Source organism: Streptomyces sp. JLBT605, from assembly GCF_058215555.1.
In genome coordinates, this window is the sequence record NZ_CM177087.1 from 6,944,766 (window position 1) to 7,002,436 (window position 57,671).

Consider the following 57,671-nt stretch of genomic DNA (forward strand, 5'->3'; position numbering starts at 1 on the left):
AGGGCATCGCCGCGGTCCGCAACCAGGTCAACCCCGACAAGCTCGTCCGCGCGACCGAGCAGTGGGCCGCCGCGGACCACGGGGATTCGCTCTACACCCTCTGATCCGATGTGACGTGCTTCACCTCCTGATCCTGTCAGGAAACGCAGGGCTGCCCGGTTCAAGTGGCGAAACCGCGCAAGACAACGGCGGGACCCTCGCAGACAGGAGCAGGCACATGCAGCACCGCATCGTCGTCCTCGGAGCCGGCTACACCGGAGCCGTCGCCGCCGGCCGCCTCGCCAGGCGGCTGCACCGCGCGGACGTCACCATCACCCTCGTCAACCCCGAGCCCGACTTCGTCGAGCGCGTCCGGCTGCACCAGCTGGCGGCCGGCCAGGACCTCAGGCCCCTGCCGTTCAGCGAGATGTTCGCGGGCACGGGCGTGGAGCTGAAGCTCGCGAGGGTCACCGCCGTGGACGTGGACCGCAAGACGGTGACGATCACCACCGGATACGGCCCCGAGCCGGAGGAACTGGAGTACGACACCCTGGTCTACGCCGTCGGCAGCGGCTGGCACGACCAGGGCGTCCCCGGCACCGCCGAACACGCCCACCAGATCGCCGGCCGCCCCGGCGCCCTCCGCCTCCGCGACCGCCTGGCCGCCCTGGACGCCGGCCGGCCCGTGCTCGTGGTCGGCGGCGGCCTGACCAGCCTGGAGGCCGCGACCGAGATCGCCGAGGCCCGCCCGGACCTCGACGTCGCCCTGGCCGCCCGCGGCGCCCTCGGCGACTGGCTCTCCGACAAGGGCCGCGCCCACCTGCGGAAGGTGGTGGACAAGCTCGGCATCACCGTCCACGAGCACACCACGGTCACCGCCGTGCAGGCGGACGGCGTGACGACGGCCGACGGCCGGACCATCCCCGCCGAGGCCACGGTCTGGACCACCGGCTTCGCCGTCCACCCGATCGCCCAGGCCACCACGCTGCGGGTCACCGACCGCGGCCAGATCGTGGTCGACACCACGATGCGCTCGGTCTCCCACCCGGACGTGTACGCCGTGGGTGACGCGGCCATGGCGATCGGCCCGGGCGGCAAGCCGCTGCGCATGTCCTGCGCCTCGGGCGTCCCCATGGCCTGGCAGGCCGCCGACGCCATCGCCGCCCGTCTCGCCGGCACCAAGGTCCCCCGCGTCTCCATCCGCTACTTCCAGCAGTGCGTCTCCCTCGGCCGCAAGGAGGGCCTGATCCAGTTCGTCACCGCCGACGACCGGGCGGTCGACAGGGCCCTGACCGGCCGGGTGGCCGCCCTCTACAAGGAACTGATCTGCAAGGGCGCGGCCTGGGGCGTAGCCAACCCGACGATGGGCATGCCGTCCCGGCGCCGGCGCGTCGTACGGCAGGAGACCCGGAGCCGTGCACGGGCTTGAGACCGCGTCCTGGAATCGCGAAATTGATCGGTAACGTTGCCGGGCCCCCGGGCGTGAACCCAGTGAGAGCAAGCGCTGCCGGAGTCGGTCCGGCAGCTTCACACAGCTGTGGGCTTCACGTCAGGCCGCACGGTCCACGGGACCGCACGGCCGGGGCGGGGAAGCCGGGGAGAAAAGGGCATGGCAATGAGCAAGAGGATGACCCGCGTCAAGCTGATGACGGCCGGGGGCGTGGCCGCCGCGCTGGTGTCGCTGACCGTGGCGGCGATGCCGAGTTCCGCGTCCGAGGCGGACCGGTCGGACCGGCAGCCGGTGGCGGCACAGGCCGCCGACGCCAAGGCCAAGGCCGCCCAGGGCAAGACCAGGCAGGCGTTCCCGGAGAAGGTGTCCGGCAGCCCGTCCTCGCCGCTGACCAGGGTGAGCGACTTCTTCGGCGCGTACATCGACGCGAGGAAGGACGCGAAGAACGTCGAGGGCAGCGGCGCGCTGTCGACCGTGCTCCGCAGGCACTACCTGTCCCCGGGGCTGGACAAGACGCTGATGGACTGGGAGCGGCGCAACAACGCCGATGGTGTGCTGCGCTCGCAGAACGTGCCGGTGAAGTGGACCGTCACCGACAACGGAAACGGCGACAACTACTCCGCCGTAACCACCCTGACCTGGGGAGACGGCACCAAGACCAAGCTGTCCGTGCTCGCCTCCCACGACGCGAAGACGATCCTCTCCATAGAGCCGATCGACTGGTGACCACCAGGCGGTGAGCCGGCGGGGGCGGGCCCGCCCGCCCCCGTCCGGCCACACGCGCTAGGTCGCGGAGTTGCGGCGGCCGCCTCGACGGTCGGAGCCGCGGCCGCTGGTGCCTGCGGCGCCGCCCGTGGCTCCGCCGGCCGCCGACCGTCGGCCGGATCCACGGGCACCCTTGCCGGCGGCAGCGCCGGTCCTCGCGCCGGCCGCCGCCTGGCGGCCGGCGCCGCGGCCGCCTTCGCCGGCGGCACCGGCCGCGGCCCCGCGGGATCCCGCCCGGCGGGCAGAGCCGCGCCTGCCGCCTCCGGAGGCGCCACCAGCGGCTGCCGCATCGGCCGTGGCCCGGCGGTCCGAACCCCGGCCAGCGGCCCCGGCGGCAGCACCGGTGGCCGCCGCCCCGGCTCCGCCGCCGTTTCGGCGTCGGCGGCGGGACCGCTTGCCGGGCTCGGTACCGTTCTTCCCTTCGGCGCGGGACGCCGTCGGCGTCGCCGGGGTGGGGACCTCGATGGTGACGGCCACGCCGGAAGGCTCGCGGGCGCCGGTGATGGTGACCAGTTCCGCGGCACTCGAGGTGATGCGGGCCGTCCGGGGGCGGATGCCCGCGTCCGACATGAGCTGGGTGACGTCCCGCTTCTGGTCGGGCAGGACCAGCGTGACCACGCTGCCGGAGCCGCCGGCACGGGCCGTGCGGCCGCTGCGGTGGAGGTAGTCCTTGTGGTCGACGGGGGGATCGACGTTCACGACGAGGTCGAGGTCGTCGACGTGAATGCCGCGGGCCGCGACGTTCGTCGCCACCAGCGCGGTCACCTCGCCGCTCTTGAACTGCTCCAGGGTGCGGTTCCGCTGCGGCTGGGAGCGGCCTCCGTGCAATGCCGCCGCGCGGACGCCCGCGGCCAGAAGCCGCTTGGCGAGCCGGTCAGCGGACCTCTTGGTGTGGAGGAAGAGGATGACCCGGCCGTCACGTGCCGCGATGCGCGTGGTGACGGCCTTTTTGTCGGTCTCGTCCGGGACGTGGAGCACATGGTGCTCCATGGTGGTCACCGCCCCTGCCGACGGGTCCACGGAGTGCACCACGGGGTCGGTGAGGAACCGCTGCAGGCGGTCGATGTTGCGGTCCAGGGTGGCCGAGAAGAGCATGCGCTGTCCATCGGGCCGCACCTGCTGGATCAGCTTGATGATCTGCGGCAGGAAGCCCATGTCGGTCATCTGGTCGGCTTCGTCCAGCACCGTGATGCGTACGCTGTCGAGCACGCAGTCCCCGCGCTCCACGAGATCGTTGAGCCTCCCGGGAGTGGCGACGAGTACCTCGGCGCCCCGCTGGAGCACAGCGGCCTGCTTGGTGATGGACAGCCCGCCGACCACGGTGGCCAGCCGGAGGTTCACCGCCGTCGCGTAGGGGGTCAGCGCGTCCGTCACCTGCTGGGCGAGTTCGCGGGTGGGCACCATCACCAGGGCGAGGGGTGCCTTGCGCTCCGCGCGCAGGCCGGCCGTGCGGGCCAGCAGCGCCAGGCCGAACGCGAGTGTCTTGCCGGAGCCGGTGCGTCCGCGTCCCAGCAGGTCACGTCCGGCGAGCGCGTTGGGCAGCGTGGCGGCCTGGATGGGGAAGGGGGTGGTCACGCCCTGCGCGGTGAGGGTCTTCAGCAGGCCCCCGGGCATGTCGAGAGCGGCGAAGTCCTCGACGGGGGGAAGTGCGGGGGTCGTGCTCTCCGGCAGCTGGAACTCTCTCGGCGACGACGCGGACGCTGTGCGCGACGGCGCGGACCGGGCCGACTTCTGGGGCCTGCGGGACATGCGGTTGTCTGCCTTCCTGGAAACGGCACAAACCGGGGTCCGCACCAAGACGGTGCGGACCCCGGTGAGCGGATACGCGTCCGGTGATCAGGCGGGGATGATGTTCTCCGCCTGCGGGCCCTTCTGGCCCTGCGTGACGTCGAAGGAGACCCGCTGACCCTCCAGGAGCTCACGGAAGCCCTGGGTCGCGATGTTCGAGTAGTGGGCGAAGACGTCGGGGCCGCCGCCGTCCTGCTGAATGAAGCCGAAACCCTTTTCGGCGTTGAACCACTTGACGGTTCCCTGTGCCATGACTCTTCTCCTTCTGTAGGCAGAGGCCCCATCCGGAGATGCCGGAAAACAAATAATGCGCCTGAAGGAGAAACATTCCCGTCAGGCGCACATGGGTTCATGGGTACCACAACTGCAACTTTCATACCTTAGCACAGCTCGCCGGCCCGTGGCGGAGACGGTGTCGACGAGCTGTTTCACCGGCGGGACGCCCGGCGGAGGCTCGAACGCCCCGTCGATAAGATCATCTCCTCACGCCACACGGAGAGGGGCCCCATGACGAGCGCCGACGACTCGCCGTCCGATGCCCCGGGTGGGCAGCGACAACCGGGAAATGCTGGTGGAAAGATCACCGCCGTCGAGGAGTCGCCGGATGAGCCATACGAAGTCCCGGGCTACCGCACGGAAGTGACGCTCTGGAAGCGCCGGCCGTAGCCGCGTGCGGGCTCGAGCGCCGCTTCCTCTGCGTCGCGGCGCGGCTCTCCTGTCGCCCGTCGGGAGCGCCTTTGACCAGCGGTTTCAAGAAACGGTGAAGAGACAGTTGTTGGACGAGATGGTGTTCCGGAGCGAAGACGTGCCGGCGGCGGACCGGTTCGACTACTGGACCGAGCTCCTGGGCCGTACCCATGCGCCCATGGAGCTGCGCAGCGAGCACGCCGACGACTTCCAGGCCTCCCAGCGCGTACTGGACCTCGGTGCCGTCACCGTGTGGTCCGCCACGTTCCAGCCGCTGGTGTTCCGGCGCACGCCCAAGCTGATCCGGCGATCCGACCCCGAGACGTACCACCTTTCGCTCGTCGTGCGCGGGAGCGGGACGGGCGTGTGGCGGCACCGGGAGACCGAGTACAAGCCGTACGACCTGTTCATCAACTCCTCCTCGCTGCCGAACGACGTCCACAGCGCCGGGGGCCTGGTCCAGACGGTGGCGCTGGAGGTTCCCAAGGCCCTGCTGCCGCTGCCTCGCGACATGGCCGGCCGGATCGTCGGGGCGCCGGTGTCGGCCCGGGAAGGCATGGGTGCCCTGCTGGCGCAGTTCCTCACCCAGCTGACAGCGGACCCGGCCGCGTACCAGCCCTCCGACCGGCCGCGGCTGGCCACGGTCCTGATCCCTCTGGTCGCCGCGCTCTTCGCCCATCTGCTCGAAGCCGGTGACTGCCTGCCCCCGGAGACCCATCGGCGGGCCCTCACCTTGCGCATCCAGGCGTTCATCCGAGAGCACCTGCACGACCCGCACCTCACCCCGAGCAGCATTGCCGCCGCGCACCACATCTCCACCAGCTACCTGCACCGCCTCTTCCAGGACGAAGACGCCACAGTCGGCGCGCGGATACGCCGCCTGCGCCTGGAGGCGGCCCGCCGCGACCTCGCCGACCCGGCGTTCCGCACCACCCCCATCCATGTCATCGCCGCCCGCTGGGGGTTCACCCGCGCGGCCGACTTCAGCCGCGCTCACCGCGCGGCCTACGGCACCACGCCCAGGGATCACCGGCACCAAGCACTCCACCACCATGAGTGAAGAACCAGGAGTGAAGGACACGGAGGCCGGAAGTCCACCCATTGCCAAGGGAAGTGTGGACTGATCGCTAATGACTCTTCGGCGGGATTCCGAGATCCTTGCGAGGCACGCTGGTGATGGTGCTTCGCGGGGGACAGCACCATCCACCAAACGAGAACGGGGATACATGACTGCGAAGCAACGAGACCATCGCAGAGGACGGATCACAGCGGCGCTGGTCGCTCTCTCCTCGTTGATGGCGCTGGTATCGGGCAGTCAGCAGGCGGGCGCCGACAGCCCGCCCGTGATCGAGGACGCGGGCCGGCCGTTCAGAAGCGAGGACGCGTCCGGCTTCGTGCTCCACCCGCGGGAGATACCGGGTGTCAGCGAGGGCCAGACCGCGCGATCGGTGATCGAGGGTGCCGAGGCGAAGGGCGTCGTGACGAGGGTGTCGCCGCTGAGCGTCGCTCAGTCGCGGCAGCACCTCGGGCGCAAGCTGTGCCACACGACCGGGATCAACGGCACGTTCAAGTACAACGGTTTCTGCTGGGATGAGACGGACGACAAGTCCAACGCCTGGGACCCGGCCGGGGGCTGGCATTCGCAGGGCTTCACCGCCTCGCACGACGCGGACCCGAGCGGCACGATCGACGGCCACCATCTGTACATGGCGACCTGGTACTACGGGACCGGCTCCGCGGACGATGCGCGCAACAAAAAGGCCCGTATCTCCATCCTGGAGTCGACCGGCACGGAGTGGAGTTACGGGCACGTGCTGCTCGTGAAGCCGACCGGTAGCCGGGCCAACCCGAACTTCACCTCGGTCAACGACATCCACGCCGACGGCATGGTCTGGTACGGGAACAGACTGTTCGTGGCCAACGGCGGCGAGTTGCAGATCTACGACCTCAACCACCTGTGGAAGGTGAACTCCGTCTCCAAGGGGTCGGGCATATCGGGCGGCACGTCCTCGGCCGAGTACCACCAGTGGGCCCTGCCCATGGTCGCCCGCTACTCGAACCGCACCAAGACCGCTCAGGACAACGCCGACCCCGACGAGCGCAGCAACATGAACTGCACGGGGAAGATCGCCTGCCTGAGCTCCTTGAGCCTGGACCGCAGTGTCTCGCCACCGAGGCTGGTCTCCGGACGCTACGGAGACGCCAAACGCACCGAGCCCGTGGACGTGATCCGCTGGCCGATCGAGCACCTCGGTGAGGGCGGCACGTCCCCCGTCACGGCGACAGCCGCCTACTCGGCTCCCGTCCACGGCTTGCAGGGCGTGGCCACCGACGGCACGTACTACTACATGTCGGCCATGTGCGACACGGGCTACAGGGGAGTCACCGAACCCACCAACATCGACGCCTACTACTGCATCTGGCAGGCCAAGCCGGACGGCACCGTGTCGATCCTCACCCGCGATTCGCCGCTCACCCAGAACCTGTCCTACTCGTTCTCATCGGGCCGCTTGTGGGGCATGAACGAGCGGAACGGCAAGCGCGTCGTCTTCTCCCTGCTGCCGCGGAGGGCCGATGACTACCGGTATCTCTCCAACGACCACAGCAAACTGTGCGCGGGCGTCGGCAGCAAGATCGACGACAGTAGGCCGGTCATCCAGTGGGGCTGCAACAACGCCGAGGACGAGCGCTGGGTGCTGGAAGAGACCAAGGACAACAACGGCAACCCCGCCTACTTCATCCAGAACACCTACTCCGGCAAGTGCCTGGGCAACGGCAGCAGCCTCGCCAACGGCAAGGGACTGATCCAGTACGCCTGCAACGGCAAGGTGGACGAGAAGTGGTGGTACGACCAGGGCACCCACGAGCTGAAGAACGTCTACTCGGGCAAGTGCGTGGGCCTGGGCTCCGCCGGCACAAAGGGCAGCCAGCTCATCCAGTGGACCTGTAACGGCGCACAGGACGAGCGCTGGACCATCTCCAGGACCGCCCCCAACGTTTGACCCGAACACGCGTCTGTGACGGCCCGCCGGGAATTCCGGCGGGCCCTCGCGTCCCCCCGGAAAGATGGAGAGCGACTCGATGAAGCTCCGAAACGCGGGCCGATGTGCCGTGCTCGCAACGCTGGCGTCCGCGATGCTGCCGGGAACGGCCTCCGCGTCTCCGCCCGTGCCCGCGGCCTCCGTCGCCCTGCCGGCCTGCCCCCAGGTGTTCGGACACGGCGGCTACCCGACCAAGGACGCCCCCTGGGAGCGCGACCAGGTCCGGCAGCCCAACAACCCCCGCGCACTCGCCGAGCAGAAGGGCTGGGGCGCGGACGGTGTCGAGGGAGACCTCCAGCTCACCATGGACGGCACCAAGGGGGTCATGTGGCACAACAGCACGACCAATGGACTCTCCGGTTCGCGCAAGGCGATCACGGAGATCCGCTGGGCCGGCGGAGCCGACAGACTCCAGGGCCGGAAGATCACCAGAGGTCCCTACAAGGATGAAACCGTCTACACCTTCCGGGAGTGGCTCGACCGTCTCGACGCACTGAAGCTCGTCGCCTTCGTGGAACTCAAGGGCGAGGCGGAGCAGTCGCTGTTGCACAGCGACGATGCCGTCCGGGACCGTGCGTGGCGTGAGGTCCTCGACCCGATCCGGGAACGGACAGCCTCCCAGGAAATCCTGATCTACACGCGCGACGACCGCCTGCGCCCCGAGCTCGACCGACGCGTCCGCGCCGCGGGCCTGGAGGCGGCGCTGCGCGACCACCCCAAGTGGGTCGACGGGATCGGCTGGGAAGAGCCGCCTCCGGCGGCTTCCGGCAACTACCAGCGATGGCAGAGCACGCTCGCTCAGGGCCCGCGACGCATAGGCACGTCGTGGACCAAGGACTACAAGGCGTGGCTGAAGGGCAAGTGCGTCTGACGCCTGACCCCGCCGGCCCCACAGTGGTTTTCAGATGTTGACGGGCGTGGTTAAGATGCGGGCGATGAAGAACTTCTCCTCGTACGGATTGGGGGAATCGTTCGCGCAAGGTGAGTGCTGATGGCACATCACTCCGCGAACCGGATTCCATCCCGCCTGTTGATGTGGCAGCGCGTGCGTGAGTACGCGGTGCCACCGTCCATGATCGAGACCACGACCGCACGGCGTGCGGTCGGTGACTGGGCCGGGGCCTGCGCCGCCGCCCGGATCGACGTCGATCTCGATCTGCGCGCCGTGCGCGACCGCCACGGCACCGAACTCGTCACCCGGCTCCGTGCGGATCTGCGTCGGCTGGCGCCCGATCTGCTCCGCTGGCACATGCCCCGGATCGCCCCGGACGGGCGGCTCCGGCCCGGCCTCACCATCTGCCTGGCGCGCTACCTGAGTTCCGGCGCCACGCCGCCGCAGCTGGTGGTGCGGACACCCCCGGCCTGGGCGGACGCCGGACAGCGGATGTCCCTGGCACTGTGGGACGGGTCAGGGGAAGGCGTCCTGGGGCACCATCCGCACCCGCACCCCGATCGGCGTTTCCGGCTCGACCTGCACCGGCACCTCTGGGACTGGGAGCGGAGCGGTGAACTGGCGCGGCGTTGCGGTGCGGGCGTGGCACCGTCCACGGCCCCGCCCGGCCTGCCCACCGCACCCGACCGGTCAGTCCTGCCGGAGCGGCCGGACCTGCCAGGTCGGCCCGATCGGCCGACCGCCCACGATTGCCCATGGGCGATGGCGGTCTGGGCCGCCGAGGCGGAGTTGCTGCTGCGGGCCGAGGGGCGCCCTCGCGGAGCCTTCACCGTGCGGCTCGACGCGCGAAACCGCGCCGTGCTCGAACTCGTCGCCCCCGACGACAGCCACGCCCCGACGCTCCGGCCGCTGCGGGAGATGCCGCCGTCGCAGGAAGTCGCAGCCCTTCCGGTGCTCCCGGAGGCGGCGGCCCGGGTCCTTCCGGATCTGGAGCTGCTGCGGGCCGGGCTGGTCACGGCAGAGCAGCTGCATCCGCTCGTCGCCGCGGCACTGGCGGCCTCCGGCTCCACACCGGCGGCCGGTCCCGGGCGCGAGCCCGCGGATCCGCACCGGGTTGAGTGCCGGGGCGAGATCCACCGGATCGCACTGCGGGACGGGGCGCTGACGGCGATCGATCACGACCCGGCACAACTGCGCCGGGAGGAGCTGCTCGTGGCGCTCGGCGGGCCGGCGCTGCCCTGCCTGCGCGCCATCGACGCGGTGCACCGCAACCCGGAGGCACTGCCCGCGGTCCGGGAGCGGCTCCGCCACGGTGACGTCACCGGGGCACTGGCCGTGGTCGAAGGGCTGCTCGGGCCCCGTGCGGTCCTGCGCGACGGGCCGCTCCGGGAGGAACTGGAGTCGGCCGCTGCCCGCCGCATCGACCACGGACTCTTCCGCTCGGGACTGGTCCCCGGGCACCTGGCAGCCGGCGCGGCGGGGGAGGGGAACGCCTCGGACGCACAGCACGCGGAGGCGGGCCACCGTCCCCGGCTCGACCGCCGTACGCCTCCCGCGGCGCGCCGCAAGCGGAGCAGCCGGGCTCGGCCCCGTACCGGCCTGCACCGCTGACCGGATCCCACCGGAACCCCTCAACCACACTGCGCATTCGGCGCCGCACGCCCTCACGACACCCGGGACGGGCCCTCCCGTTCCCCTCTTTCCACCCAGGTGATGCCCATGACCTCCAGCACCCTCCTGCCCGCCCCGCTCCCGGACGCCGGCACCCCCGCCGCTGCCTCCGCCGACGTATGCGGAACCGGCACCCGCCTCGCCCTCGCCGACGACCTCCTGACCCTCCTGCGGACGACCACCACCGAGCCGCGTCCCGACGAGCAGCTCGAAGCGCTCACCCTGGCCGTCGCGGCCGACCTGCCCGTGCTGCTCTGGGGCGAGCCGGGCATCGGCAAGACCGCGGCCCTGACCCAGCTCGCCACCTCCCTCGACCTGCCGCTGACTACCGTGATCGCCAGCGTCCACGAGCCCTCCGACTTCTCCGGGCTGCCCATCGTCGGCGACGACCCGGCGGTGCAGGGGGTGCCGATGGCGCCGCCGCAGTGGGCCGTGGAACTCGTGCGGGCCGGGCGGGGACTGCTCTTCCTGGACGAGCTCTCCACCGCCACCCCGGCCGTCCAGGCCGCACTGCTCCGAGTCGTCCTGGAACGGAAGGTCGGTGCGCTGCAACTCCCCTCGGGGGTACGGATCGTGGCCGCCGCCAATCCGCGCGCGTCGGCGGCGGACGGCTGGGAGCTGAGCCCGCCGCTGGCCAACCGGTTCGTGCACCTGTACTGGGTGCACGACCGGGAGGTGGTGGTGCGCGGGCTGGGCGGCGTCTGGCCCCGGGCGGAGCTGCCCCGGCTGGTGCCGGAGCGGCTGCCGGAGGCGGTGGCTCTCGCCCGGCGCGCGGTCTGCGGCTTCCTGGAAGCCCGGCCGACGCTGATCCACCGGCTGCCGAGCACCGAGACGCGGCGCGGCGGTGCCTGGCCCTCGCCCCGCAGCTGGGAGGCCGCCTTGACCCTGCTGGCCTTCGGCACGGCGGCCTCCGTCTCCCGGGAGGTGCTGGCACTGCTGGTGCGAGGCGCGGTGGGGGACGGGCCGGGGCTCGAACTCATCGCCTACCTGGACCGGATGGACCTGCCGGACCCGGAGTCGCTGCTGGCCGATCCGGCCTCCGCCGAGCTGCCGGTGCGCGGCGATCTGCGTCAGGCGGCGCTGGAGGCGGTGGTGGCAGCCGTCGGGGCGCGGCCGAAACGGGAGCGGTGGGAGGCGGGCTGGGCGGTGCTGGTCCGGGCGCTGGAGACCGGGGCCGCGGACCTGCTGGTCGCCCCGGCGACGGCGCTGGCCGCGCTGCGGCGCGACGACTGGGAGGTACCGGAGGCGATTGAGCGGCTGGCCGGGGTGGTCGGTCTCGCCGAGCGCGCGGACCGGTCGGTGGGGCGGGCCACGGCGGTGGCCGACGCCGGGCGTGCGGCGGAGGAAGGCCGATGACGGGAGCCGCGAAGCGGCCGGGCACGCGCCCGCTGCCGCACCCGATGGCCCCGCCCCCGCCGCCGCGCCGGGTGCGGGCCACGCTGCCGAAGCGGCCGGACGGAGCGGGCGGACCGGCAAGCCCGCCCGGACGGCCGCTGGACATGGACAAGCTGCTGGCCGCCCGGCTGCACGCGGTGAAGGTCCGCCCTTACCTGGCCGCCGCACTCTTCGCACTGCACGTGGTGGAGGACCGGTCGGTGCCGACGATGGCGGTGGACGCGCACTGGCGCGCCTACGTCTCCCCCGGATTCGTGGCGCGCACCCCGGTGGAGGAGCTGGCGGGCGTCTGGGTGCACGAGGTCTCCCATCTGCTCCGGGACCATCACGGACGCGGCGAGCGGTATGCGCGGGAGCACGAGAAACACGGCCCGGGCGAGCGTAGCGAGATGGGGGTACCCCCGGCCGGAGGCTGGGGGAGGAGCGAGATGGGGGTCCCCCCGGCCGAAGGCTGGGGGAGGCTGCGGCGGAACATCGCCGCCGACTTCGAGATCAACGACGACATCTACGGCGACGGTCTGCCCCTGCCTGCCGGAGCGGTGCTGCCGAAACTGCTGCGGTTGCCCGACGGGCTGCTGATGGAGGAGTACCTGCGGAGGTCGTCGATGTCCGGGCTCGCCGCGGACCTGGCCTGGCTGGACTGCGGCAGCGGTGCCGACGGGCAGGACCGGCCGTGGGAGCTGGGACCCGACGGGGCACAGGGCTTGAGCAGGCAGCAGCGGGACGCGGTCCGCTTCCGGGTCGCCGAGGGGATCAAGGGCCGGCCGGGCGATGCGCCGGAGGGGTGGCGCCGATGGGCTGCGGAGGCGTTTCATCCGCCGCAGCCGTGGCGGCAGTTGCTGGGTGCGGCGGTCCGCTCGGCGGCGGCCGCGCCGGGGGCGGGTGAGGACCACAGCTACCGGCGCCCGTCCCGGCGGTCGGCCGGTGTCCCCGAGGTGCTGCTGCCGAGCCTGCGCCGAACCCCGCCACGGGTCTGCGTCGTGATCGACACCTCCGGGTCGGTGAGCGACGCCGAGCTGGGCAGCGCGCTGCTGGAGGTGGCGGCGATCTCGCGGGCGGTGGGCGGGCGGCGCGACCTGGTCTCGGTGATCTCCTGCGACGCGGCGGCCGAGGTCGCCGTCCCGCTCTGCCGCGCCGAGAACATCGAACTGGTCGGTGGCGGGGGCACGGATCTGCGCTCGGGTTTCTCCCGGGCGCTCCGCTCCCGGCCACGCCCGGATGTGATCGTCGCCCTGACGGACGGCCAGACGCCGTGGCCCTCCGAGCGTCCGCCTTGCCGCACCGTCGTCGGTCTCTTCCCCCGTCCCGCTGACGCCGTGGACGAGGAGAACCCCGACTACCTTCCGGACACCCCGCCGCCCTGGGCGCGCGTCGTCACCATCAGCTGAGAAACCCGAGGTCGGACCCCGAACGGGGTTCCCGGGGCGCTCTGTTGTAGTTTCTGGGATCGACCACATCGGCTCGCTGCCGCCTCTGCCGCGGCGAGCGCCGCCCGCCAACCTTCGTGAGGCTTGGCGGCGGGGCCAGGACGGTGCCCAAGGCGCCTACCTCCTGGACAACTTGACGAAAGAGCCCCAACATGACGCCAGACAAGCGCAAGAAGGCCACATTCTCGCGTATAGGTATCAGCGCTGCCGCGTGCCTTGCGCTGACTCTCCCTCTTTCCGGAACCGCGATAGCCGACGCACCCGAGCGCGGAAAGGCCGCTCCAGCGGAGGCGTTCGGCTCCCCGGTCATGGAAGCCATGAACTGGTTTCTCCACCGGAAGGGCGACAAGTCCTACAACGGTTACTGCGAACTGGCGGTCGCCAAGGCGTGGAACCGATCCATCGTCCACCATTCGGCCAAGACGCACTGGACGTCATCGGACGGCGCCAAGCACACCTCGGGCATGCCTCCGAAGGGGTCCTTTGTTTTCTGGGACAATGGGGGAAGGAACTGGCACGTAGGGCTTTCTGACGGCTCGGGAGGCGTCTGGGGCACGAACTTCGGCCCCGGCGGCGCTATCGACTTCAAGTCGAATTACAAGAGGATTCCGGGATTCCGGTATGTAGGCTGGAAGGCCGGCAACCCCGGCTAGCCTCGGCGCTTCTCAAGGGCCCGCCGACCCAGTCGGCGGGCCCTTTTCGCTTTGCCGCCCGAACAAGTCACCAAATCCCCCTGGCCATGGATACTCCGGCCGAAACCGGACGGACCGGGTTCTGGGCAGCGGATCATGGTTGACGGCTTGCAGTGGATGATCTAACGTTTCGTTCGATCACGGTTGCGAAAACTCTCGGGGGTGAGTTCGGCCATGGTAGTCGGGGGCAAGTGAGAATTAAGTGAGTGCAATCATGGCGTAGCGTCAAAAGACGTGATGCGCATGATTGTCCTCCGTTCCACGCTCCCGAGTTGAGTGGTGAACTTCCGCTCTCCTTTGTGTTGTCCACACAGCATTCGACTTCTTACTCCTGATGTCGACCACTCTCAGTGAGATCCCTTGAAGGGGTTAATCGGGAATCGGTGCTGCTCGCTTTTCTGCATGCCCATGCGCCAGGCATTCGAGGATTCCCGTGGCGCAACTCCGGCTGTTTTCCACCGGCTATGCCCCACCAAGCTGCCCGCTGGCCTGACGCTCCTTCCGGGACGGACACCGATGACCGAATCGACCACGTTCAGCGAGACCTTCACTGTCACTGCCGACAACCCGCTGCTGCACGGGCACGTCGTCTACGGACGCAGCCTCATGCCCGGAGTCGGTTACGTGGACCTGGTCCTCCAGGTCTTCGCCCGGCATGGCCACCCCATGCAGGACGTGGAGTTGCGCAACCTCACGATCCACGCCCCGCTCGTCGTGGAGTCCGCGGAGCGCGCCCTCACCACCGTCGAGGGACACCGGGGGCCGGACGGCGACTGGCGCGTCGAAGTCCGCAGCCGACGCCCCCAGGACGCCGTCGACGTTCTCCACGCCGTCGCGACCGTGCGCCGCTGTGCCCCCGTCACCTTCACCGAACGGCTTCCGCTGCCGGTCGACGGGGCCACCCGGCGCACCACGCTCGACGAGATCTACACCTGGTGCCGCGAGTACGACCTGGTCCACTCCGGCCTGATGAAGATCAGCGGAGTCGTCCACCACCGGCCCGGCGACTGGATCGCCGAAGTGGAACTCGCCCCCGAATACCAAGGATCCAACGCCGAGTTCCTCTTCCACCCGGCCCTGTTCGAGGCGGGACTCCTCGGCGGTGGCGTCGCCATCGGCATGCTGTACGCCGACAACGACGGTCCCGGCCTCTACCTGCCGCTGATGTTCGAGCGGTTCCGCGCCACCGGAGCGCTGGGCAGCCGCGCCTACGTCCGCGTCGCCGCCGACTCCGTACGCCGGGACGAGGAACTCATACGGCTCAGCGTGGAGTTCTACGACGCCACCGGCGCGAAGGTCGCCGAGATGGGCCAGTTCGTGGCCAAGCGGGTCCGCGCCGCGACGTCCCTCGATGTCCGCGGCGACGCCTCCACCCTGCCGGCACCGGTTTCCGCGGCGCCCGCGGTGGCTGCCCCGGCCGGGGGCGGTCTGGCGGAGGTGGTGCAGGAGTTGGTGGCCGCTCGGCTGGAGGTGGCCGCGGACCAGGTGGATGTGGAGCTCGGCTACTACGAGTTGGGGTTAGCGTCGGCTGATCTGCTCTCGCTCGTCGCGGCGTTGGAGGAGCGGCTTTCGGTGGAGTTGTCGCCGACGGTGATGTTCGAGTACCGGACGGTCGCGGAGTTGGCGGAGTGGTTGGAGCCGCAAGTGCCCCCGCACATCCTGGCGACCGCCCCCACCGCTCCCGCCACGCCCGATCGGGAGCCGACTTCCCTCCCCCCGGCACCGGCACCGGCATCGGCTCCGGCTGCCGCTGCCCCCGCGACGCCCGGCGTCCGGAGCGACGATGCGCACTCCGCTCTGCACGCCGCCCTCGCCGAAGAGGTCTCCACGCTCGTAGGCGTCCCCGTCGCCGAACTCCACGCCGACGCCGAGCTGGCCGAGTTCGGGCTGGACGTGGGGGGCCTGGCGCAGCTGGCCGACCGGATGAACGCGCGCCTCGGCCTGGCCGTCCCGCTCAACGCCTTCCAAGCGCACCACACCCTGCGGACCCTCGCGGAACACCTCGGCCGTGCGCAGCGCACCCCGGCCATCACCGAGCAGCGCACCCCGGCCGTCTCCGAACGGCAGGCACCGGCAGCGCGGCCCCATCCGCTGCTGCACCGGACCGTCACCGGCGACGGCGACGGCACGACGTACGAGACACGCTTCACCGGCGACGAGCCATGCCTGCGCGACCACCAGGTGCAGGGCGGAAAGGTCCTGCCCGGAGTCGCCCAGCTGGAGATGGCCCGGGTGGCTGCCGCGAGGGCGCTCGGACAGGGCGACGCCGCCGCCGTCCGGCTCACCGACGTGGTGTGGCTGCGGCCCGCCGCCTGCGGCCCCGACGGGCTCGTGCTGCGGGTGCGCGTAGGCTCGACCACCGCGGGCGGCTGCACGTACGAGATCCACAGCGTGGACGAACGAGGTGACACCACCCTGTGCAGCCAGGGGCGCGCGGCCCTTGCCCAGGACGCCCCGCAGCCCCCGCCCCTCCTCGACGACCTGCGCGCCGCTTGCGCCGATGCCGTCCACACCGGCGCACACATCTACGGGCTCTACGACGGCATGGGGCTGGTCTACGGCCCCTCCCAGCGGTCGGTCGCCCGGCTGCGCGTCGGCACCGACCCCGACGGACGCCCCCAGGTCCTGGCCGAACTGCGCCTGCCCGCTGAGGCGGAGCCCCTCGGGGTCGCCGGTCTGATGCACCCGAGCATCCTCGACGGCGCCCTCCAGGCCACGATGGGACTGTGGCTCGCGGAGGAGAGCGATGGCCGGTCGGTCGGCCTCGCGCTGCCCTTCGCCCTCGAACGCGCCGAAGCCGTCGCCGCCACCTCCACCACCGCGTACGCGTGGATCCGCCACCGGCCCGGCAGCGCCACCCAGACCACGGCGGCACGGCTCGACGTCACCGTCCTCGACGAGCACGGCCGTGTGTGCGTGGAACTGACCGGCCTGTCCACACGTCGCCTGCGGGACTCCTCTTCCGACGACGCGATCGGGTCTGCCGGCACCGTGCCGGCGTCTTCCGGCGGCGCGGTAGGGCCTTCCGGCGCCGTGGCCGGGTCCTCCGACGACGCGGTCGGGCCGGACGCCGTGCGCCCCGGCGACATCGCGATCATCGGCGTCAGCGGCCGCTACCCGGAGGCCGCCGACCTGGACGAGTTCTGGCAGAACCTGCGCTCGGGCCGGGACTGCATCCGTCAGATCCCAGCCGATCGCTGGAACCAGCAGCGCTACGCGGATGCCGGAGCCGGCACCTGGGGCGGATTCCTCGACGACATCGACCGCTTCGACCCACTGTTCTTCCACATATCCCTGCTGGCGGCCGACTACCTCGACCCGCAGGAGCGTCTCTTCCTCCAGTGCGCCCACCACACCCTGGAGGACGCCGGGTACACCCCCGACCGCCTGTCCCGCAACGCCAAGGTCGGCGTGTTCGTCGGCGTGATGTACAACGAGTACCAGCTCCTCGGCGCGCAGGCACAGGAGCGCGGCAGGCCCGACGCCCTCTTCGGCAGCTCCTCCACGGTCGCCAACCGGGTGTCGTACTTCTACGACTTCCACGGCCCGAGCCTGGCCGTGGACACCATGTGTTCGTCCAGTCTCACCTCCATCCACCTCGCCTGCGAGGCCATCCGCAGTGGGCAGTGCGACACCGCCCTCGCCGGCGGCGTCAATCTCACCGTGCACCCCAACAAGTACCTGATGCTCGGGCAGCGCAACTTCCTCTCCAGCGACGGCCGGTGCCGCAGCTTCGGTGAGGGCGGCGACGGCTACGTGCCCGGCGAGGGCGTCGGCGCCGTCCTGCTCAAGCCGCTGGAGCGGGCCATCGCCGACGGTGACCAGATCCACGGCGTCATCAAGGGGACCGCCATCAACCACGGCGGGCGCACCAGCGGCTACTCGGTGCCCACCCCGGTAGCGCAGGGCGAGGTCATCGCCGAGGCGCTCACCGCCGCCGGTGTCGACCCGCGCTCCCTGAGCTACCTCGAAGCGCACGGCACCGGTACGTCCCTCGGCGACCCCATCGAGGTCTCCGGCCTGCAGCAGGCCTTCCGCCGCGTGGGTGGCAGCCCCGAGCGGCTCGCGATCGGCTCGGTGAAGTCCAACATCGGGCACTGCGAGAGCGCCGCCGGCATCTCCGGAGTCACCAAGGTGCTGCTCCAGCTGCGGCATGGTGAGCTCGTGCCGAGTCTGCACTCCACGCCCCTCAACCCGCACATCGACTTCGACCGCACCCCGCTGCGCGTCCAGCGCACGCTGGAGCCCTGGCACCGGCCCGTCGTGGACCGCGACGGCGAACGGCGCACCCTGCCGCGCATCGCCGGAATCTCCAGCTTCGGCGGCGGCGGCTCCAACGCCCACGTCGTCATCGCCGAGTACCGGCAGCCCGTCGGCCCCGCGCCCGTCTCGGACGGCCCCGAGCTGTTCGTGCTCTCCGCCAAGAGCGAGGCCCAGCTCGTCGAGCAGGCCCGCCGCCTGCACGCCCGGCTCGGCGGGCTGACCGACACCGACCTCCCCTCCGCGGCCTGGACCCTGCAGATCGGACGCATGGCCCTGGAGGAGCGCCTCGCCTTCGCCGCGACCTCCCTCGCCGAGGCCCGCGAGCGGCTCGCCGCCTTCGCCGCCGATCCTGCCGGGACCGGCCCCTGGGCCCGCGGCAGCGTCCGCCCGGACCGTGCCGCCGACGGTGACGCCGTACGCTCCGCCCTGGCCGCCTGGACGCGGCAGGGCTCCTACGAGACGCTGCTGGCGCTGTGGGCCGACGGCGCCGTGGTGGAGTGGGAGCACGCCCGGCCCGCAGGCACCCCCGTGCGCCGCATCAGCCTGCCCGGCTACCCCTTCGCCCGCGAGCGCTACTGGCTCGACCTCGACACCGAGGGCGCACCGCACCGTTCCGCGGGCGGCGGCGACACCCCTGACGTCGTGCTGCTGCGGCCCGAGTGGACCGCGCGCGCCGCCATGCCGGATACGCCCGCCGAGCCGTTCGCCGAACGGCACGTCGTGGTGGTCGGCCGGCTCACCGACGCCGACCGCGGCGCCCTGCGGGCCGCCCTGCCCGCCGATGCGACCTGCACCGTCCTCGGCCTCGCCGACGGCCCGCCGGACCGTCAGTACACCGAGGCGGCACGCGGACTGTTCACGCTGATCCGCGAGCTCCTGGAGCGCGGCCTGCGTCGACCCACCCTGCTGCAGGTCGTCTCCGTCGGCACCGCGGACGCCGGCGAACCGGCCTGCCTCACCGGTCTGGCGGGGCTGCTGCGCACGGCCCACCTGGAGAACCCCAAGCTGCACACCCAGTACGTGGAGTGCCTGGACGGCGCCTCGCCCGCCACCGTCGCCGCCCGCCTCGCAGCCGAGGCGGCCTCCGGCCCCGAGCCGGAGGTGCACCACCGAGGCGGCCACCGCCTGGTGCGCCGCCTGGCCGAAGCAACCTCCCGGCCCGCACCGGCGCCCTGGCGGGAGGGCGGCGTCTACCTCATCACCGGCGGCGTCGGCGGACTCGGCCTGATCACGGCCCGGGACATCGCCGCCACCGTCGGCCGTGCCACCGTGGTCCTCGCCGGGCGATCCCCGCTGACCGGGGAGCAGCGCGCCGAGCTGGACGCCCTGCGCGCCGCGGGCCTGACCGTCGACCACCGGCGTGTCGACATCGCCGACCGGCCCGCCGTTGCCGGCCTGCTGGCCCGCATCGCCGACGAGCACGGCCCGCTGACCGGCGTGCTGCACGCCGCCGGCGTCCTCCACGACAACTTCGTCGTCCGCAAGAGCGCCGAGGAACTGGAGCGCGTCCTCGCCCCCAAGGTGGCCGGTCTGGTCAACCTTGACGAGCTGACGCGCGAGCAGCCGCTCGAGCTGTTCGTCTGCTTCTCCTCGATCGCAGGCGCCTTCGGCAACCCCGGCCAGAGCGACTACGCCACCGCCAACGCGTTCATGGACGCCTACGCCGGCCACCGCAACCGGCTCGTCGACGCGGGTCTGCGCAGCGGCCGTACGGTGTCCGTCGGATGGCCGCTGTGGGACGAGGGCGGCATGGGCGCGGACGACACGGTCCGCGCGCAGCTGGGCGCCGCCGGGCTCGCCCCGCTCGACACCGAACGCGGCCTGGCCGCCCTGCGGTTCGCAGTTGCCGACGAGGACGTCCGCAGGGACGGCAGGCTGCTGGTCGTCGCGGGCCGTCGCGAGGCCCTGCTGGCCAAGCTGACGGACGGTCACGCGCCGGACGGGGCGACCGAGGGCGCACCCGTGGCGTCGGCCCCGGCGAGCGGGACCGCGCTCGCGGCCCCCGCCCCCGCTCCTGCCGACCACGACCCCGCGCCCTCCGCCGCCGAGACCGCGGCACCGGTGCTCGAAGAGCGCGCCGTCGCCCACCTGCGGCGGATGGTGGCGCCGGGCCTCAAGCTCGGTCCCGAGCGGCTGGACCCCGACACACCGCTGGAGCGCTACGGCATGGACTCGGTGCTCGCCGTGTCCATGCTCCAGCCGCTGGAGGAGTGCTTCGGTCCGCTGTCGCGGACACTGCTGTTCGAGGTGCAGACCGTGCGCGCTCTCGCCCGCCACCTCGCCGCCGAGTACCCGCGGGAGCTGCGGAGCCTCGTCGGCGAGCCCCCGGCCGCCGAGGCCCCCGCTCGGTCCCAGCCCGCCGTAGCCCCCGCACGGGCTCAGGCCGCCGAGGCCCCCGCACGGCACCAGGCAGCGGCAACCCCCGCACCGTCCCGGGCCGCCGCGGTCCCGCGCGCCGCGCAGGCCCCCTCACCGGTCCGGCACGAGCAGGACCACCGCGGCCAGGACATCGCCGTCATCGGCATCAGCGGCCGCTACCCGCACGCCGAGGACGTGGCGGAGTTCTGGTCGGCGCTGCGCGAGGGCCGGGACTGCGTCACCGAGGTGCCGGCCGATCGCTGGGACACCGGCGGCCGGGCCCAGTGGGGCGCGTTCCTCGACGGCATCGACCGCTTCGACCCGCTGCACTTCGGCGTCTCGCCCCGCCAGGCCGCCGTGATGGATCCGCAGCAGCGGCTGTTCCTGGAGACGGTGTGGCACCTGCTGGAGCAGGGCGGCGTCACCCAGGAGGTCGTCGAACGGCGCTACCGGCGGCGCGTCGGGGTCTACGTCGGAGCCGCCTACCAGATGTACCGGGCGGACGCCGCGCAGGACCCCACCCTCGCGGCGCTCACCTCGGCCGCCTCCTACAACCTCATCGCCAACCGCGTCTCCCACTTCTTCGGCCTGGAGGGTCCGAGCCTGGCGGTGGACAGCATGTGCACCTCCTCCGCCATGGCCATGCACCTGGCCTGTGCCGACCTGCTGCGCGGCGAGTGCGAGCTGGCCGTGGCCGGAGGCGTCAACCTGACCCCCCACCCCGACAAGTACCTGGCCCTCGGCGAGCTGCAACTGCTCGGGACCGACCCGGGCGCGCGCAGCTTCCGCGACGGCGACGGCTACCTGCCCGCCGAGGCGGTCGGCGCCGTCCTGCTCAAGCCGCTGGAGGCCGCCCTGCGCGACGGCGACACCGTGCACGCCGTCATCAAGAGCACCGCCTCGCTGCACAGCGGCCGCTCAGGCGGCTTCATGACGCCGAGCCACCGCACCCAGGTCGCCACCATCCGGCGCGCCCTGGAGCGGGCCGGCGCCGCGCCGGCGGACATCAGCTACGTCGAAGCCGCCGCCAACGGCACCTCGTTCTTCGACGAGGTCGAACTGCGCGCGCTGCGCGAGGTGTTCGCCGACGTCCGCGACACCGTCCCGGTCGGCACCGTGAAGTCCAACCTCGGCCACCCCGAGGCCGCCTCCGGCATCGCCCAGCTCACCAAGGTCGTCCTCCAGCTCCAGCACGGCCAGATCGCACCGCTCGTCGCCGTCGGCACCACCAACCCCCGCCTGGAGCTGGACGGTTCGCCGCTGCGGCTGTGCGACGAGCTCACCGACTGGCCGGCCGACGGCGCCGCGGACACCGACGGCCGCTCCCGGCCCCGCCGCGCACTCATCAACTGCGTGGCGGCGGGCGGCAGCCACGTCAGCATGGTGGTCGAGGCACCGCCGGCCGCCGCCGCGCCCGCGCCCGCCGCACCGGACACCGCGGCGCAGGTGGTCGTCGTCTCCGCCCGGACCGCGGAAGGCCTCGCGACGGCGGTACGGCGGCTGCACGACCACCTGGCGGCCCTGCCCGACGCGGACGGCACCGTGAGCCTCGCCGACCTCGCCCACACCACGCAGCTGGGCCGGGAACCGCTGCCCGAGCGGCTCGCCGTGGTCGTCACCGACCGCGCCGAACTCGTGCGGGCGCTCGCCGAGCACCTCGCGGGCGGTCCGGTGTCCGTACCGCTGTACCGGGGCAACGCCGACGAGGACCCCGACCCGCTGGCCTTCATCCTCTCCCGCAGCCGTGGCGAAGCCTTCCTCGCCGGGCTCGCCGGGGACCGCGCCCTGGAGGAACTGGCCGCGCTGTGGGTGCGCGGGGTCCGGGTGCCCTGGCACGCGCTGCACACCGAGCGGCGCCGGATGGTGCCGCTGCCCGCAACCGCCTTCGAGTCGGGCAGCTACTGGATCTCGCGCGTCCCCGGTGCCGCCGGATCGCAGGCGGCGGCACCGGGAACCCCGCCGCCCGCCGGCGAGGTCACCGACGCCGAGCGCACCTGGGCCGAGGATCGCGCGGAACTCCGCACAGCGGCCCCTGGCTCCCGGGCGCGGGTGACGGACCGGGTGCGGCACCATGTCGCGGCACTGCTGGGTTTCGACGCCGACCAGCTGAACGTCTCGGCCCCGCTCAACAAGCTGGGTATCGACTCGGCGACGGCCATGCGCACCCGAGGTCTGGTGGAGGCCGACTTCGACGTGGCACTGCCGGTGGCGGCGTTGCTCGGCGGGGCGAGTGTCACGGACATCGTGGACCGGATCCTGGACAGCCGGACCGGCGCGGAGACCGGGGAGCCGCTTGCGCCCGGGAAGGGCAAGGGCCACGGAGGCGTCGAGCCGCTCGGCGTGGCGGATGCCGACGGAACCGTGCGGTACCCGGCGACCCGTGACGTCATACGACTGCTGCGCACGGAGCAGCAGGGCACCCCGGGAGGCGCCCACAACATCGGCTTCGCCGTGCGGCTCACCACCCCGGTCAGCCGGGAACGGCTGAACGGAGTACTGGGCAACCTCGCCGCCCGGCACGCGGCCCTGCGCACGGCGATCGTCGCGGACCCTGAGCACGGCCTCCAGCTGGAGGTCGGGCAGAGCCTCCCCGGAACACCGCTGCGATGGTCGCCCGTCGATCAGGACACCGACCCGGACCAGCGACTGCGCGAGCTCCTGGCACCACCGTTCGACCTCGCCGTGGCGCCGCTGTGGCGGTTCGAGCTGCTGGAGTACCCGTCGGGGAAGCAGGTACTGCTCTACGGCGCGCACCACGCAGTGTCCGATCTGCCCTCACTCGCGCTGGTGGCGGCAGAGATCGGCGCGGAACTCAACGGTGAGATCCTGCCGTCCGCTCCCTCCCTGGACGACCTCGACGGTCTGATGCGGGCACAGCCGGCGCGGCAGGAGACGGACGGCGTGGAGGCCTCGGCGGCGCAGCCGCGCGAGTGGTTCTCCGGGGTCGGCAGGCTGGATCTGACCCTGGCCAAGCCCCGCCCCGCGGAGCGGTCCTACCGCGCGGCGACCGAGGTCGTGGAGGTCCCCGATGGGCTCTCCGAGCGGGTCGGAGCCGAGGCACGACGCCTTGGGATCACCCCGGCCGCCTTCTGGCTGGGCACGCTGACCATGTTCCTCGCCCGTCTGCGGGAGCGCAGCCGGTTCGTGCTGGCGGTTCCGGTGGACACCCGGATGCACGCGGAAGCGCTCGACGCGGTCGGGTTCTTCGGAGTCCCGATACCGTTCCCCGCCGAGGCCGCCCCGGACGAGCCGGTGGCCGAGGTGTTGCGCCGGACCGACCACCGTCTGGGCACGCATCTCGAAAAGGGCAGCTCCTTCTCGGACACGATGACCACGCTGGTAGCGGAGGGGCTGTACCGCGAGAACGCGCCCTTGGTCGAGGTCTACTTCAACTACCTGCCGCCACGCGGCCTGAAGCTGCCGGGACTGGAGATGCTCCCCGCGGGCACCGGCCACTCCGACCTCGATCTGATGATCAGTGTGTCGCCGGACCTGGGCCACATGCGGCTCGACTACAACGTGGACATCCTCGACAGCTCCAGCTGCGCCCGGTTCGGCGGGGACTTCCTCGACCTGATCGAGGCGGTGATCGGCCAGGCGGGCACGGGCACGGTGGGCACCCTCCCGCTGCGTCAGGCGGCGGCGTCGGTGGTGCCGGCGTCGAGGGAAACCAAGCCGGCGTCGAGGGAGATCGGGACGGCGGCGCTCACGCCGGAACCGTTGCCCGCACCCCCGTCCCGCTCCTCGGCACCCCGGTCCGTCGCTGTCGCGGCCACCTTCGCCCTGGGCAACTTCCCCGCGCTCCTCGACCTCGCTCTCGAGGGCACCGGACTCACCGTCGCCGAAGCGCCGTACCACCAGGTGCTGGCCGCGCTGCACGACCCGTCCGGCGTGCTCTGCGATCCGTCGGCCGCGGCGGCCGTCGTCCTGCTGCGCGCCGCCGACCTGGGGCGCTTCGGCGAAATCAGTGACGCGTTCCTGGCCGAACTGGGCGAGGAGTACCCGGCAGCCCTGCGCGCGTTGGCCGAACGCACGAAGAGGCCGGTGATCGTCGGCTTCCTTCCCGCCCACTCGGCCGAGGAGAGGCTCCGGGACTGGGAGGAGCAGGTGATCTCCCGGCTCCGGGACCAGGCCGGCATCGCGGTACTGGGACCGGAGAGCTTCAGCGGCGCTGACTTCGCCGACCCGTTCGACGCCGAGACGGACGCACTGGCGCACCTGCCGTTCCGGACGGAGTTCCAGGCCGCGGTGGCGCTCGCCCTCGCCGAACTGGTGCAGGCCTCCCGCCGCACTCCGCCGAAGGTGATCGCGGTGGACGGCGACGAGACCCTCTGGGACGGCATCGCGGGGGAGGACGGGCCGGAGCACGTCGGACTCACGGGCGCCCGCGGACAGCTTGCCCGCCGACTGCTGCAGTGGCGTGCCGCCGGTGTCCTGCTGGTGCTGGTCTCCAACAACGACGAGGCCACCGTACGTGCCGTACTCGACCGGCCCGACAGTCTGCTCGGCGCCGAGCATTTCAGCGTGATCTCCGCCGGTTGGACACCCAAGCCCGCGCGCCTGAAGGCAGTCGCGGAGGAACTCGGGCTCGGCCTGGACACGTGTCTGTTCCTCGACGACAACCCGACCGAGATCGCCAGGATGAGGGCGGCTCTGCCCGAGGTGCTCTGCGTGACCTGCCCGCCCGGAGAAGGCCTGCCGGAGTTCCTGACCAGGCTCTGGCCGGTCACCCCGCGCGCCGCCACACAGGAGGACGCCGCGCGGGCGGACTTCTACCGGCAGGAGAAGGTGCGCCAGGAAGCACGTTCCCGGACCGGCTTCGCCGACTTCCTGGAGCGGCTGAACCTGGAAATGGACTTCCAGCTTCTCAACCCCGACACGATGGAACGTTCCGTCCAACTGGCCCGGCGCACCAACCAGTTCAACCTCCGCCCGGTGAAGGTGGACGAGGCGGAACTGACGCGCCGGCAACAGGACGGCGAGGTGTGGACCGTCCGGGCGCGGGACAGATTCGGCGACTACGGGCAGATCGCCGTCGTGGTGATCCGCCCCGACGGCGAGACGCTCGAGGTCCTGGGCTGGATGATGAGCTGTCGGGTGCTCGGCCGCGGTGGTGAGGAACGGGTTCTCGGCTGGCTGGCAGACCGAGCCGAAGCCCTGGGCTGCCCGACCGTGCGCATGATCGCCGAGCGTACCCCCCGCAACATCCCCGTACGCCGGCTGGTGGCCGCCCTGGGCGGCGGGGACCCTGAGGCGCCGCGCCTGGAGGCACTGGTCCCGGTGGACCGGCTCCGAGACTTCCGCTCATGGGACGCCACAACAGACGAAACCGTGGAGGCAACCGCATGAAACCCAGCCCCGATCCGGGTGGCAACGTACCGGCCCGGAACCACGAGGTGGACCGGCAGTACGAGGGAGAACTGATCGAAAGCGGTCCGCGCGGGGCCGCCGCGGTCGCCGGTCTGCTGGCGCGTTTTCAGCCGTCGGAGCCGCCGACGCAGTCGGTGGACGGCGCGAACGACGCGGAGGGCGCGGGCAACGGCGCACCGGCCTGGGGTCTGGAGCAGCTTGCCAAGGCCATCGTCTCCAAGGCGGTCACGCTGCTGGACATCAAGGAGATCGACGCCGAGACCGATCTCTTCGACGCCGGTGCCAGCTCGGTGGACGCCGTGCGACTCGTCGCCGCGCTCGACCGTGACCTGGACATCAAGCTCAGCCTGGACGACGTCTTCGCCGACGCCAGGCCCCGGCGCCTCGCTCAGCGCTGGCTGGGCAGTCTGACCAAACGCACCCTGCCCGAGGTGCCGGCGACCACCCGAGTCCCCGAGCTTCCCGTGGCCTCCGTGCCGACCGCCACCACGACGGCGTCTCCCGGCACCGAACTCGTGCCGACCGATCCCGTCGCGCCGGACGAGACGCTCCCCGCGCTCGACGACCATGCCGAGGACCTGGCCCTCATCATGGCCGACCTCGCACGTGCGGATCAGCTTCCCTGGTGCGGCGACCCGGAACCGATCGCGCCGCGCCGCGTCCTGCTGACCGGTGCCACCGGCTTCCTGGGCGGCCACATGCTGCTCGACCTGCTGCGGCACAGCGACGCACACGTCGTCTGCCTGGTGCGCGGGGACAGCGAGGAGGACGCTGAACGGCGCCTGGCCAAGGGCCTCGCAAGCTTCTCCCTCCCCTGGTCGGCCGAGATCCGGCGCCGGGTCACGGTCCTCCCCGGCGACCTGCGCCAGCCCCGACTCGGGCTGACGGATGAGCAGTGGGGACAGCTGGCCGGCGAACTCGACTCGGTGGTCAGCGTGGGGGCGGCCGTGGACTTCCTGCGCGGCTACCCGTCGCTGCGCCGGACCAACGTCCTCGGCGTGCTGTCCCTCGCCGAACTCGCGATGACCGGACGGCCCAAGCCGCTGCACCACATTTCGTCGATCGCCGTGTTCAACGAGATCGGCATCGCCTCGATGGGCGAGGACGACCCCGTGGCACATGTGGACCGGCTGACTGCGGGGTACGACAAGTCGAAGTGGGCGGCCGAGGCAGCGCTCAGGCGAGCCCGTGACCGTGGCCTGAAGGCGACGTTCCTGCGCCCTGGCGGCATCGTCGGTCACACCCGCACCGGTGCCTACAACCCGCACGACATCAACACGGGCCTGTTCTCCGCCACCTCCCGCTACCGCGTCGTGCCCAAGATCAACTACTCGAACGCCGCCCCGGTGGACTGGGTGAGCCGCATCGCGACCGCGGTGATCTGCGAGCCGAGCGGCTGGGGCCAGAACTACCACCTCACGGGACGGCCGGACACTCTCACCGAGATGGTCCGCGATCAGGAGCTCGGTGGCCTGAACGTACGGGTGCTGCCGTGGGAGGCCTGGCTGAAGGACTTCCTGGCCCGTACCGAGGCCGATCCGGTCCCCGAACTGGAATTCATGGCCAGGGTGCTGCGCAACCCCGCCGGCCAGAAGCTCGTCGAGGCGAGCGTCACGGCCCCGCAGGCGACGGGGGAGCGGACCGAGGCGTTCGTCGCCCGGCACAAACTGCCACCGCCTGCCCGCGTCGACGCGCAGGCCCGGCTGAAGAGCTACGAGCGAATGGCCCGTGACGGCCTGGTGATCCTGCCCAGCCGTGACGACCCGCCGTACCTGTGGTTCCGGGAGACGATGCGCGGCAAGGTGGGCCCGGTCGACGGCGAGCCCGACATCCGCTGCACCTTCGCGCTGACCCTGTCGATCGCCAGCATGTACCAACTCGTGCAGCACCGCTCCATCGACGTACGCGGCACGGTCTCCTGTTCCCTGCTGCACGCGGATCCGCTGACCGTCGATGACGGCGAGATCTGGGTCCGCCCCCACGAGGGAGTGCCGCACCGCCACGGCATGGAGCACCCCCTGCTGCGCTACCGCCTGGCCCTGCGCGACTCCGACGGAAACGGCTGGTGGCTGGAGGGCTGGAAGACAGCCCGGGCCCGTTTCAACTACATGGAGCAGGCGCGCACCCTCACCATCCGCGCCGGCCGCGAGGGCGAACCGGCGAGCCTGGCCGGAACGATGAAGGTGCCGAAGAAGTCCTACAAGCGAGAGCAGATAGACGGCATCCGGGTCAATCCCGATCTGTCGATGCGGGAGCAGCGGGTCGCCAAGCTCAGCTGGCTGGGCTGGTTCGGCGCGCAGCTGGGCCAGGGCCTGCTGGAGCCCACCCTGCGCGCCGGCGCCGAACTGCTCGATCTGCGCCCGGACGCCATCGACCGCGACAAGGACAGGTACCAGGCCAAGCTCTCGAAGTGGGAAAAGGACAGGAAAAACCTCCGATGACACTGCGACCGCTCTATGCCCCGATGGACCGCGTCAGCGTCGAGCAGATCCCGTTCCGGGCATCCGACGGCACGGAGCTCGGCCTGTGCCGGCTGACCGCCAACACTCCCGCCGAGGAGACCGGCACCGACCGTCCCGTGGTCCTGCTCCTGCACGGCCTCACGGCTTCGGCTGACATGTTCGTGCTCCCCGAGACCCGCAACATGGTGGACGTCCTGCTCAGCGCGGGCTACGAACCGTGGCTGCTGGACTGGCGGGGCAGCTGCCGCCTGCCGCACAACGAGGGCCGCGTCCGGTACACCTTCGACGACGTGGCGCTCTACGACATCCCGGAGGCGGTGTCGTACATCCGCGACCGGATCGGCGGGCGCCGGCTGTTCGTGGTCGCCCACTGTCTCGGAGCGCTGTCGCTGTCGATGAGTATGACGGCCGGCCTGGTGCCCGGTCTCGCCGGCGTGGTGGCCCAGGGGCTCTTCATGACGCCGAAGTACTCCGCGAGGTCCCGGGTGCTCGGCCACCTCGGCAGCGAGTGGGGCCGCTCCCGCTGGACCCACCTCCCGGTCGACTTCAGCAAGGTGGGCTTCCGCTCGCGCTACACGCCGGTCTTCGCGCTGGCCTCCCTCTCGGCCGCCGAATGCGACGACCCCACCTGCCACATCCTGCACAACTCCGCCTGGGGTATGGGCGCGTCACTCTACGTCCACGAGAACCTGCACGAGACGACCCACGATCGGCTCGCCCAGCTGTTCGGCGCCGCGCCCACCTGGATCAGCCCGCACCTGCGGCGCATGGAACTGGCCCACACGGCGATGCCCTGGAACACGGCCCAAGGCTATGGCCAACTGCCGGAGAACGCCCTGGACAGCGCAGATCGCATCGACTGCCCCGTCCTGCTGCTCGCCGGCAGTGACAACAAGACCTTTCACGATTCAAACGAGCTGTGCTACGACATCCTGTCCAGCCGCTACCCGGACCTTGACGTCCGGTACATCGAGATTCCGGGCTACGGCCACATGGACCCCTTCATCGGCCGCGGTGCCGCCCTGGACGTTTTCGGCCACATCGTCGACTTCCTCGACGAGAGATCCGCCGCGACTCTCTGAGGGCTCGCGGATCACTGACCTCGGTCTCACCTGAGGGTCCGCCGACGGCGTCGGCGGACCCTTTCCGCTTCTCGGGAACGGCCGGGGCCGGTGCCGGGCTACTGGCCGAAGGCGCCCCGCGGCCCCAGGCCCACCTCCGCGAACCGCGTGCCGATCCGACGGTAGCCGGCCGCGTTCGGGTGCAGGCCATCCGGCAGGTCGTCGACGTCGCCGGGGCCGAAGAGCTCGCGCCCGTCCAGGTAGTGCAGGTTCCGGTCGTGCCGGCCGCGCTCCCCGGCGATCCGGGCGAGTGTTTCGCGCACCACGTTCAGCGTCAGGGCACCCTGGGCCACGTCGGCGCGGTCACCGGTGGCTTTGAGGCCCTCGGCCGTCCACACGCTGGGGCCGGGAGTGTCCTCGACCGCCAGGCAGGTGATCGGCGAGATCAGCAGCAACGGGGTGTCGGGGTGCCCGTCGCGGATCGTGTCGAGGAAGCCGTGCACCGCCGGAGCGAAGGTGCGCTGCCGGAACGATGCGGCGTTGACGATGTTGATGCCCACCTTGACGCTGATCAGATCGGCCGGGGTGTCCCGGATGGCGCGCGCGACGTAAGGGTCGAGCATCGCGTTCCCGGCCTGGCTGAGATTGACCAGGTCCACCCCGGCGATCGCGGCGGCCACGGCGGGCCAGGTGCCCGTGGGAGCGTCCGCCTCGATGCAGTGGCTGATGGAACTCCCATGGTGCACCCAGCGGCGGCGGCCGCTCGGTGCGGGCGGCAGGGCCTCGGCGTCGGCGCGCAGCGCGATCAGTTCGGTGCGGGTCTGCTGCGGCAGCCACAGCTCGACCTCCTTCATCCCGGCCCCGAGCCCGGCGAACCGCACGGTCCCCGGGGCACCGGGCTCGAGCCGCCGTTCACCCCGCAGATCGGGCAGGCGCACGATGTTGCCGACCGGCACCTCGGCCCGGCCGGCCGACTCCCCGTCCACCACCAGATCCACCAGCCCCGGGTCCATCGGATCCGGCTCGCCGTCGAAGTGCCACACGGTGGTCAGGACGTCGAGCTCCAGCCGACGCGCCTCGGTACGGAACGCCAGCCGGACACCCGTGGGCATCTCGGCCACGCCCCGCATGAACGGGTCCGGGTACTGCGCCCTGGTCCACGCGGGCAGCCGCAGCGGCAGCACCGCCGCCTCGGTGGTCTCCAGTTCCAGGGCGCCGCGGAACTCGACCGGGCCCCCGGCCAGGGGGACTTCACGCATCGAGGTGGTCATGGGGTGCCTCCGCTTCCTGCCTCTCGCTGTCAGGTGATCACCAATGCACGGGCCGCGGATTGTGTTCCCGGAAATATCCCGACGCACACCGTTCAGCGGTCGGTGGAGGGCGACTTTGCCGAGGCGTGCAGCAGCAGGTCGCGCAGTGCCGTGGCGGTGTCCGACGGCTCGGTGGGGGCGAGGACGACCTGGTCGGCGGTGGTCGAAGGGCCGGTGGGGGCGGCACTGACCGGCGCCTGACGTCGCGGATCGCCCCGCACCGGCGCCGGGAGGCGGCCGTACGAGACGGCCGCCTCCCGGGTCGGCATCGAACGGCTCAGTAGCCGATGGTGAATCGGCGCTGGACGAAGCGGGGCAGCTCGGCTTCGTCGACGAGCGCGACGGCCGCGTCCTCGGCCGAGATCCGGCTGAGGCCGTCGGCGTCGAGGACGGGCTGGTCGCCGCCGATGCGGAAGCGGCCGGTGCGTTCGCCGGGGGCTATCCGCTCGGCGGGGCTGAAGTAGGTCCACAGCCGATTGGAGGTGCGCAGGACGTTCAGCGCGTCGTGGTGGCCGCGTACCGCGGCGGCGTACTCGCGGGGAAGCCCGAGCGCGTCGAGCGTCTCGTGGAGGAGTTCCTCGTGCTCGGCGCGGACGACGCCCGGTTCGATCTCCAGGCTGCCGGCGCCGCCGATGACGATGAGGCGGGTGCGGGGGTGGCTGTTCAGGGCCGTGAGCAGTGCTCGGGCGGCGCTGGCGTAGACGGCCGGGTCCGCGACCGAGCGCTGGATGGTGTCGGTGATGTCCTTGGCGGCGTTTCCCGGCTGGAATCCGCTGATGAGGACGTCCAGGCCGGGCAGGACGGCGGCGATGCTCGCGGCATCAAGGACGTCGACGCTCGCCCAGCTGATGTTCTCGCGCCGGTCGTCGATGGCGGACGCGTCGCGGCTGAACGCCGCGACGCGGTGCCCGCGCCCCAGGGCCTCGGTGACGACGCGGCTGCCGATGGTGCCGGTGGCTCCGATGACGCCGATGTGCATGGTTCTCCCCTTGTACATGCCGGATGGACGGCGCGAGCAGCTCCTCACGCCGTGCGAAAACTATACGCCGTGAAGTTTATGCACGGCGCTCGGAATTGCGACGGTGTAGAGTGGGTGAGTGGCAGGCACCCGGAACACGGGGCGACGTGAGCGGCTGAGGGCCGAGACGATCGCCGAGATCAAGAGCACCGCACTGGAGTTGATGAGCTCGGGCGGCCCCGACGCGATCACCCTGCGGGCGATCGCCCGTGAGATGGGCATGACCCCCAACGCCATCTACGGCTACTTCGCCACCCGTGACGACCTGGTCACCGCGCTCATCGCGGACGTCTACACCGCGCTCGCGGACGCCGTCGACGCCGCCTGGGCGGCCTCCTCGCAGGGCAGTCCGGCGGCGCGCATCCAGGCGTGGGCGCACGCCTTCCGCGACTGGGCGCTGGCCAACCCCGAGGGCTTCCGGCTGGTCTACGGCGATCCTGTCCCCGGCTACCGGGCCCCCGAGGGCGGCGCCGCGCCGGACGCCGCCCGGCGCGTGTGCGTCGGCATCGCCGCCCTCGCCGCCGCGGCCTGGGAGAGCGCCGAATCACCGGCCGGGGAGGCGGACTTCACCTGGGACGACTTCGATTCCGGCCTGCTCGGCAAGATCCGCCAGGCCTTCCCCGACCTGCCGCCGGCCGGCGTGGCCCTCGCCCTGCGGATCTGGGGGCACCTGCACGGTCTGGTCGCGCTGGAGATCTACGGCCATCTGCGGGCCCAGACACTCGCCCCCGGCAAACTCTTCCGCGCCGAACTGGCCCAGTTGGTCCGGATTTTGGGCCTCGACGCAGACTGAAGTCAACGTCTTCATGGAGTGCCGGTTGCGCCGTGACGATCTACCGATGACCGGAATCGTATTGAGAATGATCAATTTTCCGATCTTTCGTTGCGCCACGACGATCACTCCCCTAGGCTCCAACCAGCCGAGGGGCCAGTGGAATTGACCTGAGATTCCCACTGGCTGGAACGCGGGGTTACGGGGTGACACGACCGGCCACGGGCCGGATGAGCTTGCGGGGGGATCGCATTCAGAAGTCTGCGGACGACGGCGGGGCCGCCTCCGGTCACCGGAGTGCGGGTCATCCGGGCTGACGCCCGAATCCGCCAGGGATTCGCAGAGCATCTCATTGGCACCGTCGACAGCTGTCGCTTCCGGTGCCATCGAGGTACGCCCTGAACGGGCTGATTGATCATGTTCCGCTTCCGTCCGCGGAAGCCCCGGCGATCTGCATCACGGAGTTCCCGCACTTACTCCGGAATGTATTCCTCCGGCTGGGCCTGGACTGGGCTCCCGGCTGGATCGACGCCTGTCTGGAGATGGAAACCGATGGCCGAATCCGAATCGCCGGTGTTCACCGAGACCTTCACGGTCACCTCCGATAACCCGTTACTGCGCGGCCATGTCGTGTACGGGCGACCGCTGCTGCCGGGCGTCGGCTACGTGGACCTCGTACTCCAGGTCCTCGCCCGGCACGGCCACGCCATGCCGGACGTCGAACTGCGCAACCTCACCATCCTCGCGCCCCTCGTCGCCGCCCCGGGAGAGCAGGTACAGGCCACCGTCGAGGGCCGCCCCGCCCCGCGCGGCGGCTGGCGCATCGAGGTCCGCAGCCGCCGCGCGCAGGACACCACCGACGTCCTGCACGCGGTGGTCGCCGCCCACCGCCGGGAGCCGGCCGCCTTCACCGAGCGGCTGGCGCTCCCGCTGGAGGGTGCGACGGGCGCCACCCCGCTGACCGACATCTACCGCTGGTGCCGGGAACACGAGCTCCAGCACTCGGGCATGATGAAGATCAGCGGCCAGGTACACCACCGCCCCGGCGACTGGATCGCCGAGTTGGAGCTCGCCCCCGAGTACGAAGGCACCACCGCGGCCTTCCTCTTCCACCCCGCGCTGTTCGAGGCCGGGCTGCTCGGCGGCGGCATCGCGATCGGCATGCTGCACGGCGGGAACGACGGTCCCGGTCTCTACCTGCCGCTGATGTTCGAGGAGTTCCGGGCCGCGGGTCCCCTGGGCAAGCGCGTCTTCGTCCGGGTCCCGGCCGATTCGGTGCGCCGGGACGAGGAACTCATCCGGCTGGTGGTCGAGTTCTACGACGACAGCGGGCGCAAGCTCGCCGAGGTCGGCCGGTTCGTGGCCAAGCGGGTCCGAGCCCAGACCTCCCTCGACGTCCGCGAAACCCCCGCCCCGGCTGCTGCCCCTGCCGCTGCTCCTGCTGCTCCCGTCCCTGCCCCTGCCGCTCCTGCTGCTGTTTCCGCGGGTGGTGGGGATTTCGCGTCGGTGCTGCGGGATCTGGTGGCGGCGCGGTTGTCTTTGGACGCGGTGGATGTGCCGGTTGATCTGGGGTATTACGAGCTGGGTTTGGCTTCGGCGGATCTGCTGGGGTTGGTGGCCGAGCTGGAGGACCGGATCGGTGTTGCGCTGTCGCCGACGGTGATGTTCGAGTATCGGACGGTTTCCGAGTTGGCGGAGCACCTGGCGGAGGAGTTCGCCGACCGCCTCCCGGCCCCCGCCCCCGTCCCGGCTGCTGCCCCTGCTGCTCCCGTCCCTGCCCCTGCCGCTCCTGCTGCTGTTTCCGCGGGTGGTGGGGATTTCGCGTCGGTGCTGCGGGATCTGGTGGCGGCGCGGTTGTCTTTGGACGCGGTGGATGTGCCGGTTGATCTGGGGTATTACGAGCTGGGTTTGGCTTCGGCGGATCTGCTGGGGTTGGTGGCCGAGCTGGAGGACCGGATCGGTGTTGCGCTGTCGCCGACGGTGATGTTCGAGTACCGGACGGTTTCCGAGTTGGCGGAGCACCTGGCGGAGGAGTTCGCCGACCGCCTCCCGGCCCCCGCCCCCGTCTCCGTCCCGGCTGCTGCCCCTGCCCCTGCCGCTCCCGCCCCGGCTCCGGCCCCCGCCCCGGCTCAGACTGTCGCGGAGGTTCCGGTTGCCGCCGGGGCCGACCCGCTGGCCGTCGTCACCGCCGAGGTGGCCGAGCTGCTCCAGGTGCCCGCCGCCGACGTCGACCCGGACGGCGAGCTCACCGAGTTCGGGCTCGACTGGACCGGCCTCGCCCGGCTCGCCGGACGGCTGACCGCACGCCTCGGCCGCCCCGTCGAGGCCACGGTGTTCTCCTGGCACCGGACCGTACGGGCTCTCGCCGCCCACCTCGGCAGCCCCGAACCTGCCCCGGCCCCCTCGGCGGCGGCACACCCGATGCTCCACCGCCCCGTGTCCACCGGCGAGGGCACCGCATACGCCACGCGGTTCGACGGCGAGGAGCCGTACCTGCGGGATCACCGGGTGCGCGGCGCCCGCGTCCTGCCCGGCGTGGCCCACCTGGAGATGGCCCGTGCGGCCGTCGCCCGCACCCTCGGCGAGGACACCGGCCGGATCCGGCTGGAAGACGTCGTCTGGCTCCGCCCCGCGACCAGCGGCCCGGACGGGCTCGAACTGCGGGTGACCGTACGCGCCCTGGCCGCTGCCGCCGCCGGGTACGCGTACGAGATCCACTCCCTCGATTCCGACGGCGGACACACCCTGTGCGGCGCCGGCCGCGCGCGGCTCACCGAGACCGCCCCCGCCCTCGCCCGGACGGCCCCCGGCCTCGCCGAGGTGCGCGCCGCCTGCACCGGACCCGCTCTCACCGGCGCCGAGGTCTACGCCCACTACGACGCGATGGGCATGGAATACGGTCCCGCCCAGCGGACCCTGGTCTCCGTGGCCACCGGCACCGACGCGGCCGGCCGCCCCCAGGTCCTCGCGGAACTGCTCCTCCCGGCCGCCGCCGACCCGCTGCCCGGCGCCCGCCTCCACCCCGGCATCGCCGACGGCGCCCTCCAGGCCACCATCGGCCTGTGGCTCACCGGCACCCCCGCCGACGGACAGGCCGCCCTCGCCCTGCCGTTCGCCCTCCAGAGCCTGGACACCCCCGCCGAGACCCCCACCCGGGCCTGGGCATGGATCCGCCACCGGACTGACGCCGCGGACACCGCGGATGCGGCGGACGCCCGTCTCGACGTCACCGTCTACGACGAGCACGGCCGGGTCTGCGCCGAGCTGACCGGACTGGGCACCCGCCGCCTGCCCGCCGAACCCCGGCCGGCCGCCGCCGAACCCGCCGCGAGCCCGCCGGTCCCGGTCCACACCGGGGCCACCGCGGCCCCGGTCCGCGCCCGCGCCTCCGCCGACATCGCCATCGTCGGTGTCAGCGGCCGCTACCCCGACGCCCCCGACCTCGCCGCCTTCTGGTCCAACCTGCGGGCCGGCCGCGACAGCATCCGCGAAGTCCCCGCCGAGCGCTGGGACCACCGGCGGTACACCGAGGGCACCGGCAGCGCCGCCGGCGCGTGGGGCGGGTTCCTCGACGGCATCGACGAGTTCGACCCGCTGTTCTTCCAGATATCCATGCTGGAGGCCGACTACCTCGACCCGCAGGAACGCCTCTTCCTCCAGTGCGCCCACCACGCCCTGGAGGACGCCGGCTACACCGGTCAGGGCCTGTCCCGCACCGGCCGGGTCGGCGTCTTCGTCGGCGTGATGTACCAGGAGTACCAGCTCTTCGGCGCCCAGGCGCAGCAGCGGGGCCGGCGCACCGCCCTGTGGGGCAGCGCCTCGACCGTCGCCAACCGGGTCTCCTACTTCTACGACTTCCACGGCCCCAGCCTCGCCGTGGACACCATGTGCTCGTCCTCGCTGACCTCCCTGCACCTGGCCGTGGAGGCCATCCGCAGCGGACAGTGCGAGGCGGCCATCGCGGGCGGCGTGAACCTCAGCCCGCACCCCAACAAGTTCATGGTGCTCTCCGAGCGCCACTTCCTCTCCAGCGACGGCCGCTGCCGTACCTTCGGCGAAGGCGGCGACGGCTACGTACCCGGCGAGGGCGTCGGCGCCGTCGTCCTGCGCCCCCTGGAGGCGGCCGTCGCCGACGGGGACCGCATCCTCGGCGTCATCAAGGGCACCGCCGTCAACCACGGCGGCCGTACCGGCGGTTACTCCGTCCCCACCCCGGTCGCGCAGGGCGAGGTCATCGCCGAGGCGATCGCCGCCGCCGGCATCGACCCGCGCGCCCTGAGCTACCTGGAGGCGCACGGCACCGGCACCTCCCTCGGCGACCCCATCGAGGTCGCCGGAGTGCACAAGGCGTTCCGCCAGGCCGGCGGCAGCCCCGAGCACCTCGCGGTCGGCTCGGTGAAGTCCAACATCGGCCACTGCGAGAGCGCGGCCGGCATCGCCGGGATCACCAAGGTGCTGCTCCAGCTCCAGCACGGCGAACTGGCGCCCAGCCTGCACTCGTCCCGGCTCAACCCGCACATCGACTTCGACCGCACCCCGCTTCACGTCCAGCAGCAGGTCGAGCCCTGGCGGCGGCCGGTCCTCGACGTGGACGGAGAGGCCGTCACCTTCCCGCGGATCGCCGGGATCTCCAGCTTCGGCGGCGGCGGCTCCAACGCCCACGTGATCATCTCCGAGTACCTGCCCGAACCCGGACACACCCGCCCCGCCGGCGCCTCGCACGCCGACGGCCGGCCCGCCCTGCTGGTGCTCTCCGCCGCGACCGAGGAGCAGCTCGCCGAGGTGGCCCGCCGGCTGCGCGGCCGGCTGGCCGAACTGGCCGACGCCGACCTGCCCGACGTGGCCCGGACCCTGCAGACCGGCCGGATGCACCTGGACGAGCGGTTCGCGTTCGCCGCCCGGACCGTCGCCGAGGCCACCGCCGTACTCGACGCGTTCGCCGCGGAACCGGGCCGCCCCGGCCCCGGCGCGGTGCGCGGCACCGTCCGCGCCGACCGGACCCCCGGAACCGACGCGGTGGCCGCCGCCGTCGCCGAGTGGACCGGGCACGGCGCCCACGACGGGCTGCTGCGGCTGTGGGCCGACGGAGCCGCCGTGGACTGGGACACCGCCCACGCCGGCTTCCCGCCCGCCCGCCGCGTCGCCCTCCCCGGGTACCCCTTCGCCAGGGAGCGATGCTGGCTGGACGACGACGTCCTCGGCGAGCCGCTCCCGTGGCCCGCGCAGTCGCAGCAGCCCACACGCCCCGCCGCCGCGCGGGAAGCCGTCCCCGCGCCGGAGGCCGTTCCCGTACGGGAAGCCGTCCCCGCGCCGGAGGCCGTATCCGCCGCCGGCCGGGACGACGAGGTGCTGCTGTTCCGCCCGGAGTGGACCGACCGCGCCCCCATGCCCCGGCCGCGGCCGGAGGAGTACGCCGCCCACCACGTCGTGGTGATCGGCGAAACCCCCGCGGCCGACCGCGCGGCCCTCACCGCCGCCCTGCCCGCCGGTACCGCCGTCACCTTCCTGGAGCCCGCCGGCACCACCACGGACCAGCGGTACACCGACGCGGCCCGCCGCCTGTTCGGCATCGTCCGCGATCTGCTGGAACGCGGCGTACGCCCCGACGAACTGCTCCAGGTGGTCCTGACCGGCCCGGCCGACCCCGGCCGCGCCGTCGGATTCGGCGGACTGGCCGCCCTGCTGCGGACCGCCGCCCTGGAGAACCCCAAGCTGCACACCCGGTTCGTCGACTGCCTGGACGGGGCCGCCCCGGCCGTGGTCGCCGCCCGGCTCGCCGCCGAGTCCGCGGCCGGACCCGGCGACGCGGAAGTCCGCTACCGCGACAGCCGCCGCCAGGTCTGCCGCCCGGCCGAACTCACCGCGGCCCGCCCGGCGGACCGCCCCTGGCGCGCCGACGGCGTGTACCTGATCACCGGCGGCGCCGGCGGCCTCGGCCTGATCACGGCCCGGGAGATCGCCGCCCGCACGAGCGGCGCCACCGTGGTACTCACCGGCCGCTCCCCGCTCGACGCGGAGCGCCGGGCCGCCCTGCGGGAGCTGCGCAAGGCCGGGCTGACGGTGGAGTACCACCGCGCCGACGCCGCGGACCGCGCCGATCTCGCCCGGCTGCTCGCCCACATCGCCGACGCGCACGGGCCGCTCACCGGCGTCGTGCACAGTGCCGGGGTCGTCGCGGACAACTTCGTGGTCCGCAAGAGCCCGGAGGAACTGGAGCGGGTGCTGGCGCCCAAGGTCGCCGGACTCGTCCACCTCGACGAGCTGACGGCGGACCAGCCGCTGGACTTCTTCGTCTGCTACTCCTCGATCAGCGGCACCTTCGGCAACCCCGGCCAGGCCGACTACGCCGCCGCCAACGGGTTCATGGACGCCTACGCCGCCCACCGCGAGGCCCAGGCCGCGGCCGGCCGGCGCAGCGGCCGGACCGTCTCCGTCGGCTGGCCGCTGTGGGACGAGGGCGGCATGGGGGCGACCGATCCGGTCGTCCGCGACCACCTCGCCAAGGCCGGGCTGACCGCGCTGGACACCCCGCGCGGCCTGGCCGCCCTCCGGGTCGCCCTGGCCCCGCGGGAGAACGGGCTCGACGCCGGGCGGCTCCTGGTCGTCGCCGGCCGCCGCGCGGAGCTGCCGGCCGGGCTGACCGGCCGTGCCGACGCCCCCTCGGCACCCGACGCCCCCTCGGCACCCGACGCCCCCTCGGCACCCGACACCCCCTCGGCCCCGGCCGCGGCGCTCTCCGCCGGCGGGGGAGAGGACCCGGCGGACGGTCTGGAGGAGCGGGCGGTCGCCCACTTCCGCCGGCAGCTGGCCGCCACCCTCAAGCTCCGCCCGGAGCGGCTGATTCCCGAGACCCCGCTGGAGCGGTACGGCGTCGACTCGGTCCTCGCCGTCAACTTCGTCTCCGGACTGGAGGACGACTTCGGGCCGCTGCCCCGCACCCTGCTCTTCGAGGTGCAGACGGTCCGCGGGCTCGCCCGCCATCTGGCCGACGAACACCCGCAGGCCCTCCGTACCCTGCTCGGTGAACCCGCCCCCGCCCCCGCCCCGAGCCCCCAGGCCGCCGCCGTGGCCTCGGCTGAGCCTGTCTCGGTTGAGCCCGCCGCTGCGCAGCCTGCTCCGGCTGAGCCCGCCGCGCCCGCCCCGGCCCCGGCCGCGCCGGCGGCCGCGGACCGGGACCCGTACGCGGACGCCGTCGCCGTCGTCGGGATCACCGGCCGCTACCCGGACGCCGCCGACCTCGACGCGTTCTGGGCCAACCTGCGGGCCGGCCGCGACTCGGTCACCGAGGTCCCGGCCGACCGCTGGGACCACGAGCGATATGCCGGCGGCCCGGACACCCCCGGCAGCAGCCGCGGCAAGTGGGGGGCCTTCCTCGACGGCATCGACCGCTTCGACCCCCTGCACTTCGGCATCTCGCCCCGCGAGGCCGCCGTGATGGACCCGCAGCAGCGGCTCTTCCTGGAGACCGTCTGGCACCTGTTCGAACAGAGCGGGGTGACGCAGCAGGTCATCGCGGAGCGCCACGACCGCCGGGTCGGTGTCTACGTCGGCGCCGCCTACCAGATGTACCGGGCCGACGCCTCCGAGCCGGCCCTGGCCGCGCTGACCTCGTCCTCCTCCTACAACATGATCGCCAACCGGGTCTCGCACTTCTTCGGGCTGGAGGGACCCAGCCTCGCCGTGGACAGCATGTGCACCTCCTCGGCCATGGCGATCCACCTCGCCTGCGCCGACCTGCTGCGCGGGGAGGCCGAACTGGCCGTCGCGGGCGGGGTGAACCTCACCGTCGACCCGGACAAGTTCGTGGCCCTGTCCGAGATGCAGTTCCTCGGCAGTCACCCCGGCAGCCGCAGCTTCCGCGACGGTGACGGCTACCTGCCCGCCGAGGGTGTCGGCGCCGTCCTGCTCAAGCCGCTGGCCGCGGCCCTGCGCGACGGCGACACCGTGCACGCCGTCATCCGGGGCACCGCCTCGCTGCACAGCGGCCGTTCCAACGGCTTCATGACGCCGAGCCGACCGGCCATGGTCAAGGTGATGCGGCAAGCGCTGGAGCGGGCCGGCGCCGCACCGGACTCCATCGGCTATGTGGAGGCCGCCGCCAACGGCACCGCCTTCGCCGACGAGGTCGAGGCAGGCGCCCTGCGCGAGGTGTTCGCCGGGTCCGCCACCCCGGTCGCGGTGGGCACCGTGAAGTCCAACCTCGGCCACCCCGAAGCCGCCTCCGGCATCGCCCAGCTGACCAAGGTCGTGCTCCAGCTGCACCACCGCGAGCTGGTGCCCCTGGTCGAGACCGGCGACCCCAACCCCAACCTCGACCTCACCGGCGGCCCGCTCGCCCTGTGCGACGCGGTGACCGGCTGGGAGCCCCGCGGCACCACCACCGACGGCCGGCCGGCCCCGCGCCGCGCCCTGGTCAACTCGGTGGCCGCGGGCGGCAGCCACGTCACCCTGGTCGTCGAAGAACCCCCCGCCCGCCCGGCCCCCGAGGCCGGGGAGCGGGACGCGGCGGCGTACGGACCCCAGCTGGTGGTCCTCTCCGCCCGCACCCCCGAGGCACTGCGCACCACCGCCCGGCGGCTGCACGACCACCTGCTGACCGAGCAGGCGGACCTCGCCGACCTCGCCTGGACCAGCCAGCTCGGCCGGGAGGCGCTGCCCGAACGGCTCGCCGTGGTCGCGGACTCCGCCGAGGCGCTCCGGTCCACTCTGGCCCGTCACCTCGCCGACCGGGCGCCCGCCGGACCGGAGCCCGGGCTGTACCTCGGCAACGCCGAGGAGGACGCCGGCCCGCTCGGCTCCCTCCTCACCGGCCGCCGCGGCAGCGACCTGCTCGCCGGGCTGGTCGCCGACGGCGACCTCGACCGGCTGGCCGACCTGTGGGTGCACGGGGCGGCCGTCCCGTGGCACGGACTCCACCACGGGCCGCGGCGGCTGGTGCCGCTCCCGGCGACCGTCTTCGAGACCGGCCGCCACTGGGTGGGCCGCACCCCGACCGGCATCCCCGCCGCTGCCGACCCCGGGCCGGCGCCCGCGAGCGGGCAGCGGGGCACGGGTATCGAGAACACCGGTGACACCGGTGACACCGGTGTCCTCGGTGCCGGTACCGAGGACACCGGCACCGAGGCCCTGATGACCGCCCTGTGGGCCGAACTGCTCCAGATCGAGCCGCACCGGCTCAGCGCGCGGAGCAACTTCTTCTCCCTCGGCGGCAACTCGCTGATGGCCACCCGCCTGATCAACCTGATCAAGCAGCGCACCGGGGCGGAAATCCCGGTCCAGGCCGTCTTCGACGCGCCCCTCCTCACCGACCTGGCCGCCGAACTGGACCGCCGTATGCCGGCCGCCGGCACGTCGGACGCGGCCACCCCGGACCTCGGGCCGGACCTGTCCGCGATCCTCGACGGGCTCAGCCGCATCGAGGGCATGACCGACGACGAGCTGGACGCCCTGGGCGTCGGGAACCAGGGCTAGGGGACGACGACGATGACCACCACCCACGACACCGGACTCGACCTGCTCCGGAAGGTCCGCGCACTGCCCGAGAAGCGCCGCCGCGCCCTGATCGCGCTGCTGCGCGAGCAGGGCGTCGACCTCACCGCCCTCGACCGCGGCCTCGCCGCCGGCCCCGGCACCCCCGGGGCCGGCTCCGGCGGGGCCGCCCCGGCCGGCGCGGGCTCCATCCCGCGGCTGCCCCGCACCGCCGGGGAGCCCGTCCCGCTCTCATTCGCCCAGCAGCGCCTGTGGTTCCTCGCCCAGCTGGACGGCAGCAGCGCCGCGTACAACATCCCCGTGGCCACCCGGCTGAGCGGCCCCCTGGACCGCCCCGCCCTGCTGCGTGCCCTGACCGAGCTGATCCGCCGCCATGAGGCCCTGCGCACCCGGTTCACCGACCGCGACGGCGTCCCGTACCAGCTGATCGGTGACGGCGCCGACATCACCGTCACCGAGGAGGACCTCGCCGACCCCGACGGGCTCGCCGCGGTCTGCGCCCGCGAGGCCGCCACCCCCTTCGACCTGGAACACGACCCGCTGATCCGGATCCGGCTGCTCCGCGAGTCCGACCGCGAGCACATCCTGCTGATCACGATGCACCACGCCGTCTCCGACGGTTGGTCGGTCGGCGTCCTCGTGCGCGACCTGAGCGCCCTGTACGAGGCGTTCACCGCCGGCCTGCCCTCCCCGCTCGCCCCGCTGCCCGTCCAGTACGCCGACTACGCGCACTGGCAGCGGCAGTGGCTGGCAGGCGAGGAGCAGCACCGGCAACTCGCCCACTGGAAGGAGCAGCTGGCCGGCGTCGACCCGCGGCTGACCCTGCCCGCCGACCGGGAACGCCCCGCCGTGAAGACCTACCACGGGGCCCGCGAGACCTTCCTGCTGCCGCCCGCGCTCCTGGACGGCCTGCGCAAGGTCGCCGCGGACCACGGCGTCACCCTCTACATGACCCTCCTCGCCGCCTACGCCGTCGTCCTCGGCCGGTACACCGACCAGGACGACATCGCCGTCGGCACCGTCGTCGCCGGCCGCAACCGGATCGAGGTGGAAGGCCTCATCGGCTTCTTCGCCAACACCCTGGTGATGCGCGCCGACCTCTCCGGCGACCCCGCCTTCCCCGAGCTGCTCGCCCAGGTCAAGCGGACCTCCCTGGCCGCCTACGACCACCAGGACGTGCCCTTCGAGGCCGTCGCCGACGCCCTCCAGCTGGAACGCAGCCTCGCCCACTCGCCGGTCTTCCAGACCATGCTGGTCCTCCAGGAGGCACAGACCGAGCGGACCGCACGGCTCGGCGAACTCACCGTGTCCGCCGTCGAATCCGACCTCGGCGTCACCAAGTTCGACCTCACCGCGGACCTGCGGGAGACCCCGGACGGGCTCGCCGGGACGATCGAGTACAACACCGACCTGTTCGACGCGGCCACGATCCGCCGGTTCACCGGCCACTTCGGCCGGCTCCTCACCGCCATCACCGCCGAACCCGGCGCCCGTATCTCCGCCCTGTCCCTCCTCGACGACGCCGAACGCACCCGGGTCGTCAAGGAGTGGAACGACACCCGGCGCCCGTTCACCGAGGACCGCTGCCTGCACCAGCTGTTCGAGGAGCGGGCGGCCCGCCACCCCGGCCGGACCGCCCTCGTCGACGCCGGCCGCAGCTGGACCTACGCCGAGCTCAACACCTGGGCCAACCGCATCGCCGACGCCCTGCGCCGGCACGGCGTCGGCCCGGACACCCTCGTCGGCCTCTCCATGCGCCGTTCCCCGGAGATGGTCGCCGCGATCTACGGCATCCTCAAGGCCGGCGGCGCCTACATGCCCGTCGAACCGTCCTACCCGGCCGGCCGCGTCGAGGACCTCATCGAGTCCTCCGGGGTGCGGGTGGTCCTCACCCAGCCGGGCCTGGACCCGGCCCCGCTGCGCGGCTGCGCCGACCTGCTCACCGCCGACCGCGACGGCACCCTCCGCGACCGCGACGGCGCCACCCTGGACGGCCTGTCCGACGCGAACCCGTCCGTGGCCGGCCTGGACTCCGGCAACCTGGCGTACGTCATCCACACCTCCGGCTCCACCGGCCGCCCCAAGGGCGTCATGATCGAGCACCGGGCCGCGGTCAACCGCATCGAGTGGATGCAGAACGAGTACCGGCTGGACGAGCACGACACCGTCCTGCAGAAGACCCCCTACAGCTTCGACGTCTCGGTGTGGGAGTTCTTCTGGCCGCTGCTCTTCGGCGCCCGGCTCGCCGTCGCCGAGCCCGGCGGCCACCAGGACCCCGGCTACCTGGTCTCCGCGATCGTCAAGTTCGGCGTCACCACCCTGCACTTCGTGCCGTCCATGCTGCGCTCCATGGTCGCCGAGCCCGGCTGGGCCGACTGCACCACCGTCCGCCAGGTGTTCTGCAGCGGCGAGGCGCTCCCGCCCGAACTGTGTGCCCGCCACTACGAGCGGCACCCCGCCCCCCTGCACAACCTGTACGGGCCCACCGAGGCCGCCGTCGACGTCAGCCACTGGACGGTGCCCGCCGGGCCCGCCCCGCGCACCGTCCCCATCGGCCGGCCCATCCAGAACATCCGGCTGTACGTCCTCGACGGGGCCCTGCGGCCCGCCGGCATCGGCTGCGTCGGCCAGCTCTACATCGCCGGCGCCGGCCTCGCCCGCGGCTACCTCCACCAGCCGGACCTCACCCGCGAACGGTTCGTTCCGGACCCGTTCGACGACACGCCCGGCGCCCGCATGTACCTCACCGGCGACCTGGCCCGCTGGCTGCCCGACGGCACCCTGGAGTACCTCGGCCGCGCCGACGACCAGGTCAAACTCCGCGGCTTCCGCATCGAACTCGGCGAGATCGAGCACCGGCTCACCGCCCACCCGGCAGTCCGCGCCTGTGCCGTCCTGGTCCGCGAGGACCAGCCCGGCAACCCCCGGCTGGTCGCCTACCCGGTACTCACCGACGAGGCCCGCGGCGGCGACGAGGCCGAGCTGCGCGCCGACCTCGTCAGGCACCTGGAGGCGGCGCTGCCGGAGTACATGGTGCCCGGCGCCTTCGTCGTCCTGGACGAACTGCCCGTCACCACGCACGGCAAGCTCGACCGCCGCGCCCTGCCCGCCCCCGGCATCGAGGCCTTCGCCCAGCGCGCCTACACCGCCCCGGCCACCCCCACCGAACGGCTGCTCGCCACGTTGTGGGCCGAGCTGCTCGGCTTCGGGGAGGACGACCGGATCGGCGCCGGGGACAACTTCTTCGCCCTCGGCGGCCACTCGCTGCTGATCACCGTGCTGGTGGCCCGGCTCGCCGAGCGCGGACTCAACGCCACAGTGCGCGCCGTGTTCGGCGCCGCCACCCTCGCCGACCTGGCCGCCGAGATCGACGCCGCCGAGGCCACCGACGCCTACCAGGTGCCGCCGAACGCCATTCCGGACGGCTGCGAGCGGATCACCCCGGACATGCTGCCGCTGGTGGACCTCACCCAGGAGCAGATCGACGCGGTCACCGCCACCGTCCCCGGCGGCGCCGCGAACGTCCAGGACATCTACCCCCTGGTCTCCACCCAGGAGGGCATCCTCTTCCACCGTCTGCTCGACCCGGAGAACGACCCCTACCTGGTCTCCACCCTCTACACCGCGGAGTCCGAGGCCGCCTGCGCCGCGTTCACCGCGGCCCTCCAGGCCGTCGTGGACCGGCACGACGTGATGCGCACCGCGGTGGTCACCGACAACCTCCCCGAGCCTGTCCAGGTCGTCCAGCGCAGCGCGCGACTGCCCGTCCGTCGGATCGTGCTGGACGCCGGGCAGGACGCCGAGGAACAGGCGCGCGCGCTTCTGGAACGCCCCGCCGACCTGGAGATCGACGCCGCTCCGCTGCTGCGGCTGACCATCGCCGAGGACCCCTCCGGCGACCGCCGCTTCCTGCTGCTCAGCGCCCACCACCTGATCGAGGACGCCACCTCGCTGCGGCTCACCCTCGCCGAACTCGCCCTGCACCTGGCGGACCGCACCGACCTGCTGGCGCCCCCCGCCCCCTACCGCGACTTCGTCGCCCACACCCGGCACCAGCAGGCCGCCGCCGACCCGGAGAGCCACTTCAGGGCCGTCCTCGGCGACGTCACCGAACCCACCGCGCCGTTCGGGCTGACCGACGTCCACGGCGACATCCGCCGGGTCCGCCGGCTCCGCCGCGAGCTGCCCGACGCCCTCACCCGCGAGGTGCGCGCCCAGGCCAAGCGGCTCCGGCTGAGCCCCGCCGCCCTCTTCCACGCCGCCTGGGCGTGCGTGGTGGCCGGCACCAGCAACCGCGAGGACGTCGTCTTCGGCACCATCATGTCCGGCCGCCTCCAGGGTGTGCCCGGCGTCGAGCGCATGCTCGGCAACTTCATCAACACCCTGCCGCTGCGCACCAACCTCACCGGCCGTACCGTCCGCGAGCTGATCGAGGAGGTCGACACCGGGCTCAAGGAGCTGATCGCCCTCGAGCAGACCCCGCTCAGCCTCGCCCAGCGGTGCAGCGGACTGGCCGGCGACGCCCCGCTGTTCAGCGCCGTCGCCAACTTCCGGCACTTCGAGACCGGCCACGGAGCCGCCGCCGAGGCCCTGACCGACGGCCACGGGATCCGCTTCCTGGCCGCCGCCGACGGCATCAACTATCCGGTGGCCGTCTCCCTGGACGACTTCGGCGACTCCCTCTCCCTGGACATCCAGGCCGACCGGCAAGTGCCCTGCGAGACCGTCGCCGGCCTCGTCCAGGCCGCCCTCGCCGGGATCACCGCCGCCCTCGCCGACGGCGACGGCACCCGCACCGCCGCCCTGGACGTGCCGATCCTCTCCCCGCAGGACCGCGACCGGCTGCTCGCCGAGGGCAGCGGCCCCGACGCCCCGGTCACCACCACCCCGCTCGCCGAACTCATCGAGCGGCAGGCCGCCCGTACCCCCGACGCCCTCGCCGTCAGCGCACCCGGCGACGACGCCACCTACGCCGAACTCAACGAGCGCGCCAACCGGCTCGCCCGCCTCATGATCGACCAGGGGGTCGGGCCCGGCGGCTACGCGGGCGTCTGCCTGCCCCGCGGCAGCGGGCTGATCACCGCCTTCCTCGCCGTGCTCAAGACGGGCGCGGCCTACCTGCCCATCGACCCCGAGTACCCGCAGGACCGGATCGAGTTCATCCTCGGCGACACCCGGCCCGCCGTGGTCCTCACCGACCGCGCGACGGCCCCCGCCCTGGACGGCGCCCCGCTGCTGGTCCTGGACGAGCCGGCCACCGCGGACCGCCTCGCCGCCGCGGCCGCCGCCGACCCCGGCCCCCAGGACCGCACCGCCCCGCTCACCCCCGAGACCCCGGCCTACGTCGTCTACACCTCCGGCTCCACCGGACGGCCCAAGGGCGTGGTGCTGCCCGCCCGGGTGCTGACCAACCTGCTCGCCTGGTCCAGGGACGTCTTCCCGGCCGTCCCCGGCTCCCGGGTGGCCCAGTTCAGCGCGGTCAGCTTCGACATGTCCGAGTACGAGCTGCTCAACGCCCTGCTGCACGGCAAGACCCTGTGCGTGCCGACCGAGGACATCCGGGTGGACCCGGCGGAACTCGCCCGCTGGCTGGAGCGTGAGCGGATCACCGAGTTCTTCGCCCCCAACGTGGTCATCGCCGCCGTCTACGAGTCCGCCACCGAGCAGGGCCTGCCGCTGGACCGGCTGCGGCACGTCCTTCAGGCCGGGGAGGCCCTCCAACTCACCGCCCAGGTCCGCCGGTTCCACGCCGAACGGCCGCACCTGCGGCTGCACAACCAGTACGGGCCCTCCGAGACCCACGTGGTGACCGCGGCCACCCTGCCCGCGGACGTCGCCGACTGGCCCGACGCCGCCCCGCTGGGCCGGCCGATCGCGAACACCCGCGCCTACGTCCTGGACCCCCGGCTCCGCCCGGTCCCGGCGGGCGTGGCCGGCGAGCTGTACTTCTCCGGAGCCGGCCTGGCCCACGGCTACCTCGGCCGGGACGACCTCACCGCCGAGCGGTTCCTCGCCAACCCGTTCGGGGCGCCCGGCGAGCGGATGTACCGCACCGGCGATCTGGCCCGCCGGCTGCCCGACGGCACCCTGGAGTACCTCGGCCGGGCCGACGACCAGGTCAAGGTGCGCGGGTTCCGGATCGAGCCCGGCGAGATCGTGGGCGCCCTGCACGCCCACCCGGCCGTGCACAGCGCCGTGGTGGTGCCCCGGCCCACCGGCGAGTCCAGCACCCTGGTCGCCTACGTCCGGCCCACGCCCGCCTGGCTGGAGGAGGCCGCACAGCAGCAGAACGCCGCCCACCTGGACCGGTGGCGGCGCCACTTCGACCAGTTCCACGAGGCCGCCGCGGCCGAAGCCCCGGGCACCGGCGGCGACGCGTCCCTGGACGCCGTCGCCCGCGCCGTCGGGGAGCTGCGGCCCAAGCGGCTGCTGGAGATCGGCTGCGGCACCGGCGCCCTGCTCGACCGGTACGCCGGCCACTGCGAGGTTGTGCACGCCGTCGACCTGTCCGCTTCCGCCCTGGACGCCGTCCGGGCCCTGGCCGGGCGCCGCGGCTGGACCCACGTCACCCTCGGCCACGGCGACGCCCGCACCCTTCTCGACCCGTCCGGCGGCGAACTCGCCGGCGCCCGGTTCGACACGATCGTGCTCAACGCGGTCGTCGGATACTTCCCCAACCACCGCTATCTGGAGGAGACCCTCGCCGGGCTGCTGCCGCTGCTCGAGGAGGGCGGCCGGATCCTGCTCGCCGGCGTCCGCAACCTGGACCTGCTGCCGGCCGCGCTCTGTGCCGACGAGCGGGCCCGCGCCGGCTGCCCGACCACCGCCGGGGAACTGCGCGCCCGCGTCCACCACCGGCTGCGCACCGAGGAGGAACTGGCCCTCAGCCCCACCTGGTTCGCCGGCCTGCCCGAGCGGCTGCCCGACCTGGGCGCCGTGGACCTCACCGTCTCCCTCCCTCGGGACGGCGACACCGCCGGGCAGGACGCCTGCCGGTACGACGTGCTGCTCACCAAGGGCGGCACCGCCACCGCGCCCGCCGACGACCACCCCTGGCTGGAGGCATCCGATCCGGACGCCCTGCGCGCGCTGCTCGAAGACGGCGCCGGGGAGCTCCCCGACCGGTTCGGCGTCACCGGCCTGACCCACCCCGGCCTCGCCGAGGACGTCCGGCTCTACGCGGACCTGGGCCGCTGGGCGGCCGCCCGCGAGGTGCCGGCCCCGGCCGCCGCCCCGGCCGGGGACACTCGGCTGGCCGCCGTCCTCGCCCGGGCGGAGTCGCTCGGGCTCCGGTCGGCCGCCACCTGGTCCCAGGACCGGCCAGGCGGCGTGGACCTGCTCTTCGGCCGGGGCGGGCTGCCCCGGATCCGGGCCCGCTCCGCGTACCGGGCCGGACACCTGGCCGGCAGCCCCCAGCTGGGCCTGCTCGGCCCGGCCATGGCCCGGATGCTCAAGGAGCATCTGGCCGAGCGGCTGCCCGAGTACATGGTCCCCAGCGCCTTCGTGGTGATGGAGGAGCTGCCGCTGACCTCCAACGGCAAGGTGGACAGGCGGGCCCTGCCCGCGCCCGGCGAGGACGACGTCGCCAAGGAGGAGTACGCGGCCCCGCGCACCGCGACCGAGCGGGCCCTGTGCCGGATCGCCGGCGACCTGCTCGGGGTCGGCCGGGTCGGCCTCCACGACACCTTCTTCGACCTGGGTGGCCACTCCCTGCTCGCCACCCGCCTCACCCTGCGGGTCAAGCAGGAGACCGGCGCCGAACTCCCGCTGAAGCTGGTGTTCACCGGGGCCACCATGGAGCAGATGGCCGCCGTCCTGGACCAGGCCGACCGGGCCGGCACGGCGGATCCGGCCGGGTCGGCGCTCGCCGTCGGCACCGCTCCCGCCACCGAGGCCCCGCTCAGCCTCCAGCAGCAGGACCTGTGGTTCCTCTCCCGCCCCGGCCACCTCGCCGAGGCCCACGACAACGTCCAGCTGGCCTTCCGTATCGACGGCCCGCTGGACCGGGCGGCCTACGCCCGCGCCGTCGCCGCCCTGGTGGACCGTCACCCGGTGCTCCGCACCGGCTACACCGAGCGCGACGGGGTCTGGACCCAGCACGTCCGCGAGGCCGCCGGCGGCAGCGTGCCGGTGCTCGCCGTGCCGGACGAGGAAGCGGCCCGCCTCTGGCTGCGTGCCGAGCGGCTGCGCCCGTTCGCGCCGGGCGACGGGCAGGTCCTGCGGGCCCACCTGCTGGCCCTGTCCGAGCGGTCCCACATCGCCGTGCTCACCCGGCCCTGGGGCGTCTTCGACGGCTGGTCGGTGAACCTGGTGCTGGCCGGGCTCATGGAGCTCTACGCCGACCTGGCCGCCGGCCGGGAGCCGCGCCCGGCCCGGCCGTCCCCGGGGTACGCCGACTTCGCCCTGTGGCAGCGGCAGGCCGTGGGCGCCGCGGAGTTGGACCGGCAGCGGTCCTACTGGCGGGGCCGGCTGGCCGGGCTGCCTGCCGCGACCGCGCTGCGCACCGACTACCCGCGCGGACCGGTCAGGTCCCACCAGGGCGCTCAGGTCCCGGTCCATGTCCCGGCCGGCACCGCCGGCCGGCTGCGCGGGCTGGCTCAGGAGCACGGCGCCACCTTCTACATGGCCCTGCTGTCGGCGTACGCGGTCCTGCTCGGCGCCCGCACCGAGGACCGCGAGCTGGCCATCGGCACGGCGGTCGCCAACCGGCCGCGGGCCGAGTTGGAGGAGGTCGTCGGCTACTTCACCAACACCCTGGTGCTGCGGCTGGACGTCACCCCGGAGCGGTCCTTCGGCGCCCTTCTGGCCGAGGCCGCCGAGGCCACCGCGGAGGCCCACGAGAACAAGGACCTGCCCTTCGCCGACCTGGTTCGCACCCTGGTCCCGGAGCCGGACCCGGCCCACGCGCCGCTGTTCCAGGCGATGTTCAACCTGCTTCCCGCCCCCGCCCCCGCACCGGCTGCCGAGACGGCACCGGGCGACGGGCCGGGGGAGGGGCCCGCGGAAGCGGGGGTCGCCGTCCGGCATCTGCCGACCGTGACCGGCACGGCGAAGTTCGACCTGAACCTGGTCCTCCAGGAGGCGGGCGAGGGTCTGGACGGCTATCTGGAGTACAGCACCGACCTGTTCGCCCCGCATACCGCCGAGCGGTTCGCGCGCGAATACGAGCGGCTGCTCGCCCGTATCGCGGAAGCCGGTCCGGAAACCGTCCTCGCCCGGCTGCGGGAGCAGGATGTTCCCCGCCCGGGGAACGGAAACTGAGCGGTAACTGGTACCAACTGGACCCGGTGGCCGGAATGCGTCGCATCCCTGCCCGGACCATGAGGAACCGAGAAGGATTCCGGCCACACCCGGGGTCGGGTGTGGCCGGAATCCTTCGAAGCAATGCCCAGAGTGATCGCCTCCGCCCCGAAACGCACAAGGAAGGATCATTCTCTTCCTGTTTCGCGTTGCACCCCGTCGATCACTCCTCTAGGCTCCAACCAGCCGAGTGAGAAGGCGATTCGGCGGCGGGTGCCTGGTAGGGACCCGGGTCACGGGGACGGGTCCGGCATTCACGCCGGCGGGTATGCGGGGGATCAACGTGAAGCGGAGCGTTTTGCCGGAAGCGGATAACCCCGCAATCTCCGGATCGGTGTAACCACCAGGGATTCCTCCCACACTCGGAACCTCCTCGGAATTCATCCGGCAGGTGTTCTTCGAGTATCCCTGGATTCAACCCGGAGTTTCCCTCTGTGACTCCGAGGTTTCCGGCCCGCCGTACGCCCGGCGGCAGAATTCCACAGCCAGTGCGGGGCCCGTGCGGGATTCACGCGCGACCGGCGGGCCGGTACCGGATTCCATCATCAGCGGTCCGCCTGCGGCCCAGGCTGTCAGGTGCAATGAAAGGGAGAGTCGGTCGAGTGAGCAGCCCCGAGGGTCCGATGGTGCGCGACACGGATGTGGCCATCATCGGCATGGCCGGGCGTTTCCCCGGCGCGGACGACCTTGAGTCCTTCTGGCGGCTGCTGAGCGAGGGCCGCGAGGGCATCACCAGGTTCACCCGCGAGGAACTGGCCGCCGCGGGCGTCCCCGCCGAGTTGCTCGACCACTCCGAGTTCGTACCGGCCCACGGCATCATCCCCGACGTCGACCTCTTCGACACCGGCTACTTCGAATACACCCCCACCGAGGCCGAGTTCACCGACCCGCAGCACCGGATCCTGCTGACCGCCGGACATGCCGCGCTGGAGAACGCCGGCTACGACCCCGCCCGGTTCGACGGCCTGATCAGCGTCTACGCCGGCGCCGCGATCAACACCTATCTCCAGCAGCAGGTCCTCCCGCACGTCGACCAGACCACCACCTCCAACCACTTCGCCGTGATGGTCGGCAACGACAAGGACTTCCTCGCCACCCGCCTGGCCTACAAGCTCGACCTCAAGGGCCCCGCCTACACCGTCCAGACGGCCTGCTCCACCTCCCTCGTCGCCATCCACCTGGCCTGCCAGGGCCTGATCAACGGCGAGTGCGACATGGCCCTGGCCGGCGGCGTCACCGTCAAACTGCCCCAGGAGAAGGGCTACCTCTACGAAGAGGGCGCGATCCTCTCCCCGGACGGGCACGTCCGCACCTTCGACGCCGACGCCGGCGGCACGGTCCTCGGCAACGGCGTCGGCGTCCTCGTGCTGAAGCCGCTGCGCGACGCCATCGCCGACCGCGACACCATCCACGCCGTCATCAAGGGCACCGCCACCAACAACGACGGCTCCGACAAGGTCAGTTACGCCGCCCCCAGCGCCGCCGGACAGACCGCCGTCATCCGCGAGGCACACGCCGTCTCCGGGATCCACCCGCGCTCCATCGGCTACGTCGAGGCGCACGGCACCGCCACCCGGCTCGGCGACCCCGTCGAAGTCTCCGCCCTCACCCGCGCCTTCCGCTCCGGCACCGCCGACACCGGCTTCTGCGCCATCGGCTCGGTCAAGTCCAACCTCGGCCACCTCGATGCCGCCGCCGGTGTCGCCGGCGTCATCAAGACCGCCCTGATGATGCGGCACCGCACCCTGGTGCCCACCCTGAACTTCCGCAGCCCCAACCCCGCCATCGACTTCGCGGCCGGCCCCTTCACCGTCAGCACCGAGACCCGCCCCTGGACCGGCGAGGGCCCGCTGCGCGCCGGCGTCAGCTCCTTCGGCATCGGCGGCACCAACGCCCACGCCGTCCTGGAGGAGGCCCCGGCCGCCGCCACCACCGGCGACTCCCGCCCCGGCCAGGTCCTGGTGCTGTCCGCCCGTACCGCCACCGCCCTGCGCACCGCCGCCGACCGGCTCGCGGACCACCTGGAGACGGAGACCGGCACCTCCCTCGCCGACACCGCCTGGACCCTCGCCGTCGGCCGGCGTGTCCACGAGTACCGGCTCGCCGTCCACGGCACCGACCGCGCCGCCCTCGCCGAGTCGCTGCGCGCCACGACCGTCCCCGACCGCCCGGCCGCCGGGGAGGTCTCCTTCGTCTTCGCCGAGCACGTGCCCGGCGCCGCGGAACTCGCCGCCGCCTGGGCCGCCGCCGAACCCGCCTTCGCCGCCCACCACGCCGAGGCCCTGGCCGCCGGCGCCGACGGCCAGGGCGAACGCGGGCAGGTATTCGCCCTGAGTTACGCGCTCGGCCGGCTCTGGCTCGACTGGGGGCTGAGCCCCGCCGCCGTCCACGGCGACGGCCTCGCCGCCCGGGTGGCCGCCTGCGTCACCGGCGCCCTGCCGCTTGCCGAGGGCGCCGCCCGCCTCGACGGCCCCGCCCCCGCCCTGCCCGCCGCCCGCGGCGGCTCCGCCATCCCCCTGCGCGGCGCCCAGGACGAAGCCCGCGGCCTGGTCCTCGGAGTCTCCGACGGTCCCTGGCAGGCCGTGGCCCGCGCCTGGCAGGCGGGTGCCGACGTCGACTGGACGGCGTGGTTCGCCGACGAGGAGCGCGGCCGGGTGCCGCTGCCCACCTACCCCTTCGAGGGCCGCCGCTGCTGGATGACCGGCCCCGCCGGTTCCGCCTCCGCCGCGACGCCCGAGGACGGGCAGCGCCCGGGGACCGGCACCGGTCCGCACCCGCTCCTCGACGAGAACGTCTCCACCCTGGACACCCTGGCCTGGCGCAGCCACCGGACCGGTGAGGAGTTCTACCTCGCCGACCACCGGGTGGCCGGTGCCCCGGTCATGCCCGCCGTCGGCTACCTGGAACTCGCCCGCGCCGCCGGCGAACTGGCCCTCGGCGGCCCGGTCCGGGCCGCCGACGTCTCCTTCGAACAGCTGCTCTCCTACGCGGACGGCCCGCGTGAGGCCCTGGTCTCCCTCTGGCAGGACGATCAGGAGACCGCCGGCGCCGACGGGGACGACGGGGGAAGCGCGCCCGGCGCCGCCGCGTTCGAGGTCGCCGACGAGGACCTGGTGTACGCCACCGGCCGCATCCTGCCCGGCGCCCCCGCCGCGGAGGCCCCGTTCGACCTCGACGCCGCCGCCGACCGCTGCCCCGAGGCCGTTGCGCACCAGGACTGCTACACCCTGCTGCGCGACCTCGGCCTGGACTACGGGCCCCGGATGCGGGCCCTGGCCGAGACCGCCCTCGGCGAGGGCGAGGCCCTCGCCATGCTGGAACTCCCCGAGGGCGCCGCCCTGGACGGCGCGGTGCTCAACCCGGCCCTGCTCGACGGTGCCCTGCACGCCCTGGTCGTGCTGCTCGCCCGTACCTACGGGGACGCCGCCCGCGGCTTCCTGCCGGTCGCCCTCGGCGAGCTGGCCGTGCACGCCCCGGTCACCGGCTCCTGCTGGGCGCACGTCACCACCGACCGGACCGGCGAGCGCTCCGCCACCGCGCAGGTCGCGCTGCTCGACTCCGACGGCCGGACCCTGGTCCGGCTCACCGACCTCACCGTCCGGGTGCTCGCGGAGCCGGCCGACGCCACCGGCCCGGCCGTGGAGTCCGCCCTGCTGGTCCGCCGCTGGAGCGAGGCCCCCGCCTCGCCCGCCCCCGCCGCCGATGACCCCGCCGCCCCGCGCGCCGTGGCCGTGCTCGCCGCGGACCCGGACCGGCGTACCGCGCTCACCGCCGTCGCGGCCGGCCTTGGCGCCGGGTCCGTCACCGCCGTCGCGCCCGGCGACGCCCTCCCGGCGGAGCTGCCGCAGCTCCTGCTGGCCGACGAACCCTCACCCGACCAGGCCCTGGAGCTGGTCCAGCAGCTCCTGGCCCGCCGCCCCGCCGCACCCGTCCGGGTGCTGCTGGTCCACCGGCACGACGCCGACGGCGCCCGCCCCGAGTTCGCCGCGCTGGGCGCCTTCGCCCGCACCGTGCGCACCGAGAACCCGCTGCTCGCCCTCCAGGCCGTGGGCCTGGCCGAGGACGCCGACGAGGCGGCCGCGCTGACCGCCGAACTCGCCGGCGACGGCCGCGACCTGGAGGTCACCCACACCGGCACCGGCCGCCGCGTCCCCGCCTACCTGCCCGCCGCGCAGGCCACCGCGGCCGCCGGTACGCCCGATGCCGCCGAGGAGTCCGCCACGGGCAGGCCGCCCGCCATCCGGGAGGACGGCCTCTATCTGGTCACCGGAGGCGCCGGCGGCCTGGGGCTGGCCGTCGCCGAATGGATCACCGGCCGCTCCGCCGGCGCCCGGGTGGTGCTGCTCGCCCGCTCCGAGCTGCCGGACGGCCGGCTCGGCGGACTCGACACCGAGCGGGTCTCCTACCGCCGCGCCGACGTCTCCGACGCCGCAGGGCTCACCGCCGCCCTCGCGGAGATCCGCGCCGAGCACGGGCCCCTCCACGGCGTCGTGCACGCCGCCGGCGTGCTGCGCGACTCCTTCGCCCTCACCAAGACCGGCGAGGAACTGGCCGCCGTCCTCGCCCCCAAGACGGCCGGCCTGCGCGCCCTCGCCGAGGCCACCGCCGCGGACCCGCTGGACTTCTTCGTCTCCTTCTCCTCCATCGCCGCGCACATCGGCAGCGCCGGACAGGCCGACTACGCGTACGCCAACGCCTACCTGGAGGCGTACGCCGAACGGCACGGCCGGATGACCGCCATCGCCTGGCCGATGTGGGCCGACGGCGGCATGCGCCAGACCGCCGAGGCGGCCGCCGCGATCGCCACCCGGACCGGCTTCGGCGTCCTGCCCACCGCGATCGGCCTGGACCTGCTGGAGCAGGCCCTCGGCACCCCGGGCGCGGTCGTCGCCGCGCACGGCGACACCGCCCTGATCACCGCCGTGCTGGGCGCCCCCGCCGAAGCCACCGTCCCCGCCGCGGCGACCACCGCCCCGGCCGACGAGGCCGGCCTGCACACGGCCGCCGTCGCCATGCTGCGCGAGCTGATCGCCGCCGAGACCGGCCTGGAGCCCGCCGGACTCGCCGAGGACGCCCCGTTCGACCGGTACGGCATCGACTCGCTGATGATCACCAGGCTCAACCGCGAGCTGGACCGCCGGATCCCCGGCCTGTCCAAGACCCTGTTCTTCGAGTACGCAACCCTCGGCGAACTCGCCGGCTACTTCGCCGCCCACCACCCGGCCGAACTCACCGCCGGCACGGAGGGCGCCACCCCGGCCGGAGACGGCGCGGCCCCGGCCGCGGCCCGGCCCGCCGCACCCGCCGGCCCCCGCACCGCCCGCCGCCCCCGCCGCACCGCCCGCCGGTCCGAGGCCGCCGCCGGACCGCACACCGCCGAGCACCGCACCACCGTGGACGATCAGGCCATCGCCGTCATCGGCCTGGCCGGCCGCTACCCCCTCGCCGACGACCTCGACGAGTTCTGGACCAACCTCCTCGACGGCCGCGACTGCATCACCGAGATCCCCGAAGACCGCTGGGACCGCGACCGCTGGTACCACCCCGACCCGGCCAACCCCGGCACCGCGCACACCCGCTGGGGCGGCTTCCTGCGCGACGTGGACCGCTTCGACCCGCTGTTCTTCGGCATCTCCCCGCGCCAGGCCGAAGTGATGGACCCGCAGGAGCGGCTGTTCCTGCAGAACGCCTGGCACGTCCTGGAGGACGCCGGCTACCGCCGCGCCGACCTGACCGGATCGCCCGTCGGCGTCTACGTCGGCGTGATGTACGGCGAATACCAGTTCCACGGCGCCGCGGACATGCTGCGCGGCGGCGGCCCGCTCACCGGGTCCTCCTTCGCCACCATCGCCAACCGGGTCAGCCACGTCCTCGGCCTGACCGGCCCCAGCCTGGCGCTGGACACCATGTGCTCCTCCTCGCTCACCGCCATCCACCTGGCCTGCGAGAGCCTGCGCCGCGGCGAGAGCGAACTGGCGATCGCGGGCGGCGTCAACGTCTCGGTGCACCCGTACAAGTACGCCTTCCTCAGCCAGGGCCGGTTCCTCTCCTCCGACGGCCGCTGCCGCGCCTTCGGCGCCGGCGGCGACGGCTACGTGCCCGGCGAGGGTGTCGGAGCCGTCCTGCTCAAGCCCTACCGGCAGGCCCTGGCCGACGGCGACCGCATCCACGGCGTCATCCTCGGCAGCGCCGTCAACCACGGCGGCCGCACCAACGGCTACACCGTGCCCAGCCCGCACGCCCAGGCGCGGGCCATCACCGACGCCCTCGCGCAGGCCGGCGCCGGACCGGCGGACATCGGCTACATCGAGGCGCACGGCACCGGCACCTCCCTCGGCGACCCGATCGAGCTGACCGGCCTCACCGCCGCCTACCGCTCCGCCGGCGCCGCCCCCGGCCACTGGCCGATCGGCTCGGTCAAGACCAACGTCGGACACCTGGAGTCCGCCGCCGGCATGGCCGGACTGACCAAGGTGCTGCT

General features: G+C 73.0%; 22 protein-coding genes (2 of these 22 cut by a window edge). 17 read left to right on the forward strand and 5 right to left on the reverse strand.

Translation table 11 applies throughout. The features are described from left to right. The 3 genes from sigJ to AC4BDD_RS30325 form a co-directional block, all read left to right on the forward strand. Positions 1–104, forward strand: partial view of an RNA polymerase sigma factor SigJ gene (gene sigJ, locus AC4BDD_RS30315; RefSeq protein WP_490688680.1) — the end only. It extends 838 nt beyond the left edge of the window; only the last 104 of its 942 coding nucleotides appear in the window; the start codon falls outside the window, past its left edge; its stop codon occupies positions 102–104. Positions 105–217: 113 nt separating this feature from the next. After that, positions 218–1,408 carry an NAD(P)/FAD-dependent oxidoreductase gene (locus AC4BDD_RS30320; RefSeq protein WP_490688681.1) on the forward strand — a complete coding sequence of 397 codons (1,191 nt, stop codon included), beginning with the start codon at positions 218–220 and terminating at the stop codon, positions 1,406–1,408. A gap of 180 nt (positions 1,409–1,588) precedes the next feature. After that, on the forward strand, positions 1,589–2,155 hold the full coding sequence (locus AC4BDD_RS30325; protein ID WP_490688682.1) for a hypothetical protein: 567 nt from the start codon (positions 1,589–1,591) through the stop codon (positions 2,153–2,155). A 57-nt stretch (positions 2,156–2,212) separates the two neighbouring features. Here the strand turns inward: AC4BDD_RS30325 and AC4BDD_RS30330 are convergent, their stop codons facing one another. Continuing rightward, entirely contained in the window at positions 2,213–3,943 is a 1,731-nt protein-coding gene (locus AC4BDD_RS30330) for a DEAD/DEAH box helicase (protein WP_490688683.1), read from the reverse strand. Between the two features lie 87 nt (positions 3,944–4,030). After that, positions 4,031–4,234 (reverse strand): cold-shock protein, encoded by a 204-nt coding sequence (locus AC4BDD_RS30335; protein ID WP_490688684.1) that lies wholly within the window; start codon positions 4,232–4,234, stop codon positions 4,031–4,033. A gap of 520 nt (positions 4,235–4,754) precedes the next feature. On the opposite strand from AC4BDD_RS30335, the gene AC4BDD_RS30340 reads away from it, so the two are divergent. The 10 genes from AC4BDD_RS30340 (at position 4,755) to AC4BDD_RS30385 (ending at position 29,322) form a co-directional block, all read left to right on the forward strand. Then, positions 4,755–5,729 carry an AraC-like ligand-binding domain-containing protein gene (locus AC4BDD_RS30340; protein WP_490691980.1) on the forward strand — a complete coding sequence of 325 codons (975 nt, stop codon included), beginning with the start codon at positions 4,755–4,757 and terminating at the stop codon, positions 5,727–5,729. Between the two features lie 235 nt (positions 5,730–5,964). Beyond that, positions 5,965–7,671, forward strand: a complete 1,707-nt coding sequence (locus AC4BDD_RS30345) for an RICIN domain-containing protein (RefSeq protein ID WP_490688685.1) — start codon at positions 5,965–5,967, stop codon at positions 7,669–7,671. A gap of 79 nt (positions 7,672–7,750) precedes the next feature. Then, positions 7,751–8,581, forward strand: a complete 831-nt coding sequence (locus tag AC4BDD_RS30350; protein ID WP_490688686.1) for a glycerophosphodiester phosphodiesterase family protein — start codon at positions 7,751–7,753, stop codon at positions 8,579–8,581. Positions 8,582–8,701: 120 nt separating this feature from the next. Continuing rightward, the gene (locus tag AC4BDD_RS30355; RefSeq protein ID WP_490688687.1) at positions 8,702–10,213 is read left to right on the forward strand and encodes a hypothetical protein; all 1,512 of its coding nucleotides are present in this window, start codon (positions 8,702–8,704) and stop codon (positions 10,211–10,213) included. Between the two features lie 108 nt (positions 10,214–10,321). Beyond that, the gene (locus AC4BDD_RS30360; RefSeq protein ID WP_490688688.1) at positions 10,322–11,629 is read left to right on the forward strand and encodes a sigma 54-interacting transcriptional regulator; all 1,308 of its coding nucleotides are present in this window, start codon (positions 10,322–10,324) and stop codon (positions 11,627–11,629) included. A 143-nt stretch (positions 11,630–11,772) separates the two neighbouring features. Next, on the forward strand, positions 11,773–13,056 hold the full coding sequence (locus AC4BDD_RS30365; RefSeq protein WP_490691981.1) for a vWA domain-containing protein: 1,284 nt from the start codon (positions 11,773–11,775) through the stop codon (positions 13,054–13,056). A 191-nt stretch (positions 13,057–13,247) separates the two neighbouring features. Then, positions 13,248–13,748, forward strand: coding sequence for a hypothetical protein (locus tag AC4BDD_RS30370; protein WP_490688689.1), 501 nt, complete (start codon positions 13,248–13,250; stop codon positions 13,746–13,748). Positions 13,749–14,303: 555 nt separating this feature from the next. Then, positions 14,304–25,757 carry an HAD-IIIC family phosphatase gene (locus AC4BDD_RS30375; protein WP_490688690.1) on the forward strand — a complete coding sequence of 3,818 codons (11,454 nt, stop codon included), beginning with the start codon at positions 14,304–14,306 and terminating at the stop codon, positions 25,755–25,757. Beyond that, positions 25,754–28,219 (forward strand): thioester reductase domain-containing protein, encoded by a 2,466-nt coding sequence (locus tag AC4BDD_RS30380; RefSeq protein ID WP_490688691.1) that lies wholly within the window; start codon positions 25,754–25,756, stop codon positions 28,217–28,219. The genes AC4BDD_RS30375 and AC4BDD_RS30380 overlap by 4 nt, the downstream gene beginning before the upstream one ends. Further along, the gene (locus AC4BDD_RS30385) at positions 28,216–29,322 is read left to right on the forward strand and encodes an alpha/beta fold hydrolase (RefSeq protein WP_490688692.1); all 1,107 of its coding nucleotides are present in this window, start codon (positions 28,216–28,218) and stop codon (positions 29,320–29,322) included. The genes AC4BDD_RS30380 and AC4BDD_RS30385 overlap by 4 nt, the downstream gene beginning before the upstream one ends. 98 nt (positions 29,323–29,420) lie before the next feature. Here AC4BDD_RS30385 and AC4BDD_RS30390 read toward each other — a convergent pair whose 3' ends face one another. From AC4BDD_RS30390 to AC4BDD_RS30400, 3 genes are all read right to left on the reverse strand, one after another. After that, positions 29,421–30,572 carry a GDSL-type esterase/lipase family protein gene (locus tag AC4BDD_RS30390; RefSeq protein ID WP_490688693.1) on the reverse strand — a complete coding sequence of 384 codons (1,152 nt, stop codon included), beginning with the start codon at positions 30,570–30,572 and terminating at the stop codon, positions 29,421–29,423. A gap of 92 nt (positions 30,573–30,664) precedes the next feature. Then, positions 30,665–30,880: a hypothetical protein gene (locus tag AC4BDD_RS30395; RefSeq protein ID WP_490688694.1), complete on the reverse strand. Its 216-nt coding sequence runs from the start codon at positions 30,878–30,880 to the stop codon at positions 30,665–30,667. An 8-nt stretch (positions 30,881–30,888) separates the two neighbouring features. Continuing rightward, positions 30,889–31,590, reverse strand: coding sequence for an NAD(P)-dependent oxidoreductase (locus AC4BDD_RS30400; protein ID WP_490688695.1), 702 nt, complete (start codon positions 31,588–31,590; stop codon positions 30,889–30,891). Positions 31,591–31,708: 118 nt separating this feature from the next. On the opposite strand from AC4BDD_RS30400, the gene AC4BDD_RS30405 reads away from it, so the two are divergent. From AC4BDD_RS30405 to AC4BDD_RS30420, 4 genes are all read left to right on the forward strand, one after another. Next, positions 31,709–32,422, forward strand: a complete 714-nt coding sequence (locus tag AC4BDD_RS30405; protein WP_490688696.1) for a TetR/AcrR family transcriptional regulator — start codon at positions 31,709–31,711, stop codon at positions 32,420–32,422. Between the two features lie 531 nt (positions 32,423–32,953). After that, positions 32,954–41,872 (forward strand): SDR family NAD(P)-dependent oxidoreductase, encoded by an 8,919-nt coding sequence (locus AC4BDD_RS30410; RefSeq protein WP_490688697.1) that lies wholly within the window; start codon positions 32,954–32,956, stop codon positions 41,870–41,872. A gap of 12 nt (positions 41,873–41,884) precedes the next feature. After that, the gene (locus AC4BDD_RS30415) at positions 41,885–51,151 is read left to right on the forward strand and encodes an amino acid adenylation domain-containing protein (protein WP_490688698.1); all 9,267 of its coding nucleotides are present in this window, start codon (positions 41,885–41,887) and stop codon (positions 51,149–51,151) included. Between the two features lie 641 nt (positions 51,152–51,792). After that, positions 51,793–57,671, forward strand: the 5' portion of a protein-coding gene (locus tag AC4BDD_RS30420) for an SDR family NAD(P)-dependent oxidoreductase (RefSeq protein WP_490688699.1). 9,337 nt of this gene lie beyond the right edge of the window; 5,879 of the gene's 15,216 nt are visible here — the first part of the coding sequence; the start codon lies at positions 51,793–51,795; the stop codon falls past the right edge of the window.

Excerpts from the sequence above, each read along its gene's own strand:
- AC4BDD_RS30320 (WP_490688681.1), top strand. The coding sequence starts at position 218 with ATGCAGCACCGCATCGTCGTCCTCGGAGCCGGCTACACCGGAGCCGTC.
- AC4BDD_RS30325 (WP_490688682.1), top strand. The coding sequence starts at position 1,589 with ATGGCAATGAGCAAGAGGATGACCCGCGTCAAGCTGATGACGGCCGGG.
- AC4BDD_RS30330 (WP_490688683.1), bottom strand. The coding sequence starts at position 3,943 with ATGTCCCGCAGGCCCCAGAAGTCGGCCCGGTCCGCGCCGTCGCGCACA.
- AC4BDD_RS30335 (WP_490688684.1), bottom strand. The coding sequence starts at position 4,234 with ATGGCACAGGGAACCGTCAAGTGGTTCAACGCCGAAAAGGGTTTCGGC.
- AC4BDD_RS30345 (WP_490688685.1), top strand. The coding sequence starts at position 5,965 with ATGGCGCTGGTATCGGGCAGTCAGCAGGCGGGCGCCGACAGCCCGCCC.
- AC4BDD_RS30350 (WP_490688686.1), top strand. The coding sequence starts at position 7,751 with ATGAAGCTCCGAAACGCGGGCCGATGTGCCGTGCTCGCAACGCTGGCG.
- AC4BDD_RS30355 (WP_490688687.1), top strand. The coding sequence starts at position 8,702 with ATGGCACATCACTCCGCGAACCGGATTCCATCCCGCCTGTTGATGTGG.
- AC4BDD_RS30360 (WP_490688688.1), top strand. The coding sequence starts at position 10,322 with ATGACCTCCAGCACCCTCCTGCCCGCCCCGCTCCCGGACGCCGGCACC.
- AC4BDD_RS30365 (WP_490691981.1), top strand. The coding sequence starts at position 11,773 with ATGGACAAGCTGCTGGCCGCCCGGCTGCACGCGGTGAAGGTCCGCCCT.
- AC4BDD_RS30370 (WP_490688689.1), top strand. The coding sequence starts at position 13,248 with ATGACGCCAGACAAGCGCAAGAAGGCCACATTCTCGCGTATAGGTATC.
- AC4BDD_RS30375 (WP_490688690.1), top strand. The coding sequence starts at position 14,304 with ATGACCGAATCGACCACGTTCAGCGAGACCTTCACTGTCACTGCCGAC.
- AC4BDD_RS30380 (WP_490688691.1), top strand. The coding sequence starts at position 25,754 with ATGAAACCCAGCCCCGATCCGGGTGGCAACGTACCGGCCCGGAACCAC.
- AC4BDD_RS30385 (WP_490688692.1), top strand. The coding sequence starts at position 28,216 with ATGACACTGCGACCGCTCTATGCCCCGATGGACCGCGTCAGCGTCGAG.
- AC4BDD_RS30390 (WP_490688693.1), bottom strand. The coding sequence starts at position 30,572 with ATGACCACCTCGATGCGTGAAGTCCCCCTGGCCGGGGGCCCGGTCGAG.
- AC4BDD_RS30395 (WP_490688694.1), bottom strand. The coding sequence starts at position 30,880 with ATGCCGACCCGGGAGGCGGCCGTCTCGTACGGCCGCCTCCCGGCGCCG.
- AC4BDD_RS30400 (WP_490688695.1), bottom strand. The coding sequence starts at position 31,590 with ATGCACATCGGCGTCATCGGAGCCACCGGCACCATCGGCAGCCGCGTC.
- AC4BDD_RS30410 (WP_490688697.1), top strand. The coding sequence starts at position 32,954 with ATGGCCGAATCCGAATCGCCGGTGTTCACCGAGACCTTCACGGTCACC.
- AC4BDD_RS30415 (WP_490688698.1), top strand. The coding sequence starts at position 41,885 with ATGACCACCACCCACGACACCGGACTCGACCTGCTCCGGAAGGTCCGC.